The following is a 53,862-nucleotide window of genomic DNA, read 5'->3' on the forward strand; positions in this document are numbered from 1 at the left end:
GCGCCGCTTCGCCCCCGAGGGTGTCGGGACCGGCCTGGTCTGGACGGCCAACGTGCGCACCCTGCGGCACACGATCGAGGCCCGTACGGCCGCCGGGGCCGAGGAGGAGATCCGCCTCGTCTTCAACCGCATCGGGGAGATCATGCGGGAGGAGGCCCCGGCCCTGTTCGGCGACTACGTCGTCGAGGACGGCGCCTGGGTGCCCGGCTACCGCAAGGTCTGAACCGCCGAAGTCCGGCCCGCCGGGGAGCCGCCGGAGCGTGAGCCGCCGGAAGGCGCCGAGGCCGCGGGCGGCCGCGCGCGTGTTCGCCCCGCGGCCGCCCCGAAGGGCGCCGCGGGGCGATGGTGCGGTCAGAGGGCGGCCGCCCGTACGCACAGGACGTCGGGCAGGTGACGGGCGATCAGCGACCAGGTCTCGCCCGCGTCGGCCGAGCCGTACACCTCGCCGTCCCGGGTGCCGAAGAACACCCCGGCAGGCCCGGCGGACATCGCGTCCCTGAGCACCGAGGAGTGCACCGGGCCCTCGGGCAGCCCCGCCGAGAAGCCCTGCCAGGTGGCCCCCGCGTCGTCGCTGCGGAACACCTGGTAGCGGTGATCGAGCGGCGTCCGGTCGACGTCGCCGTGCAGCGGGAAGACGTAGAGCCGGTCCGGGTCGTCCGGGTCGACCGCGATCGGGAACCCGAAGTCGGAGGGCAGGCCCGACCCGATCTCGGTCCAGGAGTCGCCGAAGTCGTCGGACCGGTAGACCCCGAAGTGGTGCTGCAGGTAGAGCCGGTCGGGCACCGAGGGATGCTGGGCGACCTTGTGCACGCACTGCCCGAACTCGGGATACTGCGCGCCCTCAGGCAGGAAGGGCGCGCGGATGTTCTTGTTGGACGGCCGCCAGGTGGCCCCCGCGTCGTCGCTGCGGAAGAACCCCACGGCGGAGGCGGCGACCGCGATGCGCCGCGGGTCGGAGGGGTGGGGGATCACCGTGTGGAGGCACAGGCCACCGCCGCCGGGCTGCCACTGGGACCGGGTGGGGTGGTCCCACAGGCCGTCGACCATGGTGTAGGTGGCCCCGCGGTCCTCCGACCGGAACAGCGCGGCGGGCTCGGCGCCCGCCCAGACCACGTCCGGCTCGGACGGCGACGGCTGGAGCTGCCACACCCGCGCCAGCGCGGCACCAGTGCGCTCGGGGAAGGCGACCGGCGGGGAGGTCGCCTCCTCCCAGGTCTCGCCGAGATCGTCGGACCACATCACCGACGGGCCGAAGTGGCCGTACTCGATCCCGGCGAGGAGCCGAGGGGTGCCGCCGCGGGTGTCGATCGCGACCGAGTGGACCCCGATGGTGGAGAACCGCACGGGCTCGACCTCGAACGAGCCGCCGTCGGAGGAGCGGGCGAGGAACAATCCTTTGCGAGTCCCGATGGCGAGTAGTGCGGACATATGTCCTCCCTGTGCCGATTTCGATCACGCTTTCGATTCGAATCCTGCCAGGAAACCCTCCACCTCGCCCGCTGTTCCGGTCAAGCCTCGCTGCGGACCGTGCCGCCGCGCACCGGATCACCATGCGCAGGAACGCCATGCACCGGATCACCATGCGCCGGGACGCCGTGCACGGGATCACCATGCACGGGGTCACCATGCACGGGGTCACCATGCACGGGGTCACCATGCACGGGGTCGCCATGCACGGGGTCGCCATGTACCGGGTCGCCGGGTGCCAACGTGTCGTGGACCGCGCCGCCGTGTGCCAACGTGTCGTTGTTAACCGCGCCGCCGTGCACCGTGCCGCCGTGCACCGTGCCGCCGTGCACCATGCGGCCCGGTGATGGGTCGCCGGGCACGGCGTCGCTGTGTATCGGGTCGCGGTGGATCCGCGCGAGCGGCACGCCCGACATCTGCAGGCGCCGTACGGTCTCGTTCACCATCGCCGCAGGCCCGCAGACGTACGCCTCGTGGTCGGCCCAGGAGTGGAACCTCTCGACCACGTCGGGAAGCCGGCCGCGCATCCCGTCGTAGGCCGGGTCGTCGGAGACCGCCGGCACGACCCGCAGCCAGGGGAAGGCGGCCTCCATCCTCGCCAGGTCCGGCATGTCGTACAGGTCGCACGCGCGGCGGGCGCCGAACAGCAGGTGGATGTTCGGGCGCTCGCCGGAGGCGATGACGTGCTCGATGACGGCCTTGAGCGGCGCGAGGCCGGTGCCGCCCGCGACGCAGAGCACGTCGCGGCCCGGCTCGGGCGGCGTCATCGTGCCGACCGGCGGGCCGAGCAGGAGCTGGTCGCCGATACGGGTGTGGCGGACCAGCGCCGTGCTCACCCAGCCGCCCGGCACGGCCCGCACGTGCAGGCGGAGCGTGCCGTCCGCGCGGGGCGCGTTGGCGATGGAGAACCGCCGCCACACGCGTGGCCATCTGGCCGTCTGCACCGTGACGTACTGCCCGGGGACGAAGTCCATGGGCTGCGAGGGCCGCAGCGTGAGCACCGCGATGTCCCTGGTGCGTGGTTCGTGGTCGATCACCTCCGCCAGCCACCAGGCGGGCGTGGTCTCGGCGTCGGCAGCGTCGATCATGATCTTCGCCGCCATGGCGTACGCCTCGGTCCAGGCGGCCTCGATCTCGTCGGTCCAGATCTCGGCGGCGAAGTGCCTGATCGTGGCGAGGAGGGCGTTTCCCACGACTTTGTAGTGCTCGGGGGACACGCCGTACTTGCGATGGTCCCGCCCCAGCTGGGCGAGATAGGACGCCAGCCCCTCGGGGCTGTCGAGCATCCAGACGATCCTCGTGAGCGCGTTGAAGAGCCGGTCGCGCTGCACCTCCATGCCCGGCGGGAACATGCCCCGCATCTGCGGGCAGTGCGTGAACAGTCGTCCGTAGAAATATCCCGCGGCCTTCCCGGCGACGGGCTCGACGACCGAGAAGCTCTCCTTGACGAGGCGCGGATTCAGCGGCATCAGTTGTGTCCCACCCTAGGGACCGGAAGCGTGCTCCGGTCTGTCGATCCACCTCCCTGACGGCTCCGGGTGACGAGCGGCGGCGGCCCCGGCTCAACCGATCGCTCAACGGTGAGTGTTTCACTCGCTCTCGGGCGTCACAACCGATTCCCCGCAAGGCAACCGACTGTGAACACTTCGTTATTTTTCGTGACGCCCTCCGTGTGACTCGTGTGACTGATGTGAAAAGTGACAAAAGGGAAAACGATCTGCGACATGATGGGGCCTGCCTGCACGCACACCTTCAGGAGATTGGCCATGGCGCGTCCCATCGTCGGCATCACCACCTATCTAGAGGCCGCGCGCTGGGGCACGTGGGTCCGTGAGGCGGCGATCTCGCCCCAGGCGTACGCGCGCGCGGTGGAGAAGTCCGGCGGCGCGCCCGTCCTGCTGCCGCCGTTGAGCCCCGTGTCCGCCGGTGACTACATTCGCCGCCTGGACGCGGTCATCCTCGCCGGGGGCGTCGAGGTCGATCCGGCCCTGTACGGCGAGGTCGCGGCGGGGGAGCCGGACGACGACGGGTTCGGCGGGCCGCAGCCCCAGCGCGACCGGTTCGAGACGGCGCTGGCGCAGGCGGCGGTGGAGGCGGACGTGCCGCTGCTGGCGATATCGCGCGGCATGCACGTGCTCAACGTCGCCCAGGGCGGCACGCTGATCACGTCGCTGCGGGAGTCCGTCGGCCACAACCGTCACGCGACGGCCGCGCACGTGGTCACGGTGAGCGTGTCGAGCAAGGTCGGCAAGGCCGTGGGCGACCGCGCGGAGGTGACCGGCGCGCACCACCAGGCCGTCCGGCGGCTCGGCACCGGCCTGATCGCGGTGGCGTGGGCGGACGACCAGATCGTCGAGGCCGTCGAGCTGCAGGGGCACCGGTTCGCCGTCGGCGTCCAGTGGCACCCCGAGCGCGGCGCGGACAACCGCCTGGTCGAGGCCCTGGTGGACGCGGCCCGCCCCTGACCTCGTACGGACCGTGTCCCGGGCCGGCGCGGCCACCGCGGACGGCGTGAGGCGGCGTCAGGGGCCGGAGGCGGCGCGGGCGGCCGGGGAAGCGCGCCGCGGCCGCTTCGGTGGTCCTGTCGGCGGGCGCTGTTACTGTGCGGGGCATGGCGATGCGTCCCCGGGCGGGAGGACCCTAGCCACATGCTGTTCCCCCGGGCGGCGGTGGTCCGCGACCCCCGGCCGCAGGGATCAGGCGAGGAGTGGCGTCGTGAGGGAGTACGAGAAGCTGAAGGTCGGCTGGGCCGCCGACGGCGTGCTGCGCGTCGTGATCAGCGAGCCGTCGCGGCGCAACGCCGTGGACCGCACCGGCCACCGGGAGCTGGCCGAGATCTGGCGCGACGTCGACCGCGACGACGAGGTCAGGGCGGTGATCATACGCGGGGAGGGCGAGGCGTTCTCGGCCGGCGGCGATCTGTCGATGATCGAGGAGATGATCCGCGACCACGCCACGCGCCTGGAGGTCTTCGCCGAGGCCCGCGACATCGTCTACAACGTGCTCAACTGCTCCAAACCGGTTGTCTCGGCGATCCAGGGCCCGGCGGTGGGGGCGGGGCTGGCCGTCGCGCTCCTGGCCGACATCTCGGTGGCCGGGCGGACGGCCCGCATCATCGACGGCCACACCCGGCTGGGCGTCGCGGCGGGCGACCACGCGGCGATCATCTGGCCCCTCCTGTGCGGGATGGCGAAGGCGAAATATCACCTGCTGCTGTGCGAGCCGGTCACCGGCGAGCAGGCGGAGGCGATGGGGCTGGTGAGCCTGTGCGTCGACGACGACCAGGTCCACGACAGGGCGCTGGAGATCGCGACACGGCTGGCCGCCGGGTCGGCCGAGGCGATCCGGCTGACCAAATACGCGCTGAACAACTGGTTGCGCATGGCCGGGCCGTCGTTCGACGCCTCGCTGGCCATGGAGTTCCTCGGCTTCACCGGCCCCGATGCCGCCGAGGGCGTGCGGGCCCTGCGCGAGAAGCGCCCGCCCCGCTTCCGGCCGGAGCCGTGAGCGCCGACCGGCAGGCCGTGCCCTGACCGAGTGGCCTGGGTCTTGATCGCCGTTGAAACCGGCCGGGCATCGGCCCCGGAAGCAGGTGGTGAGACGACTCGGGGAGCATCCGGCACACGCTGCCCGTGGCGGGCCCGGGTCACGCGCAGCAGGGCCGGGATTCGTCCGGCACGCTCAGCCGAAGCGTTTGCGGAGCGATTCCAGGCCGGGGACGAAGACGCCCCGCGTGAGGATCTTGGCGATCTTCTCGGGGTCGTCGGCCTCGAAGGTCGCGTGCCACTCCACGAACGCCTGCCCGGAGTCCGTCACCGGGGCGACCCGGCAGGTCGCGTGGTAGTCGCGCATCGGCAGCGGCGACTCGATGATCGCGTAGGTGAACGTACGGGCCTCGTCGTCGAGGGTCAGCAGCCGCTCACGGAACACCCCGCCCGCCCCCTCGACCCGCCGCACCGCTCCCGGGGCGAGCGGTGCGCCCTCCTCGATCTCGCAGGTGGCCACGCCCGGCAGCCATTCGTGGAGGTTGCCGAACTCGCGCAGGAACGCCCAGACGTCCCCGGCGTCCGCGTTGATCACCGTGCTGGCGTACGGACCGCGCATGTGTGACTCCTTCCGCTGCCTCAAGTAGGTGCCCCGCGACAGCGGCGCGCAAGCGGCCGGAAGCGACTCGGAGGCGATCCGGAGGCGGTCGGGAGGCGATCCGGAGGCGGTCGAAGGCCGATCAGATGCGGTCAGAAGCTCCTGGGCAGGCCGAGCACCTGGGTGGCCAGATAGTTGAGCAGCAGCTCCTCGGTCACCGGCGCGATCCGGCCGATCCTGGCGTCGGCCAGCAGCCGGGCGACGGGATACTCCAGCGAGTACGCCATGCCCCCGTGGGTCTGGAACGCCGCGTCGGCGGCCTCCCACGCGGCCTGCGAGGCCGTCAGCTTGGCGATGTTGGCCTCCGTGCCGCAGGGCAGGTGGTTGTCGAACGACCATGCCGCCTTGTACAGCATCAGCCTGGCCAGCTCGATCTTGGCCTTGACCTGGGCGAGCGGGAACGCGACGGCCTGGTTGGCCCCGATGGGCCGGCCGAAGACCTCCCGCTGCTTCGCGTAGTCGACGCCCACCCGCAGCGCCACCTCGGCCCCGCCGAGGGCGCTGGCCGCCAGGAGGATCCGCTCGGGGTTTAGCACGTCCCACAGCACGGCCACCCCCCGGTCGACCTCGCCGACCACGCTGGAGGCGGGCAGCCGCAGGTCGTCGATGAAGACCATGTTGGACGGCGTGGTGTTCGCGCCCATCTTGGGGATCGGCCGGTAGGACAGCTGTCCCGCCGCCACCGCCTCCGGCACGTTCACCAGGAACACCGTCAGCCCGTCGCTGCGCGGCCTGGCCTCCGCCGCCGGGATCGTCCGGGTGACGAGCAGCATCCAGGAGGCCCGCTGGACCCCGGTGATCCAGATCTTCTGGCCGTTGACGACGAAGTCGTCGCCGTCCCTGCGGGCGAAGGTCGAGATCGCCAGCGAGTTGGACCCGGCGTCGGGCTCGGTCAGCGCGAAGCAGGTCTCGACCTCGCCCGTCGCCAGCTTCGGCAGCAGCGCGGCCTTCTGCTCGGCCGAGCCGTGCCTGGCCAGCGTCAGCGCCCCGAACCCCGGCGTCAGCACGTACATGAACGCGGAACCGCCCGCGGAGCCGGAGGCCGACAGCGTCTCGGTGGCCACGGCCAGCTCCAGCAGGCCCTGCCCGGCTCCGCCGTACTCCTCGGGTACGGCCAGGCCGAGCCAGCCGCCCTTGGCGAGCTCGGCCCACACCTCTTCCGGCCAGCGCTTTTCGGCTTCGCAGCGCTGCCAGTAGTCCATGTCGTATCGCGAGCAGATGTCCGCGATGCCCCGGCGCACCGCCTGCGCGCTCTCCGGCAGCGTGAAGTCCATGCCCGTCACTTTAGAACGTCATTCGGCGGGCCGCGAGATCATCGGCGGGGGCGGCGCGCGTGGTAGACGAAGGCGGGCGGCAGGTTCCGCCACACCGTGCGCCCGGTCACGACCTCCTCGAACGCCTCGCCCAGCCTGCGGCGGAACCGCAGGGCCGCGGGCAGCAGGCGGGCGTGCACGTAGGAGAACGTCGTGAACGCGCCCCCCGGCGCGAGCGAGGCGACCACGGCCCGCAGCAGGTCCGCCTGGTGGGCGGGGGGAAACGCCGCCCAGGGCAGCCCGCTCACGATCACGTCGGCGGCGGCCACGCCCCGGCCGGCGAGCAGCTCGGGCAGCCGCGCGGCGCTGTCGACCACGAGCTCGACCCCCGGATAGCGGGCGCCGAGATGACCGGCCAGCCGCGGATTGATCTCGACCGCAAGATGCCGCCCCCGCCCGCCGATGCGGCGCTGGATCTCGGCGGTGAAGGGACCCGTGCCCGGCCCCAGCTCGACCACGACGGGGTCGCCGCGCTCCGGAACCGGCACGCACACCGCCTCCGACAGCCGCCGTGAGCTGGGCGCGACCGCCCCGGTCACGGCGGGGGAGCGCAGGAACTGCCCGAAGAAGACCGCTGTTTCGTTCGCCATGCCGCGACGCTATGGCCGCGGACGGCCTGGTTCGCCCGCCGTACGGACCGACCTGGCGGCCAGGCGGATCACCGCGTACGGCCCATCGGCCGGCGGAAGCGGCCAGAAGGAGGAGAGGCCTCCTCCGGCCGGAGGACGGGTTTCCACCCGGACGGGCGGTAGCGTTCCCTCATGCGGTGGCACTCGGCGCGCCGGTTCGTCGCCCGGCGCCCCCTCACAGACCGTCCTCCAACAGACACTCCCGTCACGGACTCTCCTGGCACAGACCGTCCCCAAACAGACTCTCCCATCGCGGACTCTTCCCTCACCGACCGTTCCCTCACCGACCGTTCCCCCACCGACCGTTCTCCCACCGACCGTTCCCCCACCGATCGGTCCCTCGCCGGCCGGCCCCTCGCGCTCTCACGCGGCACGGCCCTCGACATCGGCCTCGCGGTGGCCGGGACCGCGTTCGACGTACTCGTCAGCGCCGGCTCCTGGGGCTTCTCGGGCGACGGGAGCTCCCCGGTCCCGGTGTGGGTGGGGATGGGCTTCGCCCTGCTCGCCGGGCTGCCGATGGGCCTGCTGCGCCGATGGCCCGGCCCTGTGGCCGTCTATCTGTCCGTGCTGCTGGTGATCTGCGACCAGCTCGGCGCGTTCACCGTCAACACCCTCCAGGTCCTGCTGCCGATCTCGGTGGGCGTGCTGGCCCGGTCGCGCGGCTGGGGCTGGACGGCGCCGGCCGCCGTGCTCGCCGCCGCCGCGACCGGTGTGAACCTCGCCGATCCCGGCGTCGCGCTGACGAGCAACACCTGGTTCTACTCCGTCGGGCTGATCGCGGCCCCGGTGCTGATCGGCCGCTACCTGCGCGGTCAGGAGGGGCGCCGCAGGGAGGACCCCGCGCCGCTGCTCGACCTGCTGCTCGCGGGCGGCGGGGTGGCGCTGTCGGTGCTGACCACCTGGCCCTACTGGCACAGCGGCGAGCCGCCCGTGTGGGCGGTCGCGCTCGGGGTGATGCTCTCGGGGCTCGCCCTGGGCGTCGTGCGGCACCTGCCCGGCGCGGTCCTGCTGCTGGAGAGCGTCGCGCTCGTGGTGGCCGACCAGTACGTCCCGAGGACCGGCAACAGCCTCCAGCTGCTCGCCCTGGTGGCCCTCGGCGTGTTCGCGACCCGCGCCACCTGGCCGTGGGTCGCCGCGGCGTACGCCCTGACCTGCTCGGTCGCCGCGATCGTGATCGTGGACGACCCGGGCGACATCACCCCGTTCCGTACGGTGGCGCTGATGACCATGGTGACCGCGCCCGTGGCGATCGGCCGCTACGTCGGCGTACGGCAGGCCCAGGCCAGGCACGCCACCGAACTGTCCGCGGAGCGGGCCAGGGCCGCCCGGCTCGCCGAGCGGGAGCGGATCGCCCGCGAGGTGCACGACATCGTGGCCCACCACGTGGGGGCGATGGTGCTGCGCGCGAGCGCCGCGCAGTACGCGGGGGCCGACGGCCCGGCCGCCGAGGCGCTGGCCGACATCAGGGACACCGGCCACCGCGTGCTCGAGGACCTGCGCGGCCTGCTGTCCGTGCTGCGCGACCCCGGCGAGGCGCTCGGGTCCGATCTCATGCTCGCGAACATGCTGGCCGATCCCGGCGACGTGCTGCGCGACGCCGTGTCCCGGATGACGACGGCCGGCCTGCGGGTGGATCTGCGTCTCGCGCCCGAGGCGGAGCGGGCCCCGCTGGTGGTGCTGGCCTCGGCGGCGCGGATCGTCCAGGAGGGGCTGACGAACGTGCTGAAACACGCCGGGCCGGGAGCCCGGGCGGAGGTCGACGTGGCGATGCGCCCGGACGCGCTCACGGTCGAGGTGCGCAACGGTCCCGGCACGTCCGGCGCCCCGGACGTGCTGCCGTCCCACGGCCAGGGCATCGCGGGCATGCGGGAGCGGGCCCGCGCCTTCGGCGGGCACGTCACCGCCGGCCCGGCCGAGGGCGGCGGCTGGCGGCTGACCGCCTCGCTGCCGGTGCCGGGCGAGAACCGGCCGGCGTGCCGCGTCTCCGGGAGGCTCGCGTGATCCGGGTCGTGGTCGCCGACGACCAGGCCCTGGTGCGGGCGGGCGTCCGGATGATGCTGGAGGCGGCCGGCGACATGGAGGTGTGCGGGGAGGCCGCCGACGGGGCGGAAGCCGTACGGCTGGCCGAGCGGCACCGCCCCGATGTGGTGCTGATGGACCTGCGGATGCCGCGCGTCGACGGCCTGGAGGCCACCCGCAGGATCCTCGCCGCCCAGCCGTCCGCCCGGATCGTCGTGCTCACGACGTTCTCCGAGGACGAGAACCTTTATGCCGCGCTTGGCGCGGGCGCGCTCGGGTTCCTTGTGAAGGACGACCCGCCCGCCCGGATGGTCGAGTCCGTACGGCGGGCCGCGACGGGGGAGCCCCCGCTCGCGCCGTCGGTGCTGCGGCGCGTCGTCGAACGGGCCCTGGCGGCCGAGCGGCAGGCGGTGCCGCTCCCGCCGGGCCTCACCGAGCGTGAGGCGCAGGTGCTCACCCTGGTCGGGGTCGGCCTGTCCAACGCCGAGATCGCCGACCGGCTGCACGTGGGGGTCACGACGGTCAAGAGTCACGTCGCCGCGCTCATCGACAAGCTGGGGCTGCGCAACCGCACCCAGGCGGCGGTGATGGCGCACCGGTTCGGCTTGGTCGACACCGGGTTCAACCCCGTGGCTCCTGCCCGGAACGACCGGGAGAGCGGCATGTAGGGTCTGGGGCGTGAACGCTGCCGAGGACCGGATCTGGACGGTGCCCAACCTGCTGAGCGCCCTGCGGCTGCTCGGCGTCCCCGTCTTCCTCTGGCTCGTGCTGGGTCCCCACGCCGACGGGTGGGCGATCGCGCTGCTGGCGCTCGCCGGCGTGAGCGACTGGCTCGACGGCAAGCTCGCCCGCGCCTGGAACCAGATCAGCCGGCTCGGCCGGCTCATCGACCCGCTGGCCGACCGGCTCTACATCCTGGCGACCCTGCTCGGCCTGGTGCTGCGCGGCGCCGTCCCCTGGTGGCTGGCGCTCGCGGTGCCGCTGCGCGACGTGCTGATGCTGTGGATCCCGCCCGTGCTGCGGCGGCACGGATACGGCCCGGCGCTGCCCGTCCACTTCCTGGGCAAGGCGGGCACCGCCGCCCTGATGTACGCGTTCCCGCTGCTGTTCCTCGCCTCGCACGAGGGATGGTACGCCGAGATTGCCGCGATCTTCGGATGGGCCTTCGCCATCTGGGGAACTGGTCTGTATTGGTGGGCGGGGGTGTTGTATGTCGTACAGGTGCGCCAGCTAACGAAGGGGTGACCCGTGAAGGCCGTCGTCATGGCGGGCGGGGAGGGGACACGGCTACGGCCGATGACCGCGAACCAGCCCAAGCCCCTGCTCCCCATCATCAACCGGCCGATCATGGAACACGTGCTCCGGCTGCTCAAGCGGCACGGGTTCACCGAGACCGTGGTGACGGTGCAGTTCCTGGCCGCGCTGATCCGCAACTACTTCGGCGACGGCGACGAGCTGGGGATGACCCTCCACTACGCCACCGAGGAGGTCCCCCTCGGGACGGCCGGCAGCGTGAAGAACGCCGCCGACAAGCTCCGCGACGACCGCTTCCTGGTCATCTCCGGCGACGCGCTCACCGACATCGACCTGACCGACATGCTCCGTTTCCACCGCGAGAACCGGGCGCTGGTCACCATCGGGCTCAAGCGCGTGCCCAACCCGCTGGAGTTCGGGATCATCATCGTGGACGACAGCGGCCGCATCCAGCGCTTCCTGGAGAAGCCCACCTGGGGCCAGGTGTTCTCCGACACGGTCAACACCGGCATCTACATCATGGAGCCGTCGGTCCTCGACGAGATCGCCCCCGGCCAGTCGGTCGACTGGTCGTCCGACGTCTTCCCCCGGATGCTCGAACGCGGCTGCCGGCTGTTCGGCTACGTGGCCGACGGCTACTGGGAGGACGTCGGCACGCACGAGAGCTACCTCAAGGCGCAGGCCGACGTGCTGGAGGGCAAGGTCAAGGTCGACTTCGACGCGTTCGAGCTGGCGCCCGGCGTGTGGGCCGCCGAGGGCGCCTCGGTGGACCCCGAGGCCGTGCTGAAGGGCCCCCTCTACATCGGCGACTACGCCAAGGTCGAGGCGGGCGCCGAGCTGCGGGAGTACACCGTGCTCGGCAGCAACGCCGTCGTCAAGGAGGGCGCTTTCCTGCACCGCGCCGTGGTCAGCGACAACGTGTACGTCGGCCCGGCCGCCCACCTGCGCGGCTGCGTGATCGGCAAGAACACCGACGTGATGACCGGCGCCAGGATCGAGGAGAACGCCGTCGTAGGCGACGAGTGCGTCATCGAGTCCGAGGCGTACGTCTCCTCCGGGGTGAAGATCTACCCGTTCAAGACGATCGAGGCGGGCTCGGTCGTCAACACCAGCGTCATCTGGGAGTCGCGCGGCCAGCGCAGCCTGTTCGGCCCCCGGGGCGTCTCCGGGCTGGTCAACGTCGAGATCACCCCGGAGCTGTGCGTACGGCTGGCCAGCGCGTACGCCACGACGCTGCGCAAGGGAGACACGGTCGTCACCTCCCGCGACGCCTCGCGCGCGGCGCGGGCGCTCAAGCGGGCGGTGATCAGCGCGCTGAACTCCAGCGCGATCAACGTGGTCGACCTGGAGGCCGCCGCCCTGCCCGTCGCCAGGTTCAACACCTCGCGGGAGAACGTCCGGGGCGGCATCGCCGTGCGCACCACGGCGGGCGACCCCCAGAGCGTCGACATCGTGTTCATGGACGAGACGGGAGCCGACCTGTCCCAGGCGGCCCAGCGCAAGCTGGAGCGGGTCTTCTCCCGGCAGGAATACCGGCGCGCCTTCCCCGGTGAGATCGCCGAGCTGACCTTCCCGGCCCGCGCCGTCGACACGTACGCCAGGGAGCTGCTGGCCTGCATCGACATGTCCGGGGTGAAGGACGCCGAGATGAAGGTCGTGGTCGACTGCGCGGGCGGCACCTCCTCGCTGGTGCTGCCGAGCCTGCTGGGCCGGGCCGGGGTCGACGTGCTGACCGTGAACAACCGCCTCGACGACGCGTCGCCCACCGAGACGATCGCCGAGCGCCGCCGCGACCTGCAGCGCCTGGCCGACCTGGTGGCGTCGGCGCGGGCCGCCTTCGGCGTACGGTTCGACCCGGTGGGCGAGCGGGTCTCGCTCGTCGATGAGATGGGCCAGCTGATCAGCGAGGAGCGGGCGCTGCTCGTGGTGCTCGACCTGGTGGCGGCCGAGCGCCGGGGCGGCAGGGTGGCCCTGCCGGTCACCACGACCCGGGTGGCGGAGATGGTGTGCCGTTTCCACGGCGTGCAGGTCGACTGGACGGCCACGAGCCTCGACACCCTGACCCGGGCGGCCCGGCACCCCGACATGATCTTCGCGGGCGACGGGAAGGGCGGCTTCATCGTCCCGGAGTTCGCGCCCACAGTGGACGGCCTGGCGGTGTTCCTGCGCCTGCTCGGCCTGGTCGCGCGCACCCGGCTGTCGCTCAGCCAGATCGACGCCCGCATCCCCGAGGCCAAGCTGCTCAAACGGACCGTTCCCACGCCCTGGGCGCACAAGGGGGCCGTGATGCGCTCGGTCGTCGAGGCCGCGGAGGGCCACCGCCTGGACACCACCGACGGCGTCCGGGTCGTGGAGGACGACGGGAGCTGGGCACTCGTCCTGCCCGACCCCGCCGAGGCCGTCACCCACCTGTGGGCCGAGGGCCACGACATGGACACCGCTCAGGCCCTCCTGGAGCGCTGGGCTCATGTCGTCGAACAAGCGGCCGGAGCTAGATGACATTGAACGTCCGCTGGCTGTAGCGTTGGTCAGTCCACGCCCAGCCGCGGTCTTGACCTTTGTGCCTGATCAGCGTAAGTTGCGGCATTCGCAGTTTGAGCCAGTCCTAGAGCAAGTCGTGAGAGAGGCCGAGCCGTTCGATGCCCAGCGTCTACTGCACGCAGTGCGGTCATGCCAACCCCGAGGATGCCCGTTTCTGTTCACGATGCGGTTCGCCGCTGAGCGCTCCGGCGCCCGTCGCAGCCGACACGACCTCGACGATCTCTCTCGAGGCGCTTGAGGCGGAGACGGGCCAGACGCTTCTGCCGGACAGGGCCTCGGTCGAGCAGCTGCCGCCGGGCACGGCTCTTCTGGTGGTCATGCGGGGCCCGAACGCGGGGAGCCGATTTCTGCTCGACAGCGACCTCACTACGGCGGGTCGCCACCCGGAAAGCGACATTTTCCTGGACGATGTGACGGTGTCCAGGAGACACGTGGAGTTCTACCGGCGCGGCGGCCAGTTCACCGTGCGTGACGTGGGCAGCCTCAACGGCACCTACGTCAACCGGGAGCGCATCGAGGAGTGCCCCTTGCAGGGCGGCGACGAGGTGCAGATCGGCAAGTTCCGGCTGGTGTTCCTCACACGTGGTCCCGGAGGGCTGTGATCGGTGAGGAGGAGGAGTCATGAGCGCGCAGGCCGTACGGGCGTTCATGAGCATCGGGGAGGTGCTCGCCCTGCTGCAGGGCGAGTTCCCGGACGTGACCGTCTCCAAGATCCGGTTTCTGGAGGGTGAGGGGCTGATCGAGCCCCAGCGGAGCCCGTCGGGCTACCGCAAGTTCACCTACAAGGACGTCGAGCGCCTGCGGTTCATCCTGCGTGCGCAGCGTGACCAGTACCTGCCGCTCCGGGTGATCAAGGATCAGCTGGACGAGCAGGCGGCACGCCCGCACGACGTGTCCGCCGGCACCCCGCCGGTGCGTCTCAGCCGGGAGGAGCTCATCGAGGCCGCGGGCATCGACGAGGAGACCCTGGCCGAGATGGAGAGCTACGGCCTGGTCGCCGCCGTGGCGCGCCGCTACGACGGGGAGGCGCTGGAGATCGCGCGCAGCGTGGGGGCGCTGGCGCGGTTCGGCCTGCAGGCGCGTCACCTGAGGGCGGTGCGCGCCGTGGTGGAGCGGGAGGCCGGTCTCATCGAGCAGGCGGTGGCCCCGCTGCTGCGGCGCAAGGCGCCGGGGGCGATCGCCGAGGCGGACGAGACCGCCCGGGAGATCTCCGGACTTCTCCAGGAACTTCACAATGCGTTACTGCGTGGGAGTGTTCGCGGCGTTCTGGGGCGGTGACCGGCACATCCGCACCTCCGTGGGTGTTACGTTGAATGCCTGGTGATATGCCGCGACGCTTGAGACGGAGCCGCCCGTGTTGCAGATGGAGGTCGTGGGGGTTCGCGTTGAGATGCCCACCAACCAGCCGATCGTTCTCCTGAAGGAGACGAGCGGTGATCGGTATCTGCCGATCTGGATAGGCATGACCGAGGCGACCGCTATCGCGTTGGCCCAAGCGGAGGAGCCGCCGCCCCGGCCGCTGACCCACGACTTGTTCCGTGACGTTCTTGAGGCCTTGGGGGTGCGGTTGCGCACCGTCAACATCGTCGCGCTCCGCGATGGAATCTTCTTCGCCGATCTGGTTTTCTCCAACGGCGTGGAGGTCAGCGCGCGTCCATCGGACTCGATCGCGCTGGCGTTGCGTACGGGTGCGACGATCTACGCGAGTGAGGACGTGATCCAGGAGGCGGGCGTCAGCATGCCCGACGACCAGGAGGACGAAGTGGAGAAGTTCCGCGAGTTCCTGGACAAAATCACACCGGAAGACTTCGGCCGGGCGGGCTGACGTGCCGGACGATTTCGGGAGATTACGCTTCACGACGCGCCGGACGGGGTCGTTGACTGACGATGGCCCCGGTCCTACGGTGCAAGGGAAACCACGGTTGTAATTCACGAACCCCCAGATCAGACCGTGGGATGAGAGAAAGCCGGAGGTCCGCAGTGGCGGTCAGCAGCGGCGAGGGTAAGTCGGCCGGCCAGCACGACCCGGTTCGGCAGGCGGCGCGCGAGCGCGCCGGCGAACAGGGTCTGCTGTTCGACGAGCAGCCGACGGCGCTGCCCCAGGGCATCGGATACCGCGGCCCCACGGCGTGCGCGGCGGCCGGGATCACCTACCGGCAGCTCGACTACTGGGCCCGGACCGAACTGGTGCTCCCGACGATAAGGGCCGCCCAGGGATCCGGGTCCCAGCGACTGTACAGCTTCCGCGACATCCTCGTCCTGAAGGTCGTCAAACGTCTTCTGGACACGGGCGTCTCCCTCCAGCAGATACGCGCCGCCGTACGGCACCTGCGCGACCGCGGCGTCAACGACCTGGCCCAGATCACCTTGATGAGCGACGGCGTGAGCGTCTACGAGTGCACGAGCGCCGACGAGGTGATCGACCTGTTGCAGGGCGGCCAGGGCGTGTTCGGCATCGCGCTCGGGAGAGTCTGGCGGGAGGTCGAGGGATCGCTGGCCGAGCTTCCGGGCGAGCGGGCGGAGGCCGCTCCGGATGCGGAGGGGGACCATCCCGCGGACGAGCTGGCCCGCCGGAGAAAGGCCCGCAGGACCGGCTGAGCGGATGCCCGGCGATCACAGGTTCGACGGTCGGGCGCGCGTGCCGGGCCTGACCGGGGGCAGGTCGAACTCGTCGTCACGCATGCGCAGCAGGGCGACGGACGCGCCGGCGAAGCCCACGGCCGTGACCAGCAGGCCGATGCCCGACGCGGTGTGGCCGGGCATGAACGGATGGGTGAACCCGCCGGCCGCGAGCAGGACCCCCATCCAGGCCGGCGCCGCGCCGCTGCGCCACAGCGCCAGGCCGAGCAGCAGCAGGCCGACGACGATGCCCACGATGAACAGCAGGCTCGCCACCAGCTGTACGGGGTCGTCCTCGAGCGCGTTCTGAATCCTCGCCATGGTCGCCACGTCGAAGTGCCTCGTCACCGTCAGGTACGCGAGGTCGTCGCCGCCACGGATCAGGGGGAAGCCGGCCAGGTCGCCGAGCAACGCGAGGAGGGCACCCGCCGTGGTGAGCCTGGGAGCGCCGCGACGGGCCACCCACGCCACGGCGAAGGTGGCCGGGATCAGCCCGACCAGGAACGGCAGGGCGAACCATCGGAGCACGCCCGCGGCCTGCTCGTGGGCCGCGTACGCCGCGACCGTGGCCTCGAACGACTCGCCGCCGTCCACGGAGCTGAACAGATAGTTGAGGCCCATGCCGAGCATGGGGAGCGGGGCGACGACGGCGAGCAGCACCCGCCAGAAGCCGCGCACGTCCCGCGGCGGTTTCCGCGGGGTGGCGGCGGCGCGGGCGTCGGTGTCCGGCTGCATGATGATCCTCCGAGAGTCCGGGAGTTGTCCGATCGAGTCCGAGGATGGGCGCGGACGGCTCCCTTCGTCGTGGGGGCGTGGTCCCGATTCCAGTCCCGTGCACCCCGTGATCCGGGAGCACGCTCCTATGGCCGATGGGAGTGCCGGGATCGGATGATGAGCGCATGGCAGTCAGACGGGCCGGCCCGGTCGCGGTGCTCACCCTCACGGCCGTCGTGGTGGTGGCGGCGTGGGTGTCGTGGTTCCTCGGCGGGCTCACCTTCGCCGACGCGGCCGACGACTCCTACCTGCTGACCAACAGCGCGCAGGCGCTGACCTTCACCACGTTCGGCGCGCTGGTGCTCGCCCACCGTCCCGGGCACCGCATCGGGCTGCTGTTCGTGGCGTACGGCGCCTGCTACACGCTGAGCGTGGCCTGCCTCGGGCTGCTCACCGACGCGGTCGGGCTGCCGGAGGCGTGGGCGCGGGCGGTCGAGCTGTTCGGCATCACCGCGTGGATCCCGGCGCCGGTCGTCTGCCTTCCGCTGATCGTGCAGTTGTTCCCCGACGGCAGGCCGCTGTCGCGGAGCTGGCGGCCGCTGGCCGTCGCGACCCTCGCCGTCCTGCCGTTCACGCCCATCCCGACCCTGTCCGTGGCGGCCGGGCCGGCGGGGGACGGGCCGACCGCGGAGGAGCCGATGCTGCCCGTCATCGTGGGCGAGGTCGCCCAGCGGCTGATTCCGGTGTTCGCCGCCGTCGCCGCGCTGGTGCTGCTGGCCTCCCTCGGCGCGCTCGTCCTGCGCGTCCGCCGGTCCCGCGGGGTGCCGCGGCAGCAGCTGATGTGGCTGCTGTGGGCCGTGGGGCTGTTCGCCGCGCTCAACGCGCAGCGGATCGTGACGACCGACGGGCCGGTGTTGTTCCTGCTGACCCTGCCGCTGATCCCGGCCGCGGCCACGGTGGCGATCCTGCGCCACGGGTTGTACGACATCGAGCTGATCGTCAACCGCTCGCTGGTGTACGGGGTGCTCACGCTCGGCGTCGTGCTGGCCTACCTGGGCATCGTCGCGGGGCTGTCCGCGCTGGCGCGGGACCGGCTGTCGGCCGCCCCGCTGATCGCGACCGCGGTTGTCGCTCTCGCCTTCGCGCCCGCCCGTTCGGCCGTGCAGTCCTTGGTGGACCGGGTCATGTACGGCCAGCGCCGCGATCCTGTGGCGGCCGCCGCCCGGGTCGGCCTGCGGCTCGGCGCCGGCCTGGACGGGGTGTTGCGAGCCGTGTGCGAGGCGCTGCGGCTGCCGTACGCCGCGGTCGCCTCCGACGGGCGGCTGGTCGCGACGTACGGCCGGTCACCGCGGCGGCGGCACACGGTGTCGCTGGAGGTGGCCGACGGGCCGCCCGCGGACCTGCTCGTCGGGCTGAGGGCGGGGGAGAGCCGGCTGTCCGGCGCCGACCGGCGCGCCCTGGAACTGCTGGCCGCCCCGGTCGGCCTGGCCCTGCAGGCGGTGCGCCTGTCCGAGCAACTGGGCGAGTCCCGCACGCGCATCGTGGCCGCGCGGGAGGAGGAACGCCGGCGGCTGCGCCGCGATCTGCACGACGGCCTCGGCACCGTGCTCACCGCGGTGACCCTCAAGGCCGACGCGGCCCACAACCTGCGTCACACCGATCCCGAGCGGAGCGCACGGCTCCTGCTCGACCTGCGCGCCGACCTGACCGCCGCGATCGCCGATATCCGCCGGCTCGTCTACAACCTGCGGCCGCCCGCCCTCGACGAGCTCGGACTGCTGGGCGCGCTCCGCCAGCGCGCCCAGGACTCGTGGCGGCACGAGCACGCCGGGTACGTGGTCACGATCGACGCCCCGGACGACCTGCCGCCGCTGCCCGCCGGGGTGGAGGTGGCCGCCTATCGCATCGCCACCGAGGCGGTCACCAACGCGCTGCGCCACGGCGGGGCGACGGCGTGCCGGGTCTCCCTGCGCGCCGACCACGCCGCCCTGCATGTGGAGGTGAGCGACAACGGCTCCGGGGGCGCCGGAGCGTGGCCGCACGGCGTCGGTCTGCGCTCCATGCACGAGCGGGCCGGCGAACTGGGCGGTACGCTCACCGCCGGCCCCACCGACTGCGGCGGCCGCGTCCACGCCCGCCTTCCACTGGAGCAGACATGAGCGCCGGGGAACCGATCAGGATCGTCGTCGTCGACGATCACCCGCTGATGCGGGAAGGCCTGCGTGCCCTGGTGACGTCGCTGCCGGACATCGAGGTGGTGGGCGAGGCCGGCGACGGCGACGCCGCCCGTCGTGAGGTGCAGCTCACGCGCCCCGACGTCGTGGTCATGGACCTGCACATGCCGGGCGTCAACGGGGTGGAGGCCACCAGGGCCATCGTGCGCGCGGTGCCCGCCACCCGGGTGCTCGTGCTCACGATGTTCGAGGACGACGAGTCGGTGTTCGCCGCGATGCGCGCCGGAGCCTTCGGATACCTGGTCAAGGGCGCGAAGCAGGAGGAGATCGTCCGGGCGGTCCGCTCTGTCGCGGCCGGACATGCCGTCTTCGGCCCGAGCGTGGCCCGCCGGATCATCGACTTCTTCGCCGCCGGGGCCTCTCGCGCGCCGGCCCCGGAGCCCTTTCCCGAGCTCACCGCCCGCGAACGGGAGGTCCTCGACATCATCGCGGCCGGCCGGTCCAACGCGGCGATCGCCCGGCATCTGGCCATCAGCGGCAAGACCGTCAGCAACCACATCACCGCCATCTTCGCCAAGCTGGCGGTCGCCGACCGGGCCGAGGCCATCGTCCGCGCCCGCCAGGCCGGTCTCGGCGCCGATCTCGAGCAGGGTGCGAGTCGGGCCGATCCGGGGTAGCCGGTAGAGTGGAACGGCCGACGACCTCGTGCGGGAGAGACCCCTGATCTTCGAAGGGGCGCCGAAGGAGCAAACCTCCCCGGAATCTCTCAGGCATCCGTACCGCACGGACGAGGCGACTCTGAAAAGCAGGCCCGCCGGCCAGGCGGCGCCTCACCGAAGGGGAAAGCCGGGCCCGACGGCCCGGTGAAGCTCTCAGGTCCGATGACAGAGGGGGAGACCGCTACACGACCGCCGCGCCACACCGGGCGCGGGACGGTCGCCGCAGGTCTCGACCCGCCAGGAGGCCCCTGTCATGACCGATCGGTCCACGCTTCGCGATCTTTCCGCTCCGCCCTTCTCCACCCGCCACATCGGCCCCTCCGAGGCCGACCGCGACCGGATGCTGGAGGTCGTCGGCTACGAGTCGGTGGCCGACCTGGTCGCCGTGGCCGTGCCGGAGGCCATCCGCACGCGCGGCCCGCTGAACCTGCCCGAGGCGGTGGGGGAGGCCGAGGCCCTGGCCGAGCTGCGCGCCCTCGCCGGGCGCAACCGGGTGCTGACCCCGATGATCGGCCTCGGCTACTACGACACGATCACGCCGGGCGTCGTCCTGCGCAACGTGCTGGAGAACCCCGGCTGGTACACCGCGTACACGCCCTACCAGCCGGAGATCTCGCAGGGCCGCCTGGAGGCGCTGCTGAACTTCCAGACCGTGATCTCCGACCTCACCGGCCTCGCCGTCGCCGGCGCGTCCCTGCTCGACGAGGCGACGGCCGCGGCCGAGGCGATGACGCTGGCCCGCCGGGCGAGCAAGGTGAAGACCGACGTGTTCGTGGTGGACGCCGACGCGCTGCCGCAGACCAAGGCCGTGCTGGCGACCCGCGCCGAGCCGCTCGGCATCACGCTGGTCGAGTCGGACCTCGCCGGCGAGCTGCCCGAGTGCTTCGGGGTCCTCGTCCAGTATCCGGGCGCGAGCGGCCGGGTGGCGTCCTTCCGCGCGGTCGCCGAGCGGGCGCACGCCCAGGGGGCGCTGCTGGTGGCCGCGGCCGACCTGCTGGCGCTGACCCTGCTGGAGTCCCCGGGCGAGCAGGGCGCCGACATCGCCGTCGGCTCCTCCCAGCGCTTCGGCGTCCCGCTGGGCTACGGCGGCCCCCACGCGGCGTACATGGCCGTACGCGAGGGCCTGCAGCGGCAGATGCCGGGCCGCCTGGTCGGCGTCTCGCTGGACGCCGACGGCCGCACGGCCTACCGCCTGGCCCTGCAGACCCGCGAGCAGCACATCCGGCGCGAGAAGGCCACCAGCAACATCTGCACCGCGCAGGTGCTGCTGGCCGTCATGGCCTCGATGTACGCCGTCTACCACGGCCCGGAGGGCCTGAAGCGCATCGCGCAGCGGGTGCACCGCCACGCGGCCGTCCTCGCCGCCGGGCTGCGCGAGAGCGGCGTGGAGGTCGTGCACGACGAGTTCTTCGACACCGTGCTCGCCCGCGTGCCCGGGCGGGCCGCCGAGGTCGTGGCCGCCGCCGCCGAGCGGGGCGTCAACCTGCGCCTGGTGGACGCCGACCACGTCGGCGTCGCCTGTGACGAGAAGACCACCACGGGCCACCTGCGGGCGGTCTGGGCGGCGTTCGGCGCGTCCGGGCTCGTGGTCGAAGACCTCGACCGGGTGACCTCCGACGCGCTCCCGGCCGGCCTGCAGCGGACCTCCGGCTTCCTCACCCACCCGGTGTTCCACTCCCACCGGTCCGAGACGGCCATGCTGCGCTACCTGCGGCGGCTGCAGGACAAGGACATCGCGCTCGACCGCTCGATGATCCCGCTGGGCTCCTGCACGATGAAGCTCAACGCGACCACCGAGATGGAGCCGGTCACCTGGCCGGAGTTCGCCTCGATCCACCCGTTCGCGCCCGCGGAGCAGGCCGAGGGCTACGCCGAGCTGATCGCGACGCTGGAGGGCTGGCTGGCCGAGGTCACCGGCTACGACCGGGTGTCGATCCAGCCGAACGCGGGCTCCCAGGGCGAGTTCGCCGGGCTGCTGGCGATCAGGTCCTACCACCGCTCCCGGGGCGAGGAGGGCCGCGACGTCTGCCTCATCCCGTCCTCCGCGCACGGCACGAACGCCGCCAGCGCCGTCATGGCGGGCATGCGGGTGGTCGTGGTGGCCTGCGACGCGAACGGCAACGTCGACCTGGCCGACCTCGCCGCCAAAATCGACAAGCACCGTGACGCGCTCGCCGCGATCATGGTGACCTACCCGTCCACCCACGGGGTGTACGAGGAGACGATCGTCGAGATCTGCGAGCGGGTCCACGAGGCCGGCGGGCAGGTCTACGTCGACGGGGCCAACCTCAACGCGCTGGTGGGCCTGGCCAAGCTGGGCGAGTTCGGCGCGGACGTCTCCCACCTCAACCTGCACAAGACCTTCTGCATCCCGCACGGCGGCGGTGGTCCCGGCGTCGGCCCGGTGGCGGTCAAGGCCCACCTCGCCGAGCACCTCCCGGCCCACGTGTCGGCCGCGCCGTACGGCTCGGCGGGCATCCTGCCGATCTCCTGGGCGTACGTCAGGATGATGGGCGGCGACGGGCTGCGCCAGGCCACCGAGCAGGCGATCCTGTCGGCCAACTACCTGGCCCGGCGGCTCGCGCCGCACTACCCGGTGCTTTACACCGGCAGGGACGGCCTGGTCGCCCACGAGTGCATCGTCGACCTGCGCCAGATCACCAAGGAGACCGGCGTCACCGTGGACGACGTGGCCAAGCGGCTGATCGACTACGGCTTCCACGCGCCCACGATGTCGTTCCCCGTCGCCGGGACGCTCATGATCGAGCCGACCGAGAGCGAGGACCTGGCCGAGCTCGACCGCTTCGCCGACGCGATGATCGCCATCCGGGGCGAGATCGCGAAGGTGGCGTCGGGCGAGTTCGACAAGACCGACAACCCGCTGCGCAACGCCCCGCACACGGCCGAGTGCCTCACCGCCGACGAGTGGGCCCACCCCTACTCGCGGGCGGTGGCCGCCTACCCGGTGCCCGGCCTGCGGGACGACAAGTACTGGTCGCCGGTGCGCCGCATCGACCAGGCGTACGGCGACCGCAACCTGGTCTGCTCCTGCCCGCCCCTTGAGGCGTACGAGGACTGATCAGTTGAGCATGTCGGCCCCGCCCGGCGGCCGGTCTCGTTAAGATCGCGGTGATCGTTTCTATCCCCTGCGACCATGCGAGGCCCCCTGTATGACGGCCATCGATTCCGGGCGGCGGTCCGACCGGCTCGACCACGCGCGCCGGCTCGCCGAAAGCGGCGACCTCGACGGCGCGGCCGAGATCTTCGCGGAACTCGCCGCGGACGAGAACGCGCCGGAGCGCGGCGAGGCGGGCGAGGGCCTGTCGGTCGTGGCCGAGCGGATGGCCGAGCGGCTGCTGGAGGACGGCGAGCCCGAGCGGGCCGCCGACGTCCTGCTGGAGGCGCTGTCGATCAGCGCGGTGGCCGACCCCGCGCGCCTGCGGGTGCTGCTCGGCATGGCGCACCTGGAGATGGCGTGCGCGCAGTTCGCCGGGGCCGTGGAGGACAGCCGCCAGGAGGGGGCCGACGCCGGCACCGGCGCGCTCGCGATCGAACTGCTGGCCCGCACGCTGCCGCTGCGGGGCCGCGACGCCGACGCCGAGACCGTCTGGCGCTACGGCCTCGACCATCCCGATCCCGCGCTCGCCGAGCAGGTGCTGCTGCGCCTGGGCCGCGACGTGCGCCCCGCGATGGAGGCCGGCGCGGCCGGGTGACCCCCGTGATCCCCCTGTGACCCCCCGTGGTCGTCCGCTGGTCGTCCTGCCGCGTGTCAGCGCTGGTGGCGGCGGCCGAGGGCGTGAGCGAGGTTGACCGCGATGATCCCGCCCCAGGCCAGGAGCAGGCCCGTCGCGCCGGAGGTCTGCGCCGCGATGGCGGTCAGCGGGATGCCCAGGGCCAGCGAGCCGATGGCCATGCCCACGGCGCCGTCCCTGTGCTTGGACTGGCCGCGAAGCGGCTGGTGGGCGAGCTGGGCCGCCACCTCGTTGCGCACCCGCGCGGCGATCTCCACGTCGAGCTTGTCGAGGAACGAGTCGACCAGGGCGTCCTCGTAGTCCGGCCCGAGGTCGCGGCGGGCCGCCATGACGGCGCGCAGGTCCTCGCGGTTCGAGGGGGCCGCCTGCGGCGGAGGGACGGGGTGCCCGGTTCCGGGCGGCGGTTGGTGCGATGCGATGTCCGGCACCATGACATTCTTGCCTCTTTATCGGATGACTGCCATCCTCCGATCGGAGGGTCGCCTCCTCCTGCTCCTGCCGGACCCGTTACCTTCACCGCATGGAGATCGAGACCCCGCACGGCCGCGCGCTGGCCGAGGTGGACGAGGCCGCCGATCCCCGGCTGCTGCTGGTCCTGACCCACGGGTCCGGGGGAGGCGTGGAGGCCCCCGACCTGCTCGCCGTACGGGACGCGGTGCTGGCGATCGGAGGAAGCGTCGCACGGGTGACCCAGCCGTTCCGGCTGCGCGGCGCGCGGGCGCCGGGGTCGGCGGTCAAGCAGGACGAGGCGTGGCTGTCGATCGTCGCCGCGCTCCGCGAGCGTCACCCTGGCCTGCCGCTCGTGCAGGGCGGGCGGAGCAACGGCGCGCGGGTCGCCTGCCGCACGGCGAGAGCCGCAGGGGCGGAGGCGGTGGTGGCGCTCGCGTTCCCGCTCCACCCTCCGGGCAAGCCGGAACGCTCACGGGCGGACGAGCTGCGGCAGGCGGGGACCCCGGTGCTCGTGGTCAACGGTGACCGGGATCCATTCGGCGTGCCGGACGAGAAGGACGCCGAATGTCTCGTGGTCCTTCCGGGGGAGGGACACGAGTTCAAGAAGGATCCCGCCCGCGTGGGCGAGGTCGTGGCCCGGTGGCTGCTCTCGCGCCGCTCCGCCGCTCCGCTCAGGTGAGCATGGTCTCGCCCGCCTCATGGCCGATCATGGCCAATTTTTGACTGACTAGACACTCTCTTATATTGTCGGATCATGCCTAGACCACGCAGTGAGGACCGGCGTAACGCGATCCTGCGGGCGGCCACCCGCGTCATCGCGTCCCAGGGGCTCGGGGCGGCCACCGCGACGATCGCGAAGGAGGCAGGCGTCTCCAACGGATCGTTGTTCACCTACTTCGACACGAAGGCGAAGCTGCTCAACGAGCTCTTCCTCGCGCTGAAGACGGAGATGAGCGCCGCGGCGACCGCCGATCTCCGGGCCGGGGACGCACCCCGTGAGCAGGTCCGCCACATGTGGACGCAGTGGTGGCGCTGGGCGACGGCCAACCCGGACAAGCGGCGGGCGCTCGCGCAGCTTCAAGTGGCGGACGACATCACCGCCGACACCCATCGGGCGGCGAGCCTGGCCTTCAGCGGCATCGCCGGCCTGCTGGAACGGAGCCGGGCCAACGGGCCGATGCAGGACGTGCCGCTCGGTTTCGTCCTGACCCTGGTGAACGCGATCGCCGAGGCGACGATCGACGAGATGATCCGCGAGCCTGCCGAGGCCGAGGCACGCGGCAGTGTCGCGTTCGAGGCCATCTGGCGGGTGCTGGCCGGCTCCTCCACCGCGCCCACCGCCTGATCCGCGCCCAGTGCCTGATCTCCATCTCCATGATCTCCACAGTGAGGGAGCCGACGTGCCCGACTTCAGCCGCAGCACATCGCCCGCAAGGGCGTGGATCATCACCGGGCCGACGTCCGGAATCGGCAGGCGCACCGCGATCGAGCTCGCCGAGCACGGCTCCGTCGTGCTGGTGGGCCGTGACCCGGGCAAGCTCGCGGAGGTCGAAGCCGAGATCAACGCGCGGCCCGAGGGGCACGCGGTCTCGGTGGTCTGCGACTTCTCCGATATCCCGAGCGTGCGGCGCGCGGCCGCACGGGTCGTCGCGCTCGGTCTTCCGATCGCCGGCCTGCTCAACAACGCGGGCATCATGCCGGCCCGCGCCGACCGGGCCGCACAGGGGTGGGACCTCGCCTTCACGACCAACCACCTCGGACCGTTCGCGCTGACGGAGGCGCTCATTCCGCACCTTCCCGACGGCGCGAACGTCGTGTTCGTCTGCTCGGGCGTCGAGGATCCACAGCGCAAGCCCGCGGTCGCCGCCGGCTTCCGCGGCGGGCGCTACATCTCGGCGCAAGCCAGTGTGCGCGGCCAATGGCGGCCCGGGGGCTCGTCCAAGACCGGCTTCGACGCCTACGCCACCTCCAAGCAGTGCAATCTCGCCACCGTGCTCGCGTTCGCACGTGAGACGCCGCGGCTGCGCTTCAACGCGGTCGAACCGGGCTTCAATCCGGGCACCGGCCTCGGCCGCGACGCCAGCGCCGTGGTCCGGTTGCTGGCGAGGTACGTCGCCGCGCCGCTCGCGCCCCTCATCAAATACTGGAGCACACCGAAGCGTGCCGCTCGGATGATCACCGGGGTGCTGACCGACGGGTCGGATCGGACAGGGGTCTACTACGACGAGAACGGCAAGCCGATGGTGGGCTCCGCGCAGGTCCGTGATCCCGCTTTCGCCGACCGCGTCGTCGCCGAGACCCGCGCGCTGCTCGCCACCATTCCCCTGGACGAGGCACCCACGAATCGGTGATCGCTGACCGCGACCCGGTCGCGGACCACGATTCCGTACCCCATCGGCAGATGCCGCTGCCGGGGGCACGGTCCGCCGGGAAGTCACCCGTCGCACTCGTGGTCCTGCCGGGGGAGGGGCACGAGTTCAAGAAGGATCCCGCCCGCGTGGGCGAGGTCGTGGCCCGGTGGCTGCTCTCGCGCCGCTCCGCCGCTCCGCTCAGGTGAGGGTGGTCTCCGCCCCCGCAGGGGAGACACCCGTCCAGGGCCAGAGCTTCTCCGGGTTGCGTACCGCCCAGATCCGCGTGATCCGGTCGCCCGGCGCGTCGAACGCCGCCACCGTCACTGTGACGCCGTCGAGCCGGGCCACCAGGCCGGGCTGACCGTTGACCGTACGCTCCAGGCATGCCGACCGACTCGTCGAGCGTGATCCGGTCGGCCGGGTCGGCCGGGTCGGCCGTGCCGCCGCCCCGCCCGCCGATCCACTCCGTCCGATCCGGCAGCGGCTCCGGGACCCACTCGCCCACGTAGCTCTCCCGCCGTGCACGCGCCGAGCCGAGCAGGTCGAGGCAGACGCGGCCGGCCACCCTCGTCAGCCACGCGCCGGGCGACGCGATGGCCTCCTGCTCCTGCCGCGACATGGCATACCAGCGGGCGTACGTCTCCTGCACGACGTCTTCGGCGTCGGCCAGGGAACCGAGGAGCCGGTAGGCGAGATTGATGAGCCGACGCCGCTCGCTCATGATCGCGCTCAGGCCCGGCTCGGATGTGGTGGTCATGGCGCCCCGGCTTCTTCGGTCGTGTCTTCCCTCACCAGACCGACGAGACAGCGCGCCCGAATGTGAGACCGGCGCTACGTGAGGCCGATGCGTCACCTCACATTCCCGGCGGCCACGTCGTCTGACTGTCGGGACACCGAGTCCCGGGCCTCACACCCGGTGAGATCGAGAAGGGAAACACGCCATGCCCACGCACGCGACGACGAAGCCAGGCAACCTCATGCTCCTGCGTGCCGCGACCACCGTGCAGACCGTGGTCGTCTTCGTCCAGGCGATCACCGCGGGACTGCTGCTGTCCGCGCGCGGCCATGGGGCACCGCACAGCGCCGGGGCGTACACGCTGTTCGGCGTGACGGTGCTGCATCTGATCGTCGCGATCGTGACGTGGCGGCGGGGCGGCGGCGGCTCGCCCGGGCCCGCCCTGTACGCCGCCGGGTTCCTGGTGCTCACGCTCGCGCAGGTGGCGCTGGGCATCGCACACGTGAAGATCGTGCACATCCCGCTGGGCGTCCTGATGTTCGGCCTGAGCGTCCTGCAGCTCGTCTGGATCTGGTCCGGGGGCCGCGCTACAGGCGCCGGTGCCGTTCGAGCGTGAGCAATGGCGCGGGATCGGGCGGCGCCGGGCCGGTGCGGCGCCCCCGTGACGATCACGGGGTGACCATGTGGTGGGTACGAATGACTACTCCACCGGTCGCCCGCGTCGTCCTCGCGGGTGGGAGCGAGGGCATCGGCCGCTCCCACTCCGCGTCGGCCGCGTCTCCCCGGTCTCCCACGCCGATCACGGTGCGGGTGGAACGCCGATCACCTCGGCGTCCGGGAACGCGACCTTCAGGCCGCGCTGATGGCCATGTCGGTGGGGCGGTGCGGGGCGATGACGCCGCCGTCGGGCAGCAGCTCGCCGGTGTCCTCGAACAGCACGACGCCGTTGCAGAGCAGGCTCCAGCCTTGCTCGGGGTGACAGGCTATCGTGCGGGCGGCTTCTCGGTCCTTCGCGTCCGCGCTGGGACAGGCCGGTTCATGAGGGCACATCGCCGGGGCTCCGTGTCTTTATCGTTCGCTCGGTTTTGTCTTCCTGGCGTCCGTGGGGTATGACGCACACCACACTGGACTACACCAGTTTGCGGCTCGGCCGCATCCGTACGACATAGCCCGTTCGGAGCATTTCCGCCGGTCGGGCAGGGGACCCGGCCACCCCCCGAGCAGGCTCGCGCGCACTGATGTGACCTACTACACAAGAATGCCCCAATGCAGGCAACGGTCCGGCCTCGACACGCCGACGGCCGGATAACCGAGGTATCACAAATTCCGGACATCTCGCGCGGCTGATGCGGACAGTCCGAAAGCGACAGGTCTCAGCCGCCGAGGCCGGCGATCAGCGCGTCGAGGCCGTGCTCGAAATCGCGCTCGCCCTCGGCGGTGCGCGCGTCGCGCACCTCGGCGTCCGGGTCGGCCCATCCCGACTGCTGGACCTCCACCGCCACGCTGCCGAAGACGTACGCCCGCAGCGCGCGGACCGCCCCGGCAGGGTCGCCCGCCCCCGCCTCGCGCAGCTGCTCGGTCTGCTCCGTGATCGCGATGAGGGCCGACCCCTTCGGCGGCTTGGTCAGCGCCAGCGACAGCACGCCCGGGTGTTCCAGCAGTGCGGCACGGCTCGCGCGGGCCCAGGCTCGCGCCCTGTCCTGCCAGGTGGCGGCGGTGGCCGGATCGACCTCCACGGTCGTCACGTGCTCGGCGAGGGCGTCCATCAGCGCCTCCTTGCCCCGCGGCAGGTGGTGGTAGATCGCCATGGCCTCCACCTGGAGGGCGTCGCCGAGCCGGCGCATGGTAAGCCGGCGCAGGCCCTGGCCGTCGGCGATGTGCAGCGCGGCGTCGATGATCCGCTCGCGGGACAGGGGGACGGGTGGTCGCTTGGCAGGCACGGCGATCATGCTGCCACATGCGTCCTTACTTCGTAAAGGGCGGCACACCCTGCGGTGCGGGTCCCGGCGGAGAGCGCGTACGCTACCGATTGCGACGCGAGTTCGATTGCGCACATCCGATTGCGCGAGTCCGATACCGAAGGGGCTGACGATGGCGTTTTTCCGTCCGCGGGTGAGCCGGGAGGCGGAGGTCCGCTACCACGCGGATCTGGAGATCCGGAAGGACTTCGACCAGGTGCTGGAGAAGGTCCGGGTGGCGCAGCGGCGGTTCCAGGAGGCGAAGGCGGCGGGCGTGCCGCTCCCCGAGCTCCGTGAGGCGGCTCTGGGTCTCGACGCCGCGCTGACCGAGGCGCTGCGCGCCGCGGAGGCGGGCCAGCGGGCCACCTTCGGCGTGAAGGCCTACGACAGCAGGATCGCCCGGCGCAAGGCGAAGGCCACTCCCGAGGGCGCGCTGTGGACCGACGAGGTGAACCGCCTGCGCACGCTGCGTGAGGCGCACCGCCTCAGCGGCATCCCGCGGCTGCCCCGCGCCTCCAAGACGGGCGACCCCGCCCGCCTGACCCCGCGCGACGTGCGCAAGGGCCTGGCCGCCGCCGGTCGCTGAGCCCGGACAGCCGTACGGCCCGCACCCCGGAAGGGATGCGGGCCGTACTTGTGATGGGATCAGCTCGCCCAGTCGAGCAGCGGGCGGGTGTTGCTCGGGTGCCGCAGCTTGGACAGCGACTCCTTCTCCAGCTGGCGGATCCGCTCCCGGGTCAGGCCCAGGTGCTTGCCGATCTCGTCCAGCGTGTGCGGCTTGCCGTCGGCCAGGCCGAAGCGCAGGCTCATTATCTTGGCCTCGCGCGGCGACAGGTTGCTGAGCACGCCCTTGAGCTGCTCGGCCAGCAGCTGCCGGTCGACGACCTCGGACGCCTCGGGGGAGTCGACGTCCTCGATGAGGTCGCCGATGCGGGTCTCGCCGTCCTCGCCGATGGTCGAGTCGAGGCTGATCGGCTGCCGGCTGGTGCGCAGCAGCTCCTCGATCTGGTCCGGGGTCTTGTCCAGCTCGACGGCCAGCTCCTCCGGCGTGGGCTCCCGGCCGAGCCGCTGGTGCATGTCACGCTCGACGCGCGACAGCTTCGACAGCATCTCCAGCACGTGGACGGGCAGCCGGATCGTCCGCGCGGAGTCGGCGAAGCCGCGCTGGATGGCCTGCCGGATCCACCACATGGCGTACGTCGAGAACTTGTAGCCCTTGGTGTAGTCGAACTTCTCGACGGCGCGGATCAGGCCGAGGTTGCCCTCCTGCACGACGTCGAGCAGGGCCATGCCGCGGTCGGTGTACTTCTTGGCCACCGAGACGACCAGGCGGAGGTTGGCCTCCAGCATGTGGTCCTTGGCCCGCCTGCCGTCCTCGATGACCCACTCCAGGTCCTCGCGTACGTGCGGGGGCAGGGGCTCGCCGCTCTCGATCGCGGTCTCCAGCTTGTACTCGGCGTACAGCCCGGCCTCGATGCGCTTGGCCAGCTCCACCTCCTGGGCGGCGGTGAGCAGCGTGCGGCGGCCGATGGACTTCAGGTAGGTGTGGACCGAGTCGCCCATGACCGAGGAGGTGTCGTCGAGGTCGAGCGTGCCGCTGTCCTCCACCTTGGCCTCGTCGGCCTGGAGCTCCTCGTCGTACGGCTCCTCGTCGGCGGTCTTGGCCGTCTTCTTCGCGGAGCTCTTGGCCTGCGCCGCGGCCTGGGCGGCCCGGCGGGACTTCCTGGCCGGCGCCTTGGCGGGGGCGACCTCGGTCTTCTCGCCCGGCTCGCTCTCCGCGGCGTTGTCGGAGGCCAGGTTCACGCCCGCCTCGGTGAGCTCGCGCAGGATCGAGCGGCCCTCGGCGGGGCTGACGCCGGCCTTCGCGAAGGCCTCGCGCAGCTCCGACAGGGAAAGGCGGCCCTGCGTACGGCCTCGCTCCAGGAGCAGGTCGAGCGTCGTCGGGGTCACCTCGCGCTCGGGCGAGTCCGCCACGGCGGTCCGGGGCATGAGGACACCTCCTCCTTGCGGAGTTCGTGGATGATCGAGGTTCTGATGCTTGCGAATCGGGGCCGCGGCGTCCGGCCGCGCAGCGCACCAGTATCAATAACGCTCTCGCGCCTGGTTTGTTCCCTCGCCGGGCGGGGGAGACTGGCACACCCGCCTGAGCGGGCCGGTCAGTCGGGGATGATGCTGACGCTGACCTGGGGCATCGGCATGGGGTTCGCGCCCCGGATGCGCTCCTGGGTCCAGTAGTCGGCGACCCCGTCCGGGTCGTCGGTGAGCTCCTTCAGCACCACGTCGGGGTCGACCTCGGGAGTGGCCTGTGCCCTGGTGACGTCACCCTGGGCGGGATCGTCGGGGGAGACCTCGACCGTTCCCCCGCGACCACCCGGCCCGAGCTTGGCGGCCGGGGCGTCGCCCGCCTTCGCGGCGTCGTCAAGGCGGCCGGCGAACGCGGCGGCCGTGACCGACGCTCCGCCCACGATGACGACGGCGACGAGCACGGCGGAGGCCATCATCTTCTGGGCCGGCGTGAGGCGGATCGGTTGCATGCGGCGTCCCCTTCCCCCTGCTCTTACAGACGCACGAAGGTCATCCGCGGTTCCGGTTCTTGATTGCGACCATATCGGGTTTGCCGTTGGGCAGGAGCGGGATCTGGGGCACCAACTCGACGGCGCGGGGCGCGGCGTAGGCGGGCAGCCGCTCCTTGGCGAAGTCTCTCAGCCCGCCGAGCGTGACCTCGCCGGCATCCCGGGGGACCACGACGGCGACCACGATCTCGCCCCACTCGGGATCGGGCCTGCCCACCACAACGACGTCGCGTACGGCCGGGTGACCGGCCAGGACCTCGGCGACCGCGCCGGCCACGACCTTGCGGCCCCCGGTGTTGATCACGTCGTCGGCCCGGCCCAGCACGGTGAGCCGCCCGTCCTCGATCGAGCCCAGGTCGGAGGTGACGAACCAGCCGCCTTCGAACGGCCGCTCCTCGCGCAGCCGGTAGCCCGAGAACAGCACGGGACCCGCGATCCGCACCCGCCCGTCGCCGCCGATCTTGACCTCGACGCCGTCGAGCGGCACGCCGTCGTACACGCACCCGCCGCTCGTCTCGCTGGAGCCGTACGTGGTGACGATCCTGGCCCCGGCCGCGCGGGCCTCGGCGAGCAGGCCCGCGGGAGCGGCGGCCCCGCCGAGCAGGATCGTGCCGAAGGCCGCGACGCCGGCCCCCGCGTCGAGCATGCGCCGCAGCTGGGTGGGGACCAGCGAGACGTGGTCGGCCCCGCTCGCGGCGACGCCGGCGGGGGAGAAGCGCGCGTGGATGATCGGCTCGGTGCCGCACAGCAGCGACCGGATCAGCACCTGCGCGCCCGAGATGTGCGACGGCGGCAGGCAGCACAGCCAGCGGTCGCCTTCGCGTGCGCCGAGCCTGGCCAGCGAGGCGCGGGCCGAGGCGAGCAGCGCCTCGGCCGTCAGCTCCACCCCCTTAGGCGTGCCGGTGGAGCCGGAGGTCGCGATGATCAGCGCGGCGTCGGACGGCTCGCCGTCCGGCTCGCGCCGCACGCCGTCGGCGGTGACGACGTGCGTGGGGCGCAGCGCGGCGAGCGTCGCCTCCAGCGCGGCCCGCGGCAGGTCGGGCGACAGCGGCAGCACGGCCGGCCCGTCGCCCGTCAGGGCCTGCCGTACGGCCTCGGACAGCGCGGGCCCCGGAGGCAGGACGAGAGCGTGCACGGGACGCTGTCCTGAGCGCTGTCCTGGGCGCTGTCCCGGGCGATGTCCGTGAGGGCTGAGCACGGTCGTAAGGTTAGTCCCGGCGCGGTGGCCGGAGGCGACCGCCTGGTCGGCGGCGCGCGGTCGGCGACGGCGCCTGGTTGATGACGACGAAGGAGCGGGTGTGACGAGCGGGGTCGACTGGAAGCGGTCGGGCGAGTATGAGGACATCATCTACGAGACCGCGGAGGGGATGGCGAAGATCACCATCAACCGCCCCGAGCGGCACAACGCCTTCCGGCCCACGACCTTGTTCGAGCTCCGCGAGGCCTTCAACCGCGCCCAGGAGGACACCGAGGTCGGTGTGATCATCTTCACCGGCGCGGGGGACAAGGCGTTCTGCTCCGGCGGCGACCAGAAGATCCGCGGCGACGACGGCTACGTGGACGACAAGACCCACGGCATCGGCAGGCTCAACGTCCTGGACCTGCAGGTGCAGATCCGCCGCTGCCCCAAGCCGGTCATCGCCATGGTGGCGGGCTACGCCATCGGCGGCGGCCATGTGCTGCACGTCTGCTGCGACCTGACGATCGCCGCCGACAACGCGAAGTTCGGCCAGACCGGCCCCAAGGTCGGCTCGTTCGACGGCGGGTACGGCTCCTGGCTGCTCGCCGAGACGGTGGGCCTCAAGCGGGCCCGCGAGATCTGGTATCTGTGCCGGCAGTACGACGCCCAGACCGCGCTCCAGTGGGGCCTGGTCAACGCGGTGGTGCCGCTGGAGCGCCTGGAGGAGGAGACCGTCCAGTGGGCTCGCGAGCTGCTGGAGAAGTCGCCTCTGGCGCTTCGCATGCTGAAGGGCGCGCTCAACGCGGTGACCGACGGCGCGGCCGGCATGCAGCAGTTCGCCGGCGACGCGACGCTCATCTACTACATGAGCGAGGAGGCCCAGGAGGGCCGCGACGCGTTCAAAGAGAAGCGCAAGCCGGACTTCTCGAAGTTCCCCCGCCGCCCGTAGAGGCCGCGCGATGACGGCGGCCACTCCTTTTTGCCGTACGCTTGCGCCTGCGGAAACGGGAGGAGACGCGCGGGTGGACAGAAACCGGGCCGACCGGGGCGTTGTGGAGGCGCGGCGGTGAACCCGGCGACCGCCCTCTCGACCGTCCTGATCGACGAACTGGTGCGCTGCGGGGTCACCGATGTGGTGCTCGCCCCGGGATCCCGGTCCGCGCCGCTGGCGCTCGCCGCGCACGCGGAGTCGCGGGTGCGGCTGCACGTCCGCGTGGACGAACGGTCGGCCTCGTACCTCGCGATCGGCCTGGCCAAGCGGTCCGAGCGGCCGGTGGCCCTGATCTGCACCTCGGGCACGGCGGCGGCCAACTTCCACCCCGCCGTGATCGAGGCGTCCGAGTCGGGTGTGCCGCTGATCCTGCTGACCGCCGACCGGCCGCCCGAGCTGCGCGGCACCGGCGCCAACCAGACGATCGACCAGATCAAGCTGTACGGCTCGGCCGTGCGCTGGTTCGCCGAGGTCGGCGTGCCGGAGGACCGGCCGGGCCAGGTGGCCTACTGGCGGTCGCTGGTGTGCCGGGCCTGCCAGCGCGCCGCCGGGCCGCCGGACCCCGGGCCCGTGCACCTCAACGTGGCCTTCCGCGAGCCGCTGATCCCCGACGGCGACACGACCTGGAGCGAGCCGCTGGACGGCGACGCCTCCGGCGCGTGGTTCCGGGCGCGGGTCGCGCCGCCCTCCGCCGCCCTGCACATCCCGCCGACCCGGCGCGGAGTGCTGGTCGTCGGCGACGGCGCCGCCAACGTGCGGCGATACGTCGCCGCCGCGGGAATGGCGGGCTGGCCCGTGCTGTCGGAGCCCAACGGCGGCGGCCGATACGGCGACCACGCCGTCTCGACCTACCACTTCCTGCTGGGCGACCAGGAGTGGGCCGACGCCCACCGGCCCGACGTCGTGGTGACGCTGGGCCGCCCCGGGCTGTCGCGCCCGCTGCTGTCGTGGCTGCGCCGGGCCGAGGAGCACATCGTGGTCTCGCCCGACCTGACCCGGTGGCCCGACCCGACCCGCTCGGCGACGCAGGTGGCCCAGGCCGTGGAGATCCCGATCGCGGCCGGCGGCGACGCCTGGCTGCGGGCCTGGCGGCACGCCGACCACGTGGCCCGCCAGGCGATCGACGAGGTGCTCGACTCCTCGGGCCTGACCGAGCCGCGGATTGCCAGGGACCTCGCCGAGGTGGTGCCCAACGGCTCGCTGCTGTTCTGCGGGTCGTCCATGCCGATCCGCGACCTCGACCAGGCCATGCGCCCCCGGCGGGGGCTGCGGCTGATGGCCAACCGGGGCGCGTCGGGCATCGACGGCCTGGTCTCCTCCGCCGTCGGGGCGGCGCTCGCCCACAACGGCCCGGCGTACGCGCTGATCGGCGACCTCACGCTGCTGCACGACCAGAACGGCCTGATCCTCGGGCCGCGCGAGCCCCGGCCCGACCTGTGCTTCGTGGTGGTGAACAACAACGGCGGCGGGATCTTCTCGCTGCTGCCGCAGGCCGCCTTGGAGGACCCGTTCGAGCGGGTGTTCGGCACGCCCCACGGGGTGGACTTCGGCTACGTCGCCGCCGCGCACGGCCTGCCGTACGCGCTGGTCGAGGAGCCGGAGGAGCTGTCGAAGGCGCTCAAGGGGGACGGCCTGCGCATCGTGGAGGCGCGCACCGACCGGATGAGCAACGCGGCCGTCCACGCCGCGATGCGCGACGCCGTGCGCGCCGCGATGCGTGACTGATCCTCTCCAGGACGGAGGCGGCGGACGCCCATCCTCCTTTCCGGTTACCCGCCATGGTCCTCGCGGCGGATGCCGCACTCGTGGAGCGACGGCACAATGGGGGCTGTTGGCGCGTTGAGGGAGTGAGATGCACGTAGACGAGTGGCTGCAGACCATCCCGTCCGTCTGGGTCTACGTGCTCGTGGGCTTCGTCATCGGGCTGGAAAGTCTCGGCATTCCGCTCCCGGGCGAGATCGTGCTGGTGAGCGCCGCGCTGCTGTCGTCCAAAGGGGTCGTGGCCCCCGGGATCGTCGGGCTCTGCGCGAGCGTCGGCGCGATCGTGGGCGACTCCATCGGCTACCTGATCGGCCGCAAGGGCGGACGGCCGCTGTTCGACCGGCTGGGACGGCGCTTCCCCAAGCATTTCGGCCCCGCGCACATCGCCAAGGCGGAGCAGATGTTCAACCGCCACGGGATGTGGGCGGTGTTCTTCGGCCGTTTCGTCGCCCTGCTGCGGATCCTCGCCGGGCCGCTGGCCGGGGCCCTGCACATGCCCTACTGGCGTTTCCTCATCGCCAACGTCCTCGGCGGCGTCGCGTGGGCCGGTGGGACCACGGTCGCGGTCTACTACCTGGGCATCGTGGCCGACAAGTGGCTGAAGGGCTTCTCCTGGGTGGGGCTGGCGGCCGCCGTCCTGGTCGGCCTCGGCACCACGGTGTGGCTCAAGCGCAAGGCCGCCAAGGCCGCGCACGAGGAGGAGACCGCGCCGGAGACCGTCAGCGCCTCGTAACGCGCCGTCCGTTTTCCGCCAGCCCTCGGCACGGGCACACGGCCACGATGAGGGCGTGACGTTCGAAATCAGGGCCATCGCGCCCGACGTGCTCGACCAGCTCAGGAAGACCGACGACGCCGGGCGCACGCCGCGCCGGATCGTCGAGGAGGAGGGCGGCAGCCCGCTGCGCTGCTGCCTGCGCCGCTCCCGGCCGGGGGAGGCGATCCTGCTCGTGGCCTACGCGCCGCTGCGCCGCTGGGCGCTGGACACCGGCGCCGACCCCGGGGCGTACGAGGAGGTCGGGCCGGTGTTCATCCACGAGGAGCCGTGTGAGGGGCCCCAGCCGGAAACGGGGCCCGGCTATCCGGCGGCCATGGGCGGGCCGCGGCGGGTCTTCCGCACCTACCGCGCCGACGGCTCCATCCTGGACGGGCACCTCGTCGGCGCGCATCGGTCGGCCGATCCCGTGGCGGCGTCGGCCTTGCTGGACACCCTGCTGGAGGACCCGGAGGCGGCGCTGGTCCACGTGCGGGCCGTGGAGTTCGGCTGCTTCCTGTTCGAGGTGCGGCGCGGCGGGCCGGGGAATCCCGCGCCGGTCCGCTGAAACGAACCTCGCGTGTGCGGCGGCTTTCGCGCAACCGATGGTTGCGCGTCGGCCGCCGTACGGATAGCCTCATGTGCAACCAAAGGTTGCAGGAGGCTGGCATGGAGTTCGGCACCATCGAGCGTGAGATCCACATCGAGGCGTCACCGGAGATCGTCTTCGAGGTGGTGAGCAGTCCCGGCCACCTCAAGGAGTGGTGGCCGGACGACGCCAGGTTCGAGGAGATCCCCGGGGCGGCGGGGGAGCTCGTCTTCGGCGACCCCGGCGCCGGCGGGGCGGTGGTGTCGTTCACCGTCCTCGACGTGCGGCCCCCGCGCACGTTCTCGTTCCGCTGGACGCACCCGGCCGGCGAGACGGCGGCCGAGGGCAACTCGCTGCTGGTCACCTTCGACCTGACCCCCTCGGGGGCCGGGACGCTGCTGAAGATGACCGAGTCCGGCTTCCGCGAGATGGGCTGGGAGGCCGCTGTCCTCGAACAGCAGTACCGGGATCACGTCGCCGGGTGGGACTTCCACCTGTCCCGGCTGGCGCCGTACATCGCGACGCTGCGGGTGCGGCCGTGAGCGCGCCGGCGGCCGAGGACGTCGACGACGACCTCTGGTCGGCGATCGGAGACCCGACCCGGCGGCGGATGCTCGACCTGCTGCTCGCCGAGGGCGACGGCACCGCGACCTCGCTGGCCCAGCGGCTTCCGGTCACCCGCCAGGCGGTGGCAAAGCACCTCGGCGTCCTCGACCGGGCGGGCCTGGTGCGGGGGACGCCGGCGGGCCGGGAGAAGCGCTATCGGGTGGACGACGCCCAGCTCGCCCGCGCGGTCGCCCAGCTGTCGTCCGTAGGGGCGGCGTGGGACGCCAGGCTGCGGCGGATCAAGCGGATCGCCGAGGCGATCCAGCGCACCCGGCAGGACTGACGAGACGAGGAGCCGAAGATGGCGGACATCCTGCACAGGATCGGGGTCAAGGTCCCGGCGCCGGAGAAGGTGTACGACGCGCTGACGACCGTCGACGGCCTCGCCGGCTGGTGGACCGACGACACGAAGGGGAGCGGCGAGGTCGGCGGCGTGCTGGAGTTCCGGTTCCCGCCCGGCGGCTTCGACATGGAGGTGGTCGACCTGCGTCCGTCCGAGCGGGTGGCGTGGCGGGTGGTCGACGGGCCCGAGGAATGGCCCGGGACGACGATCGACTGGGATTTCCGCCAGGACGGCGACTACACGATCGTGCTGTTCAAGCACCAGGGCCGGCGGGAGCCCGTGGAGTTCATGCACCACTGCGGCGCGAAGTGGGCCACCTACCTGATGAGCCTGAAGTCCCTGGTGGAGACCGGCGAGGGCGCGCCGTCGCCGCGGGACGTGCAGATCAGCGACTGGCACTGAACAGGACGGCATTGAACGGATCGGCGCTGGGGGGTTCGTCCGGCGCCACAAAGGCCCTACATTACTTTGTAAAGGCGGCCCGCTGAATAAGCTGACCTTGTGGCAGCGCCGTACCAGACGATCAAGCACCCCGTCGAACACGAGATCGAAGTCCGCCGTTCGCGTTTCATCTGCGCGCTCGCGCCCGCCGCAACGGAGGAGGCCGCGCGGGCGTTCGTCGCCGAGCGCAGGCGGCGATACGCCGACGCGACCCACAACTGCACGGCGTACGTCGTCGGCGAGCGTGTGCGCAGGGCGGACGACGACGGGGAGCCCGGCGGCACGGCCGGCACGCCGATGCTGGAGATGCTCACCCGGCGCGGCTTCGCCGACGTGGTCGCCGTCGTGACCCGCTACTTCGGCGGGGTGCTGCTGGGCGCGGGCGGCCTCGCACGGGCGTACGGCGGCGCGGTGGGGGAGACCCTCGACCGGGCTGAGGTGGTCGAGATGGTCCCCGCGGCGGTCGTGACCGTGTCGGTCGGCCACGCCCAGGCCGGGAGGCTGGAAAGCGACCTGCGCGCCTCGCCGTACGCGCTGCGGGGCGTGGACTACGGGTCGAAGGTCGCCTTCGAGGTGGCGGTGGCCGAAGACCGGCTGCCCGCCTTCGAGGAGTGGATCGCGTCGCTCACCGCCGGGCGGGCCGACACCGTCCGCGGCGGCACCGTTCATCTCGCCCGTTGACGCGATCGCGGTGCCCGTCCCCTCCGTGCATGCCGTCCGCGCACAGGCCGCGGTGTGTCACGGAAAGCGGTGTCTCACGGAAACTCGTCGGCCAGATCGCCGGGGATGCTCGACTTGACGTCCTCCCACTCTCCCTCGGCGATGTAGAGCCGCAGGGCATTGAGCACCGTCCTGATCAGTGATTCGACCCCGCCCTCGATCTCGAAGGGGAACTCCCGGCGCACCCGCGCGTGGAACTCCTCCTTGTGCATCTTCACGGGAACCCTGCTGGGATCCCATCCCGTGTAGTACATGCCGCGGACCAGCATCGGCAGTTGAGCGCCGAGCTGGGCGGCCTCCTCGACGGGCAGCCGGTCGCGCAACGCGTGCAGGACCGCGCGCAAGGCGGCCCAGGACTGGTGCCGCCTCTCCTGCGACCACCCGTAGGCCTGCTCGATCTCCTTCAGCAGGCGATTGGTCTTGTCGACCGTGGCGTTGATAGTCGAGTAACCCGTTTCCACCATCGGGGCCGCCTCCTCGAACGGTGCATCAGTGCGAGGCCCTACCCGCACCCCAAACCGTACAAACGGGCACATATCCCACCGATATGGGCGACCAGCGGGAGCCCGCCGTCGGCGCTCACCCCTCCAGGGCGTACCGCATCACGCGGAGCTTGGCCTGCGCCTCGGCGAGCTCGGCGGCGGGGTCGGACCCGGCCATGATGCCGCAGCCGGCGAACAGCCGGGCCCGCCTGCCCGAGACGTACGCGCAGCGCAGCGCGATGCCCCACTCGCCGTCGCCACGGGAGTCGATCCAGCCGACCGGCCCGGCATAGCCCGCGCGGTCCATGCCCTCCAGTTCGCGGATGACGCCGAGCGCGGCGCCGGTGGGCGTCCCGCCGACGGCGGCCGTGGGGTGCATGGCCGCCACCACGTCGAGCACCGACGCGCCGTCGGACAGCCGGCCGGTGACCCGGCTGGCCAGATGCTGCACGTTGGGCAGCACCAGGAGCTCGGGCTCGTCGGGGACGTCGAGGGCAGAGCACAGGGGGGCGAGCGCCTCCCTCACCGAGGCGACCGCGCAGGCGTGCTCGTGGCGGTCCTTCTGCGAGGCGAACAGCGCGGCGCCGCGGGCGGCGTCCTCGGCGGGGCCGCCGCCCCGCGCCGTGGTGCCCGCGAGCACCAGCGACTCCACCTCCTGGCCGGTGTGGCGCACCAGCAGCTCCGGCGTCGCGCCGACCAGCCCGTCCACCGAGAACGTGTAGCACTCGGGGTAGCGCTCGGCCAGCCGGCTCAGCAGCACGCGGGGGTCGATGTCCCGCTCGGCGACGGCCGTCAGGTCGCGGGCGAGCACGACCTTGTCGAGCATGCCGTCCGCCTTGATCCGCCGTACGGCCTGCGCGACCCGGTGCTCCCACTCGGGCGCCGTCAGCGACCCGTCGGAGTAGCGGATGCGGCCGGGCTCCTGCGGCGGGGTGGCCAGGTCGAAGGCGCTGCCGCCGATCGTGGTGAGCCAGGCCTGGCCGCCGCGGCGGGCGAGCACCACGCGGGGGACGACCAGCACGGTCCCCGGGGCGTCGCCGTCGAAGGTGAAGGAGCCGAAGGCGACCGGTCCCGAGCCCGGCACGCCGACCTCATCCTCGATGAGCGCCCCGGCGAACAGCGAGGAGAGCCAGCCGCGGGCCCAGTCGAACCGGCCAGGGCCGGGCGGAACCGCGGCCCGCGCCGCCTCTCCCCAGCCCACGAGCCCCTCGCCGTGTCTGATCCAGGCGTACGGCGCGGCGTCTGGCAGACGCGCCAGCAGATCGTCAGGGTCGCTCACCGCGACCGTGCGAACCACGAGGGGCCGGATAAGAGCGACACTCACCCGACTCACTCTACGCACGATCTGAACGTGTTCGACAAGAGCCCCCCCTTGCGATGCCGGGTCCGCTGTGTCAAGCCGCGATAGGAACTTGGTCATGGAAGGCTCGACTTCCCTGGTGGCGATAGAGCGCACCTCCACGCGATCCCTACCTTTGATCTCCCGGAGGTGCCCATGATCAAGAAGATCACGCCGGTCCTGGCCACGGCCGTCCTGCTCGTGCCGACCGCCGCTAACGCCCGTACGACGCCCGCCGTGATGGCGGCGCTGGGCGACTCGATCAGCGCGGGGTTCAACGCCTGCGGCTGGTACGTCGCCTGCACGTCCCGCTCGTGGTCCGCGGGCGACTCGCCATCGGTGAACAGCCACTATCTGCGCCTGCTCGCCATGAGCAGCGCGATCAAGGGGCACAACCGGAACTTCGCCTCCCCGGGGGCGACCAGCGCCGACCTGGCCGGGCAGGCGCGGAAGGCCGTCGACGCCGGGGCGGGCTACGTCACCGTGCTGATCGGCGCGCAGGACGCCTGCGTGGGCTCCGAGAAGGAGATGACCCCCGTGGCCGCCTTCCGGCGCAACATCGACGCCGCCTTCGACGTGCTGCGGCCCACGGGAGCGCGGGTCTACGTCGCGAGCATCCCGGACGTCAAACGCCTGTGGCGGGTCGGCAAGGACAACGCGTGGGCGCGCCTGTTCTGGGGGATCGGCCGCATCTGCCAGTCGATGCTGGCCGACCCGAAGTCCACGGCCAAGAAGGACGAGGCCAGGCGCGACCGGGTGCGCGAGCGGGTGATGGACTACAACGAGCAGCTCAGGCAGGCGTGCGAGAGCTACGGCCCGGCCTGCCGCCACGACGGGGGCGCGGTCTTCGCCTACCCCTTCACGCTGAAGCAGGTGAGCGCGTGGGACTACTTCCACCCCAACGCCGACGGGCAGAAGGCGCTCGCCAAGATCACCTTTGACGCCAGGTTCTTCGCCGACGTGGAGCCCTGATCCGGCACCCTGCCCTGGTGGCGCGCCGGGCCGGTTCCTCAGCCCGCGCGGCGGAGGCGGCCGAGGGTCCGCTCCAGCTCCTCCTGCAGCGCCCGGCCCGCGGCGTCGGCGTCGCCGCGCTCGACCGCGCCGACGAACGCCGCATGGGAGTCGTCTCCAGGGTTCGGGTCGCCCGCCCGCAGGTCGAGCAGGTCCACCAGGGCGACCAGGCCCTCGCGCAGCCGCGGGACGAACTCGGCGAACAGGTCGGTCAGCACCGGGTTGTGCGCGGCGGCGACGACGGCCGCGTGCAGGGCGATGTCGGCGTCGACGAAGGCGGCGTCGGTGTCCCGGGCGGCGGCCCGCCGGGCCTCCAGCGCCGCGTGCATCGCCGTCACGTCGTCCGGCGTACGGCGCCGCGCCGCCAGCCGGGCGGCCTGCACCTCGACCAGCATGCGCACCTCGTAGACGTCGGCCACGGCGGCACGGCGCAGGCGGGCCGTCCAGTCCTCGGCGGGGCTGGTGGCGATGACGAAGACTCCGGCGCCCTGCCGCGCCTGGACCAGTCCGGCACCGGCCAGCGCGCGCAGGGCCTCGCGGACCGTGGAACGGCCCACGCCCAGGGTCTTGGCCAGGGTCGTCTCGCCGGGAAGCCGGGTGCCGACCGGCCAGATGCCCTGCGCGATCTGGTCGCGCAGGCTCTCGACGGCCTGGTCGACGAGGGGGCTGCGCTGGAGCGCGCCGAGCGCCATCGCGTTTCACCTCTCAGGTTGTCTGAGGAGTTGTCGTGTGGTTACTCTACCGCCCATGACGCCGTTCGGCCTCCTTCTCGGTCGCCGCGGCGGGGTTTGATCCGATGACCGGCGCCCCGCCGCGGGGTGCCGTGCCGCCGGTCGCCCTCCGACCGAAGGATCATCATCGTGACCGCCGTCTTCACCGTCTCCACCGCTTTTCCCACGATTGGCACCCCGGCCGGCCCGGTGCCCGCCGACGCTCCCGCCTGGAATCCCCAGCGGGGCGGCGCGATGCCCCACCACCGCTACCGGCCCGCGCACGAGCGGGTCGGGATACCCGAGATCCGCCGCACCTGGCCGGGGCGCAGGATCGAGCGGGCCCCGCTGTGGGTGCCCGTCGACCTGCGCGACGGCAACCAGGCGCTGGCCGAGCCGATGGACACCCCGCGCAAGCGCCGCATGTTCGACCTCCTCGTCGCGATGGGGTTCAAGGAGATCGAGGTCGGCTATCCGTCGTCGAGCCGGACCGACTTCGACTTCGTCCGTCACCTGGCCACGAGCGGCGTGGTGCCGGACGACGTGACCCCTGTGGTGTTCACGGCGGCCCGCCGCGACCTCATCGAGCAGACCTTCGCCTCCATCCAGGGCATGCCCCGGGCGGTGGTGCACCTCTACACCGCGACCGCGCCGGTCTGGCGCGACGTCGTGCTGGGACAGGACCGGGCCGGGCTGCACGCGCTGATCCGGGAGGCCGCCGAGCACGTCGCGCGGCTCGCCGACGCAATGCCGGGGACGGCGGTGCGGTTCGAGTTCTCCCCGGAGGTCTTCAACTGCACCGAGCCCGACTTCGTGCTGGAGGTCTGCAACGGCCTCACCCGGTTGTGGGACGCCTCGCCCGACCGGCCGGTGATCCACAACCTGCCCGCCACCGTCGAGATCGCCACGCCGAACCTGTACGCCGACCAGATCGAGTACATGCACCGGCACCTCGAACGGCGTGACGCGGTCATCCTCTCGGTCCACCCGCACAACGACCGGGGCACCGGGGTGGCCTGTGCGGAGCTCGCCATGCTGGCCGGGGCGCAGCGCGTCGAGGGCTGCCTGTTCGGCAACGGCGAGCGCACCGGGAACGTCGACCTCGTCACGCTCGCGCTCAACCTGTACGCGCAGGGCGTCGACCCGATGGTGGACTTCTCCGACATCGACGTCATCCGGCGGACCGTTGAGGAGTGCAACCGCCTGCCGGTCCACGTGCGGCATCCGTACGGGGGAGATCTGGTCTACACGGCCTTCTCCGGCACCCACCAGGACGCCATCAGCAAGGGCCTCGCCCACCACGAGCGCGCGGCGGCCGAGCGGGGCGTGCCGGCGGGAGAGGCGCCCTGGTCGGTGCCCTACCTGCCGATCGATCCGGCCGACGTCGGCCGCACGTACGAGGCGGTCATCCGGGTCAACAGCCAGTCGGGCAAGGGCGGCATCGCCCACCTCCTCCAGGTCCACCACGGGCTCGACCTGCCGAAGGCGCTGCGCGCCGAGTTCTCCCGCGTCGTCCAGGACGCGACGGACCGCAGCGGGCGGGAGGCCACGCCGAAGGAACTGCTCCGGTTGTTCCGGGAGGCGTACATGGCGGAGGACGGGCCGGTCACGCCGGCGTCGCTGACCGCCGGTGGCGACGGCTTCCACTGCCTGGTGCGGCACGACGGGCGCGAGAGCCGGGGGACCGGCGCCGATCCGGCGGCGGCCCTCGCCGCCGCGCTGACGGCGGCCGGGGTCGCGGTGGAGGTGCTCTGGCAGGGCGGGCATCCGGCGGAGGGCGGCGCCGTCGCCTACGCCCGGTGCCGTGTCGGCGGCACTCCCGTCTGGGGAGCGGGCGAGGACGCCGACGCCGCGACGGCGTACACCCGCGCCGTGCTCGCCGCCGTCAACCGCGCCCTGGCCGGGCAGCGGAGGTAAGCGAGGTCGCGTGGCCGGAGGGCCTCCCGAGTGGACTCTCCCACTGTGGGAGGCCCGATGCTGCCGGTCAGGGACCGGGGCCGGGGCGAGCGTGCGCCGCCGTCAGGACGAGGAGAGCGAGCATGGCCATAGTGGAGGGCGTGGAGGCCCGTGGGACGCACCACTGCGAGACGACGGCGCTGGGGGTGCTTCTGCGGCACGAGGGGCTCGACCTGTCCGAGCCCATGCTGTTCGGGCTGGGCTCGGGCCTGTCGTTCGTCTACTGGGACGCCAAGGGCATGCCGTTCCCCTTCCTCGGAGGCCGCGTCAGGCCGTTCGAGCTCACCAGGAACCTGGCCGACCGGCTGGGGCTGACGCTGACGACCGAGGAGACCACCTCGCCGCGCAAGGCGTGGCAGAACGTGGCCGCCCCGATCGACGCCGGCCGGCCGGTCGGGCTCCAGCTCGACTCCTACCACCTGGACTATTTCCGCTCCGCAGTGCACTTCGGCGGTCATGTCGTCGCGATGTACGCCTACGACGAGCACGACGTCCACCTCGTGGACACCGAGCAGCAGGGAGGAGCGGTGCGCACCAGCCGGGCCTCCCTCGCCCGGGCCCGTGCCGAACGCGGCCCGATGACCGCGAGGAACCGTTCCTTCACCATCACGGTGCCGCCCCGTCCGCTCGCGTGGCAGGACCGGATCGTCCCCGCCGTCAGAGCGTGCGCCGACGCCTTCCTCGCCGCTCCCATCGCGAACCTCGGCTGGCGCGGCATCGAGAAGGCAGGCGCTAAGGCGCCCGGCTGGCTGGAGCGTGCCGGGGACCCCGGGCGGGACCTGCCGCAGGCCGCCCTCCTCATGGAGAAGGGCGGCACCGGCGGCGCGCTGTTCCGCGCCCTCTATCGCGACTTCCTCGGCGAGTGCACCGAACTGATCGGCCACCACGGTCTCCGCGCCGGTCACCGGATGTACGGTGAGGCCGCCGTCCTCTGGACGCAGGTGTCCGAACTGATCGCGAAGGCGGGGGAGCGCGGCGACGCGGGGTGCCTCCGGCAGGCCGGGGCCATCCTCCGCGACCTGTCGCGGCTGGAGAAGGACGCCATGCAGGTGCTGAGCCGGCTATAGGAGTGCTCGCGGGGCCGGTCCCGCTGGACATGACGGTGCTCAGCCCAGCGGGACGGTCCACTCCAGGCGGGCGCCGCCGCCGTCCGGGGAGGCGAGGGCGAGGGCGCCGCCGAGGCGTTCGGCCCGGTCGGCGAGGTTGCGCAGGCCGCTGCGGCGGCCCTCGGCCGGGATGCCGACGCCGTTGTCCTCCACCACCAGGGTCAGCCGCCCGTCCGCCGCGTGGACGGCGACGTCGGCGCGGGTGGCCCTGGCATGGCGGACGACGTTCGAGAGCGCCTCGCGCAGGACGGCGAGCAGGTGCTCGGCGACCTCGGCGGGCACGTCGTTGTCGAGCCGGCCCTCCAGGGTCAGGCCGGGCATGAAGCCCAGATGCCCCCGGGCGCCCTCGACCAGGTCGACGACCTGGGCGCGCAGGCTGGGCGAGGCGTCCTCGTGCGGGGTCTGCAGGGCGAAGATCGTCGAGCGGATCTGCCGGATCGTGGTGTCCAGCTCGTCGATCGCGCTCTGCAGCCGGGAGGAGGCCTCCGGCCGTTCGACCAGGCGCACCGCGCTCATCAGCGTCATGGCGACGGCGAACAGCCGCTGGATGACCACGTCGTGCAGGTCCTTGGCGATGCGGTCGCGGTCTTCCAGCAGGCCGAGCCGCTCGGCGTCGCGGCGGGTCTCGGCCAGCTCCAGCGCGACGGCCGCCTGCCCGGCGAAGGCGTGCAGGGTGCGCAGCTCCGACTGGCTGAACGGCATCCGTCCCGATCGTTTGACCAGGGCCAGCACCCCGCGTACGGCCCCGGGCGCGCCCAGCGGCACGGCCGCCACCGGCCCGGGGTCCAGATCGCCGGCCCAGATCAGATGCAGCCGACCGTGGTCGAAATCGTCCAGCGCCAGCGGCTCACCGCTCAGGAACACCCGGCCCGACAGCGAGCCCTCGACCGCGACCTCGTCCTCGACGAGCCGGACCGCCGGTCCGTCCCCGATCGGCCCGTCCTCGGCCGGCGCCACATCCTGCAACGCGACGCGCAGCACCTCGCGGTCGCGGTCGGGCAGCAGGATCGCCACGGCGTCGGCGTCGGCCATCTCGCGGGCGCGCCGGGCGATCAGGGTGAGGACCTCCCGCGGCTCGGCCCCCGACAGCAGCCGCGTGGTGATGTCGGAGGACGCCCGCAACCAGGTCTCCCGGCGGCGGCTCTCCTCGTACAGTCGGGCGTTCTCGATCGCCACGCCGGCGGCGGTGGCCAGGGCGACCACGATCGCCTCGTCGTCCTCGTCGAAGTTCCCGCCGCCGCGCTTCTCCGTGAGGTAGAGGTTGCCGAACACCTCGTCGCGCACCCGCACCGGCACGCCCAGGAAGCTGCCCATGGGCGGGTGACCGGGCGGGAATCCGTACGACTCGGGATGGCGGGAGATGTCGGCCAGCCTCAGCGTCTGCGGCTCCTTGATCAGCAGGCCGAGCAGGCCCAGCCCGTGCGGCCAGTGCTCGATCCTGGCGATCTCCTCCTCGCTCAGCCCTACGGGCACGAACTGGACGAGCGTGTTCTCCTCCCCGATCACGCCCATCGCGCCGTACGTCGCGTCGACCAGCGTCGTGGCGGTCTCCACGATGCGCCGCAGCACGACCTCCAGATCGAGGTCGCTGCCGATAGAGACGACCGCCTCCAGCAGCGCGTGCACCCGGTCACGGGTGGCCAGCACGGCCTCCAGACGTGACTGCAACTCCGCCAGCAGATCGTCCAGCCGCATGCTGGGAATCAGCGACCGAGGCTCGTTCTCCGTCATAGTGCGAAGTTTCGCACCGCCGACGTCCGGGTGCCCACCCCAGGTGGTCGTCCGCACCGTCGAAGCAGACGCGGAGCGAGGCCGTCAACGGTCTTCGGTGCGCGCGGACCGGGGTGCGTGGCCGTTCAGCCGGGCCGTCTCGCCGCCGGGCGCCGCAGGCCGAGGCGCCCGGGAAGCGGCCCGGCCATCGCCGTCAGCTCGTGCGGAGCCGGGCGGCGGGTCACCATGAAGAGCGTGAGGCGGCCGGGCAGGGGCGCGGCCGATATGCGATCTCCCTCCTGGGCATAGGCGAGCCCGAGCCCGCGGGGCAGGACGGCCGGGCATCTCAGCAGCCGCGCGAGCCGTACGGCGGTCTCCGCGGTGGCCGCCGCCCGGGGCCTCGCGCCGAGGCCGGACAGCCGCTGGTGCAGCGTGTCGGCGGACATGTCGTAGGTGTAGGCGACGACGTCGAGACCGGCGAACGGCCGCCGGCCGTCTCTCGCGGGCGCGCCCTCCGGCGTCAGGACGGCCAGCCGATCGGTGGCGACGGGTGTGGCGCTGACGGTGGCGGGCAGGCGCATCTGGTCGGCTACGGCGACGAACGCGGCGTCCAGCGACCCCTCGCCCACCCACTCCACGAGCCGGTCGCCGTGGTCGGTCACCTGGTCGACCGTCGCGCCGTCCATCAGCTCGTCGAGCGCGGGGAAGAGCAACGGGGCGAGGCTGCCGAAGGTGCCGACGCGGAAGGTTTTCGCCCGCGCCGCCGCCCGCGCCCGGTCGAAGATCCGGCCCAGATGATCGAGCACGTGAGCCGCCTCGGCGCACAGCGCACGACCGGCCGGCGTCGGCCGCGCCCCCGTCGTGTCCCGGTCGAAGAGCCGCTCGCCGACCCGCCGTTCGAGCGCGGCGAGGCGCTTGCTCGCGGCCGGCTGGCTGATCAGCAGCTCTCTTCCGGCGGCCCCGACCGAGCCGTGCCGGGCGATGGCCTCGACGAGCCGGAGGTCCTCGACCGAGGGGAATGAGCTCATATCCGGATGTTATGAGTTCTGATGGCGATTCGTCGCCTACCGGGGGATTCCGCTCGCCCGGAGGATGACGGCGTGAACACCGGACGCGACATCGTCGCCATGCTGACAACCACGTTCGTGACCTGGATGGGGCAGCGCACGACGGCCGTGGCGCTTCCGCTCGTCGCGCTCGCCGAAACCGGATCCACCTGGTCCACCGGGCTGGTCGGCGGAGCGGTCGGGCTGCCCATGCTCACCTCGCCCTGGTGGGCCAGAGGAATCCGGCAGCGGCTGACCACGGGCAGAGCCCTCGCCTGCGTGCTCGTCGTGCAGGTGGCCGGGCTCCTCGTCGTTCCGCTGGGCGCGGCAGCCGGCACGGTCGGCGCGGTCCACCTCGCCGCCGCCGGTGTCATCACCGGGTGCGCCACCGCGCTGAGCGGGCCGGGGCAACGTGCCCTGCTCTCGGACATCTGCGATCCCCTCGGTGCCACCATCACGACGAAGATGCTGGCCTGGCAGGATTTCATGCACCGCGTCACGATGATCCTGGCGCCACCGGCGGCGGGGTGGGCCGTGACCGTCGGCGGGCCGTCGCCCCTGCTGTGGGCCGAGGCCGCCGGCGTCGGCGTGGGAGCCGCCCTCCTGTGCACCGTGCGCGGCACCGCGACGCCTGTCGTGCATGTCGGCCCTGCCGCATCCGGCGGCCCGGCCGATGGGTCCGGCGCCCCGGCCCTGCGTCAGGTGCTGGCGCGGCACGGGGACATCCGGCGTGCGGTGACCATGTCGGGAGTCGGCGGGCTCGTGTGGTTCGCCTTCACGCTCGGCCTCGCGATCCTCGGAGCCGAGACCGGGCGGCCCGGACTGCTCATTTCGGCCGGCATGACCGGATATGGCCTGGGCTCGCTCGCCGGTGCCCTCCTGGCGCCGGCGCTCGTCCCGCGGATGCCGGCACTGGCGACCATGGCAGTGGGCTGGGCCGTTCTCGGCGTGACGTTCGCCGTCATGCCGGCGGCGGCGTCGTCCCTCGTCGTCCTCGGATGCGTGGCCGCGATCGGGGGCTTTTCCATGCCGCTCGGCATCGGCGCGCTGAACCGGCTCATCAGCACCCGCACCGACGGGGCGGAGCGGCGAGCGGCCTTCGCGGCGGAGAGCCTCGTGCACGACGGGGCGGTCTCGGTCGGCCTGCTCGCCGGTGGCGCGGTCATCGGCGTGGCCGGCGCGGGCCCGACTCTCGTCGCCGCCGGAGCCGCCCAGGTGCTCGTGGCGCTCCTCGCCGGTCCGTGGTCGGGTGCGGCGCGACGCCTGGTCTCGTACTTCTCACCGGTCGCCGCCTGAGGCCCGGTCGGATCCCCGTACGCCGCGGGGTTCTACCTTTCGCGGGAGCGGTGCGCGCGGACCTTGTGGCGATTGCCGCACCGCTCCATGGAGCACCAGCGCCTGCTGCCCGGGCGTGAGGTGTCGACGAAGACGAGGGCGCAGTTGTCGCCCGCGCACTCCCGTACGCGGTCGGCCAGCGGGCCGGTGAACAGCTCGATCGCGTCCCTCGCGACGGTCGCGACCACCTGGCCGCCGGTCGCGGGGGTGGCCCAGGACCGCCGCCCGTCCGCCGTCATCACGGGCGTCAGCGGCGGCGCGGACGCCGCGAGGTTGACCGCGTCCACGTCCGCCTGCCGGGGCGTACGCCCGTGGATGTGGTCGCCGGCCAGCCCCCACAGGGCGGCGCGCAGGGTCTTCGCGCGGGTGAGCTCGCCGGCCGTCGTGTCCACCTCCGCCAGGCCGAGCCGGGACACGGCGGCCCACCGGGCCAGGTCGGCCGGCTCGTGCAGCGTCTCGTAGTGGGCGTAGACCCCCACGCCGCCGCTCACCAGGAACTCCAGGCAGAGGGCGCCCGGATCGAACCGGAAGGAGCCCCCGCTGCGCGGATGTAGCGTCAGAGTCATGTAACCACTATAAAGGGTTACATGACTCTCGAATGGAAGCTCGTCGTCGACTGTGCCGACCCGCACGCACAGGCCGCGTTCTGGGCGCAGGCCCTGGGCTACGAGGTGGAGGACAACAGCGCCATCGTCGGCCGGCTTCTGGCCGGCGGCGTCGTGGGGGAGGAAGCGGTGACCCCCGACCACACGGCCTTCCGCACGCTGCGGGCCGTACGGCACCCGGACGACCCGGTCGATCAGGACACCGGCACCGGCCTCGGCCGCCGGATCCTCTTCCAGGCGGTCCCCGAGCCGAAGGCAGGCAAGAACCGCCTGCACATCGACCTGCACGCGGGCCCCGAGCGCAGGGACGCCGAGGTCGACCGGCTCAAGGCGCTCGGCGCGACCGTGCTGCGCGTCGTCCAGGAGCCCGGCAGCCACCACGTGACCATGGCCGACCCCGAGGGCAACGAGTTCGACGTGCAGTGAGCCGCTACAGCCAGCCGTTGTGGCGGGCCAGGCGGGCGGCCTCGATCCGGTTCCTGGTGCCGGTCTTGCCGATGGCCGACGACAGGTAGTTGCGCACCGTGCTCTCCGACAGGTGCAGGCGGGCCGCGATGTCGGAGATCGTCGAGCCGTCGGCCGCCGCGGCCAGCACGTCCCGCTCCCGGTCGGTCAGCGGGCTCGGGCCGGTGCTCAGCGCCGCCGCCGCGAGCGCGGGGTCGATGACCCGTTCGCCGCGCAGCACGCGGCGGACGGCGTCGGCGAGATCCTCCACCGGGCCGTCCTTGACCAGGAACCCGCGCGCCCCGGCTTCCATCGCCCGGCGCAGGTAGCCGGGCCGCCCGAACGTCGTGAGGATGAGCACGGCGCAGCCGGGCAGGCGCTCGTGCAGGTCGGCGGCGTTCTCCAGCCCGCCGCGGCCCGGCATCTCGATGTCGAGCAGGGCCACGTCGGGCCGGGTCCGCAGGGCGGTGTCCACCACCTCGTCGCCGTGGCCGACCTGGGCGACGACCTCGATGTCCTGCTCCAGGTTGAGGAGCAGGGCCAGCGCGCCGCGCATCATGCCCTGGTCCTCGGCCAGCAGCACCCGGATCACTGACCGTCCTCCCTCGCGTACGGCACGGCCACCCGGAGCAGGAAGCCTCCGTCCGGCGGCGCCGTGGTCTCCACGGTGCCGGAGGCGGCCCTCACGCGCTCACGCAGGCCGATCAGCCCGTTGCCGTGCCCGTGGGCCTGCTGCGGCGGGCCGTCGTCGCGGATCTCCAGCACCAGGAGCCCGTCGTCGTCGCGCAGGCCGATCTCGCAGGCCGACGCGTGGCTGTGCCGTACGACGTTGGTCACGCCCTCGCGCACGGCCCAGCCGAGCAGGGCGTCGGCCTCGGGGCCGGGCCGTACGGAGGAGGTGCGGACGGTCACCTTGATTCCGGCGTCCGCGAGGGCGGCGCGGGCGGAGTCGAGCTCGGCGGTCAGTCCCCTGCCCCGATAGCCGGTGACGGCGGCCCGCACCTCGGTCAGCGCCTGCCGCCCGATCTGTTCGATGTCGGACGCCTGCTCGGCCGCCGCATCGGCGTCCACCCGGGTCAGCCGGCGTACGGCCTCGGCCTTGACGACCATGATCGAGAGGGTGTGCCCGAGCAGGTCGTGCAGGTCGCGGGAGAAGCGCAGCCGCTCCTCGGTCACCGCGGTCCGGGCCAGCTCCTCGCGGGTGGCCTTGAGCTCGTGGATGGCCTCCCACAGCCGGATGATGATCGCCGGGATCAGGCCCGCGGTGAACGTGCCCCAGATCATGGAGAGCACGCCGGTGAGGCTCGCGTCGGCCCGCACGGCCACGACCAGGGCGGCGACGCACTCGGCGATCAGTATCACCGGCAGGATCCTGCCGCGAACGGCGGTTCCGGTGGCGACGGCCAGCATCATGACCAGGTAGAGCCAGTTGCCCGCGAACCCGATCATAGACGCGAGGACCACCACCGCGAGCAGCCCGAGCGCCGGCAGGGCGCGCCGCCGGTCCGTGAACGCGAAGTGCGTGGTGGCCACGTACAGCCCGGCGGCGGCCAGCGCGGCCGGCCAGGCCAGCCAGAGGGGATGGGATCGGCCGTGCGCGATGTCCCACACGGGCGCCGCCGTCACGGCCACCCACATGTACATGCCCTTGGCGTCGGGGCCGCGCTCGCCCTCGCGCAGCGGATCGAGCCAGGTGCCGCGTTCTGTCGTCATCGGAATCGTCACACTAGCGGTCAGGCCCGGCGACCGGCACGACGGTAGCCGTACACCGCGTAGACGCCGAAGACCAGCAGCCAGGCCGACAGGAGCACGACCTGACGGAGGGTGGGGACGTCGCCGAACGCGATCCGCCACGACAGGCCCGCGTAGCTGTTCGACGGGGTCCACTCGGCGATTGCCGCCAGCCAGGACGGGAACTTCTCGACCGGCACCCACAGGCCGCCGAGGATCGACAGCGTCAGCATGGTCGCGATGTTGGCCATCGCCGCGGACTGGCCCGACAGGCGATAGCCGTTGCCGAGACCGAGCAGGGAGAACGGCACGGTGCCCGCCCACAGGAGCGCGATGATCACCAGCCACCGCTGCGGTGGGAGCGAGACGTGGTTGACCAGCACGCCGGCCAGCAGCACGGCTGCGATGCTGGGCACGACGGCGACCGCGCCGGTGACGACCTTCCCCGCCACGACTTCGGCCGGGGTCAGCGGGGTGAGCCGCAACTGGCGCAGCCACCCCGCCGCGCGGTCCTCGGCGATGCCGCTGCCGTTGTTGAACGCGCCGCCGAGCGCGCCGTACGCCGCCATGCTGACCATCGTGTAGAGCGCGGCGTCGTGCTTGTCGCCGGGGGCCAGGCCGAGGTTGGTGAAGACGAGGTACATGACGACCGGCATCACGATCCCGAAGATCACATAGCCGCCGTCGCGGAGGGCCCTGGTCAGTTCGAGCCGTACGTATCCCCACATCACACGTTCTCCTTGGTCGTGAGGGCCACGAAAGCGTCCTCCAGGTCGGCCGGGGCGACTTCCAGATCGCGGATGGCGTCCGCGCGGGCGAGGGCCATGACGGTGGCGTCGGAGTCGCCGGTGCGCAGGTGGACCCGGCCGCCCCTGATCTCCATGTGGCGCACGCCCGGCAGGGTCGCGAGCCAGGCGGACTCGCCGTCGGCGGCCACGCTCACGGTGGTCAGCGCCGCCGCCCGCTTGATCTCCGCGCTGGTGCCGTCGGCGATCACCCGGCCGTGGCCGAGCACGACGACGCGGTCGGCATGCTCGTCGGCCTCATCGAGATAGTGGGTGCTGAACAGGATGGTCTTGCCCTGGCTGGCCAGCCCGCGCATGCCGTCCCAGAACTCGCGCCGGGCCTCCACGTCGAGCGCGGCGGTGGGCTCGTCGAGGACGATCAGGTCGGGGTCGCCGCACACCGCCATCGCGAACCGCACGCGCTGCGCCTGCCCGCCCGACAACCGGTCCACCCGGCGGTCGCGCAGGTCGTCGATCCGGGCGAGCGTGAGCACCCGGTCGAGGGGGAGGGGAGCGGGATAGGTCCCGGACACGAAGGTCAGCAGCTCGCGGACCGTGACCCGGGGGACCAGGCCGCCCTCCTGCGGCATCGCGCCCGCCAGGCCCTGCCTCACGGCCTGCTCGGGGTCGAGGCCGAACAGCGAGGCCCGCCCGGAGTCGGGCGGCAGCAGCCCGAGCAGCAGCGCGATGGTGGTCGACTTGCCCGCGCCGTTGGGGCCGAGGAGTGCCACCGTCTGGCCGCGGGGGATGGCGAGCGTGAGCTCGTCCACGGCCCGTACGGGGCCGAAGCGCTTGGTCGCCGAGGTCA

At 72.4% G+C, this 53,862-nt stretch carries 58 protein-coding genes, 1 pseudogene and 1 riboswitch (2 of these 60 only partly in view); of the genes and pseudogenes, 35 read left to right on the forward strand and 24 right to left on the reverse strand.

What is annotated here, in order from left to right:
• Nucleotides 1-223, forward strand: partial view of an FAD-dependent thymidylate synthase gene (gene thyX / locus HCK04_RS10440; RefSeq protein WP_142646961.1) — the 3' portion only. Its footprint begins 560 nt before the window's first position; 223 of the gene's 783 nt are visible here — the last part of the coding sequence; the start codon falls outside the window, past its left edge; it ends in the stop codon at nt 221-223.
• A gap of 128 nt (nt 224-351) precedes the next feature.
• On the opposite strand, the gene HCK04_RS10445 is transcribed toward thyX, so the two are convergent.
• Nucleotides 352-1,428: an exo-alpha-sialidase gene (locus HCK04_RS10445; protein WP_142646962.1), complete on the reverse strand. Its 1,077-nt coding sequence runs from the start codon at nt 1,426-1,428 to the stop codon at nt 352-354.
• 80 nt (nt 1,429-1,508) lie between these two features.
• The gene (locus HCK04_RS10450; RefSeq protein WP_142646963.1) at nt 1,509-2,936 is read right to left on the reverse strand and encodes a globin domain-containing protein; all 1,428 of its coding nucleotides are present in this window, start codon (nt 2,934-2,936) and stop codon (nt 1,509-1,511) included.
• Between the two features lie 297 nt (nt 2,937-3,233).
• On the opposite strand from HCK04_RS10450, the gene HCK04_RS10455 reads away from it, so the two are divergent.
• Together HCK04_RS10455 and HCK04_RS10460 are read left to right on the forward strand one after the other, a co-directional pair.
• A complete protein-coding gene (locus HCK04_RS10455) occupies nt 3,234-3,932 on the forward strand; it encodes a gamma-glutamyl-gamma-aminobutyrate hydrolase family protein (RefSeq protein ID WP_142646964.1) in 699 nt (232 codons plus the stop codon).
• Nucleotides 3,933-4,182: 250 nt separating this feature from the next.
• Nucleotides 4,183-4,974, forward strand: a complete 792-nt coding sequence (locus tag HCK04_RS10460) for an enoyl-CoA hydratase/isomerase family protein (RefSeq protein WP_142646965.1) — start codon at nt 4,183-4,185, stop codon at nt 4,972-4,974.
• A 174-nt stretch (nt 4,975-5,148) separates the two neighbouring features.
• On the opposite strand, the gene HCK04_RS10465 is transcribed toward HCK04_RS10460, so the two are convergent.
• The 3 genes from HCK04_RS10465 to HCK04_RS10475 form a co-directional block, all read right to left on the reverse strand.
• A complete protein-coding gene (locus HCK04_RS10465; protein WP_142646966.1) occupies nt 5,149-5,571 on the reverse strand; it encodes an SRPBCC family protein in 423 nt (140 codons plus the stop codon).
• A gap of 131 nt (nt 5,572-5,702) precedes the next feature.
• Nucleotides 5,703-6,884, reverse strand: a complete 1,182-nt coding sequence (locus HCK04_RS10470) for an acyl-CoA dehydrogenase family protein (RefSeq protein WP_142646967.1) — start codon at nt 6,882-6,884, stop codon at nt 5,703-5,705.
• A gap of 38 nt (nt 6,885-6,922) precedes the next feature.
• Entirely contained in the window at nt 6,923-7,513 is a 591-nt protein-coding gene (locus HCK04_RS10475; protein ID WP_142646968.1) for a methyltransferase domain-containing protein, read from the reverse strand.
• A gap of 435 nt (nt 7,514-7,948) precedes the next feature.
• On the opposite strand from HCK04_RS10475, the gene HCK04_RS10480 reads away from it, so the two are divergent.
• The 8 genes from HCK04_RS10480 to HCK04_RS10515 all read left to right on the forward strand — a co-directional run bounded on the left by HCK04_RS10480 (nt 7,949) and on the right by HCK04_RS10515 (nt 15,964).
• Nucleotides 7,949-9,553, forward strand: a complete 1,605-nt coding sequence (locus tag HCK04_RS10480) for a histidine kinase (protein WP_260617187.1) — start codon at nt 7,949-7,951, stop codon at nt 9,551-9,553.
• A complete protein-coding gene (locus HCK04_RS10485) occupies nt 9,550-10,239 on the forward strand; it encodes a response regulator transcription factor (protein WP_142620377.1) in 690 nt (229 codons plus the stop codon). Before HCK04_RS10480 ends, HCK04_RS10485 begins: the two co-directional genes overlap by 4 nt.
• A gap of 10 nt (nt 10,240-10,249) precedes the next feature.
• Nucleotides 10,250-10,816: a CDP-alcohol phosphatidyltransferase family protein gene (locus tag HCK04_RS10490; RefSeq protein WP_142620378.1), complete on the forward strand. Its 567-nt coding sequence runs from the start codon at nt 10,250-10,252 to the stop codon at nt 10,814-10,816.
• Nucleotides 10,817-10,819: 3 nt separating this feature from the next.
• Nucleotides 10,820-13,324, forward strand: a complete 2,505-nt coding sequence (locus tag HCK04_RS10495; RefSeq protein ID WP_142646969.1) for a mannose-1-phosphate guanyltransferase — start codon at nt 10,820-10,822, stop codon at nt 13,322-13,324.
• Nucleotides 13,325-13,464: 140 nt separating this feature from the next.
• Nucleotides 13,465-13,968, forward strand: coding sequence for an FHA domain-containing protein (locus HCK04_RS10500; RefSeq protein WP_142620380.1), 504 nt, complete (start codon nt 13,465-13,467; stop codon nt 13,966-13,968).
• Nucleotides 13,969-13,987: 19 nt separating this feature from the next.
• Nucleotides 13,988-14,644, forward strand: coding sequence for a MerR family transcriptional regulator (locus HCK04_RS10505; RefSeq protein ID WP_142646970.1), 657 nt, complete (start codon nt 13,988-13,990; stop codon nt 14,642-14,644).
• Nucleotides 14,645-14,720: 76 nt separating this feature from the next.
• Nucleotides 14,721-15,191, forward strand: coding sequence for a bifunctional nuclease family protein (locus HCK04_RS10510; RefSeq protein ID WP_139577972.1), 471 nt, complete (start codon nt 14,721-14,723; stop codon nt 15,189-15,191).
• A gap of 155 nt (nt 15,192-15,346) precedes the next feature.
• Nucleotides 15,347-15,964 (forward strand): MerR family transcriptional regulator, encoded by a 618-nt coding sequence (locus HCK04_RS10515; RefSeq protein WP_260617188.1) that lies wholly within the window; start codon nt 15,347-15,349, stop codon nt 15,962-15,964.
• Between the two features lie 15 nt (nt 15,965-15,979).
• Here HCK04_RS10515 and HCK04_RS10520 read toward each other — a convergent pair whose 3' ends face one another.
• Complete coding sequence (locus HCK04_RS10520; RefSeq protein WP_142646972.1) at nt 15,980-16,720, reverse strand: hypothetical protein; 741 nt, start codon at nt 16,718-16,720, stop codon at nt 15,980-15,982.
• Nucleotides 16,721-16,884: 164 nt separating this feature from the next.
• Here HCK04_RS10520 and HCK04_RS10525 point away from each other — a divergent pair, with 164 nt between their 5' ends.
• The 4 genes from HCK04_RS10525 to HCK04_RS10540 all read left to right on the forward strand — a co-directional run bounded on the left by HCK04_RS10525 (nt 16,885) and on the right by HCK04_RS10540 (nt 23,305).
• Nucleotides 16,885-18,858 carry a sensor histidine kinase gene (locus tag HCK04_RS10525; RefSeq protein WP_168065821.1) on the forward strand — a complete coding sequence of 658 codons (1,974 nt, stop codon included), beginning with the start codon at nt 16,885-16,887 and terminating at the stop codon, nt 18,856-18,858.
• Nucleotides 18,855-19,550, forward strand: a complete 696-nt coding sequence (locus HCK04_RS10530) for a response regulator transcription factor (protein ID WP_142646974.1) — start codon at nt 18,855-18,857, stop codon at nt 19,548-19,550. The genes HCK04_RS10525 and HCK04_RS10530 overlap by 4 nt, the downstream gene beginning before the upstream one ends.
• 21 nt (nt 19,551-19,571) lie before the next feature.
• Nucleotides 19,572-19,665: riboswitch (glycine riboswitch) on the forward strand.
• A gap of 180 nt (nt 19,666-19,845) precedes the next feature.
• Entirely contained in the window at nt 19,846-22,671 is a 2,826-nt protein-coding gene (gene gcvP / locus HCK04_RS10535) for an aminomethyl-transferring glycine dehydrogenase (protein ID WP_142646975.1), read from the forward strand.
• 91 nt (nt 22,672-22,762) lie between these two features.
• Nucleotides 22,763-23,305, forward strand: coding sequence for a hypothetical protein (locus tag HCK04_RS10540; protein WP_142646976.1), 543 nt, complete (start codon nt 22,763-22,765; stop codon nt 23,303-23,305).
• A 56-nt stretch (nt 23,306-23,361) separates the two neighbouring features.
• Here the strand turns inward: HCK04_RS10540 and HCK04_RS10545 are convergent, their stop codons facing one another.
• Entirely contained in the window at nt 23,362-23,775 is a 414-nt protein-coding gene (locus HCK04_RS10545; RefSeq protein WP_142646977.1) for a hypothetical protein, read from the reverse strand.
• Between the two features lie 89 nt (nt 23,776-23,864).
• Between HCK04_RS10545 and HCK04_RS10550 the strand changes: the two genes are divergently transcribed.
• The 4 genes from HCK04_RS10550 (at nt 23,865) to HCK04_RS10565 (ending at nt 26,351) form a co-directional block, all read left to right on the forward strand.
• Nucleotides 23,865-24,473 carry an alpha/beta family hydrolase gene (locus HCK04_RS10550; protein ID WP_142646978.1) on the forward strand — a complete coding sequence of 203 codons (609 nt, stop codon included), beginning with the start codon at nt 23,865-23,867 and terminating at the stop codon, nt 24,471-24,473.
• A 75-nt stretch (nt 24,474-24,548) separates the two neighbouring features.
• Complete coding sequence (locus HCK04_RS10555) at nt 24,549-25,139, forward strand: TetR/AcrR family transcriptional regulator (protein ID WP_142646979.1); 591 nt, start codon at nt 24,549-24,551, stop codon at nt 25,137-25,139.
• Between the two features lie 55 nt (nt 25,140-25,194).
• Nucleotides 25,195-26,145, forward strand: coding sequence for an SDR family NAD(P)-dependent oxidoreductase (locus HCK04_RS10560; RefSeq protein WP_142646980.1), 951 nt, complete (start codon nt 25,195-25,197; stop codon nt 26,143-26,145).
• Entirely contained in the window at nt 26,142-26,351 is a 210-nt protein-coding gene (locus HCK04_RS10565; protein ID WP_142646981.1) for a hypothetical protein, read from the forward strand. The genes HCK04_RS10560 and HCK04_RS10565 overlap by 4 nt, the downstream gene beginning before the upstream one ends.
• Here HCK04_RS10565 and HCK04_RS42145 read toward each other — a convergent pair.
• Nucleotides 26,344-26,493 carry a hypothetical protein gene (locus HCK04_RS42145; protein WP_240971305.1) on the reverse strand — a complete coding sequence of 50 codons (150 nt, stop codon included), beginning with the start codon at nt 26,491-26,493 and terminating at the stop codon, nt 26,344-26,346. The two genes, HCK04_RS10565 and HCK04_RS42145, sit on opposite strands and share 8 nt — an antisense overlap.
• A 35-nt stretch (nt 26,494-26,528) precedes the next feature.
• On the opposite strand from HCK04_RS42145, the gene HCK04_RS43490 reads away from it, so the two are divergent.
• Nucleotides 26,529-26,654, forward strand: coding sequence for a hypothetical protein (locus tag HCK04_RS43490; RefSeq protein WP_260617194.1), 126 nt, complete (start codon nt 26,529-26,531; stop codon nt 26,652-26,654).
• 74 nt (nt 26,655-26,728) lie between these two features.
• Here the strand turns inward: HCK04_RS43490 and HCK04_RS42150 are convergent.
• A pseudogene (locus tag HCK04_RS42150) lies at nt 26,729-26,902 on the reverse strand (sigma factor); the annotation flags it as partial.
• A gap of 184 nt (nt 26,903-27,086) precedes the next feature.
• On the opposite strand from HCK04_RS42150, the gene HCK04_RS10575 reads away from it, so the two are divergent.
• Nucleotides 27,087-27,497 (forward strand): hypothetical protein, encoded by a 411-nt coding sequence (locus tag HCK04_RS10575; protein ID WP_142646982.1) that lies wholly within the window; start codon nt 27,087-27,089, stop codon nt 27,495-27,497.
• A gap of 233 nt (nt 27,498-27,730) precedes the next feature.
• Here HCK04_RS10575 and HCK04_RS10580 read toward each other — a convergent pair whose 3' ends face one another.
• A complete protein-coding gene (locus tag HCK04_RS10580) occupies nt 27,731-27,931 on the reverse strand; it encodes a DUF5999 family protein (protein WP_079313908.1) in 201 nt (66 codons plus the stop codon).
• A 323-nt stretch (nt 27,932-28,254) separates the two neighbouring features.
• Complete coding sequence (locus HCK04_RS10585; protein WP_142646983.1) at nt 28,255-28,830, reverse strand: TetR/AcrR family transcriptional regulator C-terminal domain-containing protein; 576 nt, start codon at nt 28,828-28,830, stop codon at nt 28,255-28,257.
• A 142-nt stretch (nt 28,831-28,972) separates the two neighbouring features.
• Here HCK04_RS10585 and HCK04_RS10590 point away from each other — a divergent pair, with 142 nt between their 5' ends.
• Entirely contained in the window at nt 28,973-29,425 is a 453-nt protein-coding gene (locus HCK04_RS10590; protein WP_205830064.1) for a hypothetical protein, read from the forward strand.
• A 59-nt stretch (nt 29,426-29,484) separates the two neighbouring features.
• Here the strand turns inward: HCK04_RS10590 and HCK04_RS10595 are convergent, their stop codons facing one another.
• The 3 genes from HCK04_RS10595 to HCK04_RS10605 form a co-directional block, all read right to left on the reverse strand.
• On the reverse strand, nt 29,485-30,828 hold the full coding sequence (locus HCK04_RS10595) for an RNA polymerase sigma factor (protein WP_142646984.1): 1,344 nt from the start codon (nt 30,826-30,828) through the stop codon (nt 29,485-29,487).
• A 167-nt stretch (nt 30,829-30,995) separates the two neighbouring features.
• On the reverse strand, nt 30,996-31,373 hold the full coding sequence (locus HCK04_RS10600) for a hypothetical protein (protein ID WP_142646985.1): 378 nt from the start codon (nt 31,371-31,373) through the stop codon (nt 30,996-30,998).
• Between the two features lie 40 nt (nt 31,374-31,413).
• The gene (locus HCK04_RS10605) at nt 31,414-32,547 is read right to left on the reverse strand and encodes an AMP-binding protein (protein WP_142646986.1); all 1,134 of its coding nucleotides are present in this window, start codon (nt 32,545-32,547) and stop codon (nt 31,414-31,416) included.
• Between the two features lie 163 nt (nt 32,548-32,710).
• Here HCK04_RS10605 and menB point away from each other — a divergent pair, with 163 nt between their 5' ends.
• From menB to HCK04_RS10645, 8 genes are all read left to right on the forward strand, one after another.
• Nucleotides 32,711-33,541 (forward strand): 1,4-dihydroxy-2-naphthoyl-CoA synthase, encoded by an 831-nt coding sequence (gene menB / locus HCK04_RS10610; protein ID WP_142646987.1) that lies wholly within the window; start codon nt 32,711-32,713, stop codon nt 33,539-33,541.
• 117 nt (nt 33,542-33,658) lie between these two features.
• Nucleotides 33,659-35,308 (forward strand): 2-succinyl-5-enolpyruvyl-6-hydroxy-3-cyclohexene-1-carboxylic-acid synthase, encoded by a 1,650-nt coding sequence (menD, locus tag HCK04_RS10615; protein WP_142646988.1) that lies wholly within the window; start codon nt 33,659-33,661, stop codon nt 35,306-35,308.
• Nucleotides 35,309-35,435: 127 nt separating this feature from the next.
• Nucleotides 35,436-36,077: a DedA family protein gene (locus HCK04_RS10620; RefSeq protein WP_142646989.1), complete on the forward strand. Its 642-nt coding sequence runs from the start codon at nt 35,436-35,438 to the stop codon at nt 36,075-36,077.
• Nucleotides 36,078-36,132: 55 nt separating this feature from the next.
• A complete protein-coding gene (locus tag HCK04_RS10625; RefSeq protein ID WP_142646990.1) occupies nt 36,133-36,663 on the forward strand; it encodes a DUF1203 domain-containing protein in 531 nt (176 codons plus the stop codon).
• A 101-nt stretch (nt 36,664-36,764) separates the two neighbouring features.
• The gene (locus tag HCK04_RS10630; RefSeq protein ID WP_142646991.1) at nt 36,765-37,226 is read left to right on the forward strand and encodes an SRPBCC family protein; all 462 of its coding nucleotides are present in this window, start codon (nt 36,765-36,767) and stop codon (nt 37,224-37,226) included.
• Nucleotides 37,223-37,573, forward strand: coding sequence for a metalloregulator ArsR/SmtB family transcription factor (locus tag HCK04_RS43495; protein WP_142646992.1), 351 nt, complete (start codon nt 37,223-37,225; stop codon nt 37,571-37,573). The genes HCK04_RS10630 and HCK04_RS43495 overlap by 4 nt, the downstream gene beginning before the upstream one ends.
• An 18-nt stretch (nt 37,574-37,591) precedes the next feature.
• Nucleotides 37,592-38,035, forward strand: coding sequence for an SRPBCC domain-containing protein (locus tag HCK04_RS10640; RefSeq protein ID WP_142646993.1), 444 nt, complete (start codon nt 37,592-37,594; stop codon nt 38,033-38,035).
• Between the two features lie 99 nt (nt 38,036-38,134).
• Nucleotides 38,135-38,755, forward strand: coding sequence for a YigZ family protein (locus HCK04_RS10645; RefSeq protein ID WP_142646994.1), 621 nt, complete (start codon nt 38,135-38,137; stop codon nt 38,753-38,755).
• Between the two features lie 74 nt (nt 38,756-38,829).
• Here HCK04_RS10645 and HCK04_RS10650 read toward each other — a convergent pair whose 3' ends face one another.
• Nucleotides 38,830-39,258 carry a DUF2267 domain-containing protein gene (locus tag HCK04_RS10650; protein ID WP_142646995.1) on the reverse strand — a complete coding sequence of 143 codons (429 nt, stop codon included), beginning with the start codon at nt 39,256-39,258 and terminating at the stop codon, nt 38,830-38,832.
• Between the two features lie 115 nt (nt 39,259-39,373).
• Nucleotides 39,374-40,600 (reverse strand): isochorismate synthase, encoded by a 1,227-nt coding sequence (locus tag HCK04_RS10655; protein ID WP_142646996.1) that lies wholly within the window; start codon nt 40,598-40,600, stop codon nt 39,374-39,376.
• 171 nt (nt 40,601-40,771) lie between these two features.
• Between HCK04_RS10655 and HCK04_RS10660 the strand changes: the two genes are divergently transcribed.
• A complete protein-coding gene (locus HCK04_RS10660) occupies nt 40,772-41,587 on the forward strand; it encodes a GDSL-type esterase/lipase family protein (RefSeq protein ID WP_142646997.1) in 816 nt (271 codons plus the stop codon).
• Between the two features lie 38 nt (nt 41,588-41,625).
• Here HCK04_RS10660 and HCK04_RS10665 read toward each other — a convergent pair whose 3' ends face one another.
• Nucleotides 41,626-42,318 carry an FCD domain-containing protein gene (locus tag HCK04_RS10665; RefSeq protein ID WP_142646998.1) on the reverse strand — a complete coding sequence of 231 codons (693 nt, stop codon included), beginning with the start codon at nt 42,316-42,318 and terminating at the stop codon, nt 41,626-41,628.
• 168 nt (nt 42,319-42,486) lie between these two features.
• Here HCK04_RS10665 and HCK04_RS10670 point away from each other — a divergent pair, with 168 nt between their 5' ends.
• Nucleotides 42,487-44,253 (forward strand): 2-isopropylmalate synthase, encoded by a 1,767-nt coding sequence (locus HCK04_RS10670; RefSeq protein WP_312845726.1) that lies wholly within the window; start codon nt 42,487-42,489, stop codon nt 44,251-44,253.
• Nucleotides 44,254-44,375: 122 nt separating this feature from the next.
• Nucleotides 44,376-45,359: a BtrH N-terminal domain-containing protein gene (locus HCK04_RS10675; RefSeq protein ID WP_142646999.1), complete on the forward strand. Its 984-nt coding sequence runs from the start codon at nt 44,376-44,378 to the stop codon at nt 45,357-45,359.
• Between the two features lie 39 nt (nt 45,360-45,398).
• Here HCK04_RS10675 and HCK04_RS10680 read toward each other — a convergent pair whose 3' ends face one another.
• Nucleotides 45,399-47,129, reverse strand: coding sequence for a GAF domain-containing protein (locus HCK04_RS10680; RefSeq protein WP_142647000.1), 1,731 nt, complete (start codon nt 47,127-47,129; stop codon nt 45,399-45,401).
• Nucleotides 47,130-47,254: 125 nt separating this feature from the next.
• On the reverse strand, nt 47,255-48,136 hold the full coding sequence (locus HCK04_RS10685) for a LysR family transcriptional regulator (protein ID WP_142647001.1): 882 nt from the start codon (nt 48,134-48,136) through the stop codon (nt 47,255-47,257).
• Between the two features lie 72 nt (nt 48,137-48,208).
• On the opposite strand from HCK04_RS10685, the gene HCK04_RS10690 reads away from it, so the two are divergent.
• Nucleotides 48,209-49,450: a hypothetical protein gene (locus HCK04_RS10690; protein ID WP_205830066.1), complete on the forward strand. Its 1,242-nt coding sequence runs from the start codon at nt 48,209-48,211 to the stop codon at nt 49,448-49,450.
• 32 nt (nt 49,451-49,482) lie between these two features.
• Here HCK04_RS10690 and HCK04_RS10695 read toward each other — a convergent pair whose 3' ends face one another.
• Nucleotides 49,483-50,055, reverse strand: a complete 573-nt coding sequence (locus tag HCK04_RS10695) for an ABATE domain-containing protein (RefSeq protein WP_142647002.1) — start codon at nt 50,053-50,055, stop codon at nt 49,483-49,485.
• Between the two features lie 21 nt (nt 50,056-50,076).
• On the opposite strand from HCK04_RS10695, the gene HCK04_RS10700 reads away from it, so the two are divergent.
• The gene (locus tag HCK04_RS10700) at nt 50,077-50,520 is read left to right on the forward strand and encodes a VOC family protein (RefSeq protein WP_142647003.1); all 444 of its coding nucleotides are present in this window, start codon (nt 50,077-50,079) and stop codon (nt 50,518-50,520) included.
• 4 nt (nt 50,521-50,524) lie between these two features.
• Here the strand turns inward: HCK04_RS10700 and HCK04_RS10705 are convergent, their stop codons facing one another.
• The 4 genes in view from HCK04_RS10705 to HCK04_RS10720 are tightly spaced (at most 20 nt apart) and all read right to left on the reverse strand, a layout consistent with a single transcriptional unit that may run on beyond the window.
• Nucleotides 50,525-51,130: a response regulator transcription factor gene (locus tag HCK04_RS10705; RefSeq protein WP_142647004.1), complete on the reverse strand. Its 606-nt coding sequence runs from the start codon at nt 51,128-51,130 to the stop codon at nt 50,525-50,527.
• Entirely contained in the window at nt 51,127-52,251 is a 1,125-nt protein-coding gene (locus HCK04_RS10710; protein WP_142647005.1) for a sensor histidine kinase, read from the reverse strand. Before HCK04_RS10710 ends, HCK04_RS10705 begins: the two co-directional genes overlap by 4 nt.
• Nucleotides 52,252-52,271: 20 nt before the next feature.
• Complete coding sequence (locus HCK04_RS10715) at nt 52,272-52,997, reverse strand: ABC transporter permease (protein WP_142647054.1); 726 nt, start codon at nt 52,995-52,997, stop codon at nt 52,272-52,274.
• A protein-coding gene (locus HCK04_RS10720) for an ABC transporter ATP-binding protein (RefSeq protein ID WP_142647006.1) crosses the window boundary here: on the reverse strand, nt 52,997-53,862 show its 3' portion. It continues 31 nt past the right edge of the window; the window shows 866 of its 897 coding nt (coding positions 32-897); its start codon lies beyond the right edge, outside the window; it ends in the stop codon at nt 52,997-52,999. Before HCK04_RS10720 ends, HCK04_RS10715 begins: the two co-directional genes overlap by 1 nt.

The sequence above is a fragment of the Microbispora sp. CL1-1 genome, assembly GCF_012034195.1.
Taxonomy (GTDB): domain Bacteria; phylum Actinomycetota; class Actinomycetes; order Streptosporangiales; family Streptosporangiaceae; genus Microbispora.

What these genes read in the sequence shown, in the direction of transcription:
- HCK04_RS10445 (WP_142646962.1), bottom strand. Translation starts at nt 1,428, where the DNA reads ATGTCCGCACTACTCGCCATCGGGACTCGCAAAGGATTGTTCCTCGCC.
- HCK04_RS10450 (WP_142646963.1), bottom strand. Translation starts at nt 2,936, where the DNA reads ATGCCGCTGAATCCGCGCCTCGTCAAGGAGAGCTTCTCGGTCGTCGAG.
- HCK04_RS10455 (WP_142646964.1), top strand. Translation starts at nt 3,234, where the DNA reads ATGGCGCGTCCCATCGTCGGCATCACCACCTATCTAGAGGCCGCGCGC.
- HCK04_RS10465 (WP_142646966.1), bottom strand. Translation starts at nt 5,571, where the DNA reads ATGCGCGGTCCGTACGCCAGCACGGTGATCAACGCGGACGCCGGGGAC.
- HCK04_RS10470 (WP_142646967.1), bottom strand. Translation starts at nt 6,884, where the DNA reads ATGGACTTCACGCTGCCGGAGAGCGCGCAGGCGGTGCGCCGGGGCATC.
- HCK04_RS10475 (WP_142646968.1), bottom strand. Translation starts at nt 7,513, where the DNA reads ATGGCGAACGAAACAGCGGTCTTCTTCGGGCAGTTCCTGCGCTCCCCC.
- HCK04_RS10500 (WP_142620380.1), top strand. Translation starts at nt 13,465, where the DNA reads ATGCCCAGCGTCTACTGCACGCAGTGCGGTCATGCCAACCCCGAGGAT.
- HCK04_RS10505 (WP_142646970.1), top strand. Translation starts at nt 13,988, where the DNA reads ATGAGCGCGCAGGCCGTACGGGCGTTCATGAGCATCGGGGAGGTGCTC.
- HCK04_RS10520 (WP_142646972.1), bottom strand. Translation starts at nt 16,720, where the DNA reads ATGCAGCCGGACACCGACGCCCGCGCCGCCGCCACCCCGCGGAAACCG.
- HCK04_RS10525 (WP_168065821.1), top strand. Translation starts at nt 16,885, where the DNA reads ATGGCAGTCAGACGGGCCGGCCCGGTCGCGGTGCTCACCCTCACGGCC.
- HCK04_RS10530 (WP_142646974.1), top strand. Translation starts at nt 18,855, where the DNA reads ATGAGCGCCGGGGAACCGATCAGGATCGTCGTCGTCGACGATCACCCG.
- gcvP (WP_142646975.1), top strand. Translation starts at nt 19,846, where the DNA reads ATGACCGATCGGTCCACGCTTCGCGATCTTTCCGCTCCGCCCTTCTCC.
- HCK04_RS10540 (WP_142646976.1), top strand. Translation starts at nt 22,763, where the DNA reads ATGACGGCCATCGATTCCGGGCGGCGGTCCGACCGGCTCGACCACGCG.
- HCK04_RS10545 (WP_142646977.1), bottom strand. Translation starts at nt 23,775, where the DNA reads ATGGTGCCGGACATCGCATCGCACCAACCGCCGCCCGGAACCGGGCAC.
- HCK04_RS10550 (WP_142646978.1), top strand. Translation starts at nt 23,865, where the DNA reads ATGGAGATCGAGACCCCGCACGGCCGCGCGCTGGCCGAGGTGGACGAG.
- HCK04_RS10555 (WP_142646979.1), top strand. Translation starts at nt 24,549, where the DNA reads ATGCCTAGACCACGCAGTGAGGACCGGCGTAACGCGATCCTGCGGGCG.
- HCK04_RS43490 (WP_260617194.1), top strand. Translation starts at nt 26,529, where the DNA reads ATGCCGACCGACTCGTCGAGCGTGATCCGGTCGGCCGGGTCGGCCGGG.
- HCK04_RS10575 (WP_142646982.1), top strand. Translation starts at nt 27,087, where the DNA reads ATGCCCACGCACGCGACGACGAAGCCAGGCAACCTCATGCTCCTGCGT.
- HCK04_RS10580 (WP_079313908.1), bottom strand. Translation starts at nt 27,931, where the DNA reads ATGTGCCCTCATGAACCGGCCTGTCCCAGCGCGGACGCGAAGGACCGA.
- HCK04_RS10585 (WP_142646983.1), bottom strand. Translation starts at nt 28,830, where the DNA reads ATGATCGCCGTGCCTGCCAAGCGACCACCCGTCCCCCTGTCCCGCGAG.
- HCK04_RS10590 (WP_205830064.1), top strand. Translation starts at nt 28,973, where the DNA reads ATGGCGTTTTTCCGTCCGCGGGTGAGCCGGGAGGCGGAGGTCCGCTAC.
- HCK04_RS10595 (WP_142646984.1), bottom strand. Translation starts at nt 30,828, where the DNA reads ATGCCCCGGACCGCCGTGGCGGACTCGCCCGAGCGCGAGGTGACCCCG.
- HCK04_RS10600 (WP_142646985.1), bottom strand. Translation starts at nt 31,373, where the DNA reads ATGCAACCGATCCGCCTCACGCCGGCCCAGAAGATGATGGCCTCCGCC.
- HCK04_RS10620 (WP_142646989.1), top strand. Translation starts at nt 35,436, where the DNA reads ATGCACGTAGACGAGTGGCTGCAGACCATCCCGTCCGTCTGGGTCTAC.
- HCK04_RS10630 (WP_142646991.1), top strand. Translation starts at nt 36,765, where the DNA reads ATGGAGTTCGGCACCATCGAGCGTGAGATCCACATCGAGGCGTCACCG.
- HCK04_RS10640 (WP_142646993.1), top strand. Translation starts at nt 37,592, where the DNA reads ATGGCGGACATCCTGCACAGGATCGGGGTCAAGGTCCCGGCGCCGGAG.
- HCK04_RS10650 (WP_142646995.1), bottom strand. Translation starts at nt 39,258, where the DNA reads ATGGTGGAAACGGGTTACTCGACTATCAACGCCACGGTCGACAAGACC.
- HCK04_RS10660 (WP_142646997.1), top strand. Translation starts at nt 40,772, where the DNA reads ATGATCAAGAAGATCACGCCGGTCCTGGCCACGGCCGTCCTGCTCGTG.
- HCK04_RS10665 (WP_142646998.1), bottom strand. Translation starts at nt 42,318, where the DNA reads ATGGCGCTCGGCGCGCTCCAGCGCAGCCCCCTCGTCGACCAGGCCGTC.
- HCK04_RS10675 (WP_142646999.1), top strand. Translation starts at nt 44,376, where the DNA reads ATGGCCATAGTGGAGGGCGTGGAGGCCCGTGGGACGCACCACTGCGAG.
- HCK04_RS10680 (WP_142647000.1), bottom strand. Translation starts at nt 47,129, where the DNA reads ATGACGGAGAACGAGCCTCGGTCGCTGATTCCCAGCATGCGGCTGGAC.
- HCK04_RS10685 (WP_142647001.1), bottom strand. Translation starts at nt 48,136, where the DNA reads ATGAGCTCATTCCCCTCGGTCGAGGACCTCCGGCTCGTCGAGGCCATC.
- HCK04_RS10695 (WP_142647002.1), bottom strand. Translation starts at nt 50,055, where the DNA reads ATGACTCTGACGCTACATCCGCGCAGCGGGGGCTCCTTCCGGTTCGAT.
- HCK04_RS10700 (WP_142647003.1), top strand. Translation starts at nt 50,077, where the DNA reads ATGACTCTCGAATGGAAGCTCGTCGTCGACTGTGCCGACCCGCACGCA.
- HCK04_RS10710 (WP_142647005.1), bottom strand. Translation starts at nt 52,251, where the DNA reads ATGACGACAGAACGCGGCACCTGGCTCGATCCGCTGCGCGAGGGCGAG.
- HCK04_RS10715 (WP_142647054.1), bottom strand. Translation starts at nt 52,997, where the DNA reads ATGTGGGGATACGTACGGCTCGAACTGACCAGGGCCCTCCGCGACGGC.